At 69.6% G+C, this 57,671-nt stretch carries 48 protein-coding genes (2 of these 48 only partly in view); 16 read left to right on the plus strand and 32 right to left on the minus strand.

The annotated features are described in order from the left end of the window. Both OHA61_RS09225 and OHA61_RS09230 read right to left on the minus strand, forming a co-directional pair. Positions 1-930, minus strand: partial view of a sensor histidine kinase gene (locus tag OHA61_RS09225; RefSeq protein ID WP_406302638.1) — the 5' portion only. Its footprint begins 231 nt before the window's first position; the window shows 930 of its 1,161 coding nt (coding positions 1-930); it begins with the start codon at positions 928-930; its stop codon lies beyond the left edge, outside the window. 105 nt (positions 931-1,035) lie between these two features. Further along, positions 1,036-3,153: a type IIA DNA topoisomerase subunit B gene (locus tag OHA61_RS09230; RefSeq protein WP_406302639.1), complete on the minus strand. Its 2,118-nt coding sequence runs from the start codon at positions 3,151-3,153 to the stop codon at positions 1,036-1,038. A gap of 433 nt (positions 3,154-3,586) precedes the next feature. Between OHA61_RS09230 and OHA61_RS09235 the strand changes: the two genes are divergently transcribed. After that, on the plus strand, positions 3,587-3,817 hold the full coding sequence (locus tag OHA61_RS09235) for a hypothetical protein (RefSeq protein WP_142213264.1): 231 nt from the start codon (positions 3,587-3,589) through the stop codon (positions 3,815-3,817). A 128-nt stretch (positions 3,818-3,945) separates the two neighbouring features. Here the strand turns inward: OHA61_RS09235 and OHA61_RS09240 are convergent, their stop codons facing one another. From OHA61_RS09240 to OHA61_RS09270, 7 genes are all read right to left on the minus strand, one after another. After that, positions 3,946-4,767: a S1 family peptidase gene (locus OHA61_RS09240; protein ID WP_406302641.1), complete on the minus strand. Its 822-nt coding sequence runs from the start codon at positions 4,765-4,767 to the stop codon at positions 3,946-3,948. Between the two features lie 149 nt (positions 4,768-4,916). After that, on the minus strand, positions 4,917-6,476 hold the full coding sequence (locus OHA61_RS09245) for an RNA polymerase sigma factor (RefSeq protein WP_324981456.1): 1,560 nt from the start codon (positions 6,474-6,476) through the stop codon (positions 4,917-4,919). 345 nt (positions 6,477-6,821) lie between these two features. Next, on the minus strand, positions 6,822-7,709 hold the full coding sequence (locus OHA61_RS09250; RefSeq protein ID WP_266489188.1) for a FadR/GntR family transcriptional regulator: 888 nt from the start codon (positions 7,707-7,709) through the stop codon (positions 6,822-6,824). A gap of 159 nt (positions 7,710-7,868) precedes the next feature. Further along, positions 7,869-9,725 (minus strand): ATP-binding cassette domain-containing protein, encoded by a 1,857-nt coding sequence (locus OHA61_RS09255; RefSeq protein ID WP_406302643.1) that lies wholly within the window; start codon positions 9,723-9,725, stop codon positions 7,869-7,871. Positions 9,726-9,826: 101 nt separating this feature from the next. Next, positions 9,827-10,591, minus strand: a complete 765-nt coding sequence (locus tag OHA61_RS09260; protein ID WP_324977981.1) for an NUDIX domain-containing protein — start codon at positions 10,589-10,591, stop codon at positions 9,827-9,829. An 85-nt stretch (positions 10,592-10,676) separates the two neighbouring features. Then, the gene (locus OHA61_RS09265) at positions 10,677-10,850 is read right to left on the minus strand and encodes a hypothetical protein (protein ID WP_406302646.1); all 174 of its coding nucleotides are present in this window, start codon (positions 10,848-10,850) and stop codon (positions 10,677-10,679) included. Then, on the minus strand, positions 10,847-12,199 hold the full coding sequence (locus tag OHA61_RS09270; protein WP_406302648.1) for a DUF4192 domain-containing protein: 1,353 nt from the start codon (positions 12,197-12,199) through the stop codon (positions 10,847-10,849). Before OHA61_RS09270 ends, OHA61_RS09265 begins: the two co-directional genes overlap by 4 nt. A 111-nt stretch (positions 12,200-12,310) precedes the next feature. Here OHA61_RS09270 and OHA61_RS09275 point away from each other — a divergent pair, with 111 nt between their 5' ends. Together OHA61_RS09275 and OHA61_RS09280 are read left to right on the plus strand one after the other, a co-directional pair. After that, positions 12,311-14,497 carry a RecQ family ATP-dependent DNA helicase gene (locus OHA61_RS09275; protein WP_406302649.1) on the plus strand — a complete coding sequence of 729 codons (2,187 nt, stop codon included), beginning with the start codon at positions 12,311-12,313 and terminating at the stop codon, positions 14,495-14,497. Between the two features lie 227 nt (positions 14,498-14,724). Further along, complete coding sequence (locus OHA61_RS09280; protein ID WP_406302650.1) at positions 14,725-15,354, plus strand: hypothetical protein; 630 nt, start codon at positions 14,725-14,727, stop codon at positions 15,352-15,354. Between the two features lie 192 nt (positions 15,355-15,546). Here the strand turns inward: OHA61_RS09280 and OHA61_RS09285 are convergent, their stop codons facing one another. The 3 genes from OHA61_RS09285 to OHA61_RS09295 all read right to left on the minus strand — a co-directional run bounded on the left by OHA61_RS09285 (position 15,547) and on the right by OHA61_RS09295 (position 17,700). Next, positions 15,547-16,170, minus strand: coding sequence for a hypothetical protein (locus OHA61_RS09285; protein ID WP_406302652.1), 624 nt, complete (start codon positions 16,168-16,170; stop codon positions 15,547-15,549). A gap of 82 nt (positions 16,171-16,252) precedes the next feature. Next, positions 16,253-16,954 carry a ribonuclease HII gene (locus tag OHA61_RS09290; RefSeq protein ID WP_266489170.1) on the minus strand — a complete coding sequence of 234 codons (702 nt, stop codon included), beginning with the start codon at positions 16,952-16,954 and terminating at the stop codon, positions 16,253-16,255. Between the two features lie 119 nt (positions 16,955-17,073). Then, entirely contained in the window at positions 17,074-17,700 is a 627-nt protein-coding gene (locus OHA61_RS09295; protein ID WP_324977969.1) for a TetR/AcrR family transcriptional regulator, read from the minus strand. Positions 17,701-17,819: 119 nt separating this feature from the next. Here OHA61_RS09295 and OHA61_RS09300 point away from each other — a divergent pair, with 119 nt between their 5' ends. After that, positions 17,820-19,376, plus strand: coding sequence for an MFS transporter (locus tag OHA61_RS09300; RefSeq protein WP_406302653.1), 1,557 nt, complete (start codon positions 17,820-17,822; stop codon positions 19,374-19,376). 92 nt (positions 19,377-19,468) lie between these two features. Here the strand turns inward: OHA61_RS09300 and OHA61_RS09305 are convergent, their stop codons facing one another. From OHA61_RS09305 to OHA61_RS09315, 3 genes are all read right to left on the minus strand, one after another. Further along, positions 19,469-20,377 (minus strand): ADP-ribosylglycohydrolase family protein, encoded by a 909-nt coding sequence (locus tag OHA61_RS09305; RefSeq protein ID WP_406302654.1) that lies wholly within the window; start codon positions 20,375-20,377, stop codon positions 19,469-19,471. A 12-nt stretch (positions 20,378-20,389) separates the two neighbouring features. Beyond that, positions 20,390-21,049 carry a histidine phosphatase family protein gene (locus tag OHA61_RS09310; protein WP_324977962.1) on the minus strand — a complete coding sequence of 220 codons (660 nt, stop codon included), beginning with the start codon at positions 21,047-21,049 and terminating at the stop codon, positions 20,390-20,392. A gap of 92 nt (positions 21,050-21,141) precedes the next feature. Beyond that, positions 21,142-21,747 carry a YdbC family protein gene (locus OHA61_RS09315; protein ID WP_324977960.1) on the minus strand — a complete coding sequence of 202 codons (606 nt, stop codon included), beginning with the start codon at positions 21,745-21,747 and terminating at the stop codon, positions 21,142-21,144. Between the two features lie 166 nt (positions 21,748-21,913). On the opposite strand from OHA61_RS09315, the gene OHA61_RS09320 reads away from it, so the two are divergent. Beyond that, entirely contained in the window at positions 21,914-22,435 is a 522-nt protein-coding gene (locus OHA61_RS09320; protein ID WP_406302655.1) for a TerD family protein, read from the plus strand. Between the two features lie 76 nt (positions 22,436-22,511). Here the strand turns inward: OHA61_RS09320 and OHA61_RS09325 are convergent, their stop codons facing one another. Together OHA61_RS09325 and nrdR are read right to left on the minus strand one after the other, a co-directional pair. Beyond that, positions 22,512-25,409, minus strand: a complete 2,898-nt coding sequence (locus OHA61_RS09325) for a vitamin B12-dependent ribonucleotide reductase (protein ID WP_406302656.1) — start codon at positions 25,407-25,409, stop codon at positions 22,512-22,514. A gap of 173 nt (positions 25,410-25,582) precedes the next feature. Continuing rightward, on the minus strand, positions 25,583-26,095 hold the full coding sequence (nrdR, locus tag OHA61_RS09330; protein WP_266489153.1) for a transcriptional regulator NrdR: 513 nt from the start codon (positions 26,093-26,095) through the stop codon (positions 25,583-25,585). Positions 26,096-26,683: 588 nt separating this feature from the next. Here nrdR and lexA point away from each other — a divergent pair. Continuing rightward, entirely contained in the window at positions 26,684-27,469 is a 786-nt protein-coding gene (gene lexA / locus OHA61_RS09335; protein WP_142213283.1) for a transcriptional repressor LexA, read from the plus strand. Between the two features lie 100 nt (positions 27,470-27,569). Here the strand turns inward: lexA and OHA61_RS09340 are convergent, their stop codons facing one another. From OHA61_RS09340 to OHA61_RS09360, 5 genes are all read right to left on the minus strand, one after another. Then, complete coding sequence (locus OHA61_RS09340) at positions 27,570-29,564, minus strand: ATP-dependent DNA helicase (RefSeq protein WP_406302657.1); 1,995 nt, start codon at positions 29,562-29,564, stop codon at positions 27,570-27,572. Positions 29,565-29,613: 49 nt separating this feature from the next. Next, entirely contained in the window at positions 29,614-31,446 is a 1,833-nt protein-coding gene (locus OHA61_RS09345; RefSeq protein ID WP_406302658.1) for an IucA/IucC family protein, read from the minus strand. Between the two features lie 99 nt (positions 31,447-31,545). Beyond that, a complete protein-coding gene (locus OHA61_RS09350; protein ID WP_406302659.1) occupies positions 31,546-32,283 on the minus strand; it encodes a GNAT family N-acetyltransferase in 738 nt (245 codons plus the stop codon). A 35-nt stretch (positions 32,284-32,318) separates the two neighbouring features. Beyond that, positions 32,319-34,226 carry an IucA/IucC family protein gene (locus OHA61_RS09355; protein ID WP_406302660.1) on the minus strand — a complete coding sequence of 636 codons (1,908 nt, stop codon included), beginning with the start codon at positions 34,224-34,226 and terminating at the stop codon, positions 32,319-32,321. 27 nt (positions 34,227-34,253) lie between these two features. Continuing rightward, a complete protein-coding gene (locus OHA61_RS09360) occupies positions 34,254-35,630 on the minus strand; it encodes a diaminobutyrate--2-oxoglutarate transaminase family protein (RefSeq protein ID WP_406302661.1) in 1,377 nt (458 codons plus the stop codon). Between the two features lie 295 nt (positions 35,631-35,925). Between OHA61_RS09360 and OHA61_RS09365 the strand changes: the two genes are divergently transcribed. Together OHA61_RS09365 and OHA61_RS09370 are read left to right on the plus strand one after the other, a co-directional pair. Further along, on the plus strand, positions 35,926-37,101 hold the full coding sequence (locus tag OHA61_RS09365; RefSeq protein ID WP_406302662.1) for a trypsin-like serine peptidase: 1,176 nt from the start codon (positions 35,926-35,928) through the stop codon (positions 37,099-37,101). 251 nt (positions 37,102-37,352) lie between these two features. After that, a complete protein-coding gene (locus OHA61_RS09370) occupies positions 37,353-38,510 on the plus strand; it encodes a trypsin-like serine peptidase (protein ID WP_406302663.1) in 1,158 nt (385 codons plus the stop codon). Positions 38,511-38,588: 78 nt separating this feature from the next. On the opposite strand, the gene hflX is transcribed toward OHA61_RS09370, so the two are convergent. The 6 genes from hflX to miaA all read right to left on the minus strand — a co-directional run bounded on the left by hflX (position 38,589) and on the right by miaA (position 46,471). Further along, positions 38,589-40,079, minus strand: coding sequence for a GTPase HflX (gene hflX / locus OHA61_RS09375; RefSeq protein WP_406302664.1), 1,491 nt, complete (start codon positions 40,077-40,079; stop codon positions 38,589-38,591). Positions 40,080-40,245: 166 nt separating this feature from the next. Continuing rightward, complete coding sequence (locus OHA61_RS09380; protein WP_406302666.1) at positions 40,246-41,706, minus strand: M1 family metallopeptidase; 1,461 nt, start codon at positions 41,704-41,706, stop codon at positions 40,246-40,248. A gap of 66 nt (positions 41,707-41,772) precedes the next feature. Beyond that, positions 41,773-43,851, minus strand: coding sequence for a RelA/SpoT family protein (locus OHA61_RS09385; RefSeq protein ID WP_406302668.1), 2,079 nt, complete (start codon positions 43,849-43,851; stop codon positions 41,773-41,775). 189 nt (positions 43,852-44,040) lie between these two features. Continuing rightward, positions 44,041-44,943, minus strand: coding sequence for a diaminopimelate epimerase (gene dapF / locus OHA61_RS09390; RefSeq protein ID WP_406302670.1), 903 nt, complete (start codon positions 44,941-44,943; stop codon positions 44,041-44,043). A gap of 34 nt (positions 44,944-44,977) precedes the next feature. Further along, positions 44,978-45,427, minus strand: a complete 450-nt coding sequence (locus tag OHA61_RS09395; RefSeq protein WP_406302672.1) for a hypothetical protein — start codon at positions 45,425-45,427, stop codon at positions 44,978-44,980. 105 nt (positions 45,428-45,532) lie between these two features. Further along, entirely contained in the window at positions 45,533-46,471 is a 939-nt protein-coding gene (gene miaA / locus OHA61_RS09400; protein WP_406302673.1) for a tRNA (adenosine(37)-N6)-dimethylallyltransferase MiaA, read from the minus strand. Between the two features lie 183 nt (positions 46,472-46,654). Between miaA and OHA61_RS09405 the strand changes: the two genes are divergently transcribed. Then, complete coding sequence (locus tag OHA61_RS09405) at positions 46,655-46,972, plus strand: hypothetical protein (protein WP_406302675.1); 318 nt, start codon at positions 46,655-46,657, stop codon at positions 46,970-46,972. After that, a complete protein-coding gene (locus OHA61_RS09410) occupies positions 46,929-47,237 on the plus strand; it encodes an antitoxin (RefSeq protein WP_406302677.1) in 309 nt (102 codons plus the stop codon). Before OHA61_RS09405 ends, OHA61_RS09410 begins: the two co-directional genes overlap by 44 nt. On the opposite strand, the gene OHA61_RS09415 is transcribed toward OHA61_RS09410, so the two are convergent. Together OHA61_RS09415 and miaB are read right to left on the minus strand one after the other, a co-directional pair. Then, positions 47,213-47,917, minus strand: a complete 705-nt coding sequence (locus OHA61_RS09415; RefSeq protein ID WP_406302678.1) for a class III extradiol dioxygenase subunit B-like domain-containing protein — start codon at positions 47,915-47,917, stop codon at positions 47,213-47,215. The two genes, OHA61_RS09410 and OHA61_RS09415, sit on opposite strands and share 25 nt — an antisense overlap. A 45-nt stretch (positions 47,918-47,962) precedes the next feature. Beyond that, complete coding sequence (miaB, locus tag OHA61_RS09420; RefSeq protein ID WP_389370018.1) at positions 47,963-49,453, minus strand: tRNA (N6-isopentenyl adenosine(37)-C2)-methylthiotransferase MiaB; 1,491 nt, start codon at positions 49,451-49,453, stop codon at positions 47,963-47,965. Between the two features lie 99 nt (positions 49,454-49,552). Between miaB and OHA61_RS09425 the strand changes: the two genes are divergently transcribed. Beyond that, on the plus strand, positions 49,553-50,548 hold the full coding sequence (locus OHA61_RS09425) for a TAXI family TRAP transporter solute-binding subunit (protein WP_406302679.1): 996 nt from the start codon (positions 49,553-49,555) through the stop codon (positions 50,546-50,548). Here OHA61_RS09425 and OHA61_RS09430 read toward each other — a convergent pair. Next, positions 50,538-51,929, minus strand: a complete 1,392-nt coding sequence (locus OHA61_RS09430) for an ATP-binding protein (RefSeq protein ID WP_406302680.1) — start codon at positions 51,927-51,929, stop codon at positions 50,538-50,540. The genes OHA61_RS09425 and OHA61_RS09430 overlap by 11 nt on opposite strands. 15 nt (positions 51,930-51,944) lie before the next feature. Continuing rightward, positions 51,945-52,652: a response regulator transcription factor gene (locus OHA61_RS09435; RefSeq protein WP_324974892.1), complete on the minus strand. Its 708-nt coding sequence runs from the start codon at positions 52,650-52,652 to the stop codon at positions 51,945-51,947. 262 nt (positions 52,653-52,914) lie between these two features. Between OHA61_RS09435 and OHA61_RS09440 the strand changes: the two genes are divergently transcribed. From OHA61_RS09440 to OHA61_RS09460, 5 genes are all read left to right on the plus strand, one after another. Continuing rightward, positions 52,915-53,697 (plus strand): amino acid ABC transporter ATP-binding protein, encoded by a 783-nt coding sequence (locus tag OHA61_RS09440; protein WP_406302681.1) that lies wholly within the window; start codon positions 52,915-52,917, stop codon positions 53,695-53,697. A 58-nt stretch (positions 53,698-53,755) separates the two neighbouring features. Beyond that, positions 53,756-54,586: a glutamate ABC transporter substrate-binding protein gene (locus OHA61_RS09445; protein ID WP_406302682.1), complete on the plus strand. Its 831-nt coding sequence runs from the start codon at positions 53,756-53,758 to the stop codon at positions 54,584-54,586. A 74-nt stretch (positions 54,587-54,660) separates the two neighbouring features. Further along, positions 54,661-55,335, plus strand: coding sequence for an amino acid ABC transporter permease (locus OHA61_RS09450; protein ID WP_406302683.1), 675 nt, complete (start codon positions 54,661-54,663; stop codon positions 55,333-55,335). Further along, a complete protein-coding gene (locus OHA61_RS09455; protein ID WP_406302684.1) occupies positions 55,332-56,258 on the plus strand; it encodes an amino acid ABC transporter permease in 927 nt (308 codons plus the stop codon). Before OHA61_RS09450 ends, OHA61_RS09455 begins: the two co-directional genes overlap by 4 nt. A gap of 258 nt (positions 56,259-56,516) precedes the next feature. Next, positions 56,517-57,671, plus strand: the 5' portion of a protein-coding gene (locus tag OHA61_RS09460) for an FAD-dependent monooxygenase (protein WP_406302686.1). The gene runs 441 nt beyond the window's last position; the window shows 1,155 of its 1,596 coding nt (coding positions 1-1,155); the start codon lies at positions 56,517-56,519; its stop codon lies off the right edge, out of view.

The following is a 57,671-nucleotide window of genomic DNA, read 5'->3' on the forward strand; positions in this document are numbered from 1 at the left end:
CGCGTTCGTCAGAGCCTCCTGTGCCACGCGCCGTACAGCCTGCGAGGCCTCGGCCGTCAGCTGCCGCCGCTCCCCCGTCACCTCGGTCTCGGCTCCGTCCGCGACGGCGAGCTCGCGCAGATAGTCCTCTACGGGAGCCATCTCGCCGCGCAGCGCCGAAAGCGCCTGCCGGGTCTCGGCGAGGCCCTCGCGGGCCATCACCCGTGCCGCCACCACCCGTTCCAGGATCTGTTCCCGGAACGGCCCCTGCGGTCCGCGCTCGATCTGGATCCGGGCCGCTTCCAGATGAACGAGCTGAGCGGAGAGGCTGTGCGCGAGGACGTCGTGGATCTCCCGTGCGATACGGGCCCGTTCGGCGAGGGCGACGGACGTTGCCTCGGCCTCGCGGGCGGCCCGTTCCTGGGCGAGCAGCCGGAATCCGGCACCGCGCGCCTGGGCATCGAGCCGCAGTGAGTATCCGCCGAGCAGCACCGCGGCGATCGTGAAGTAGGCCCCGAGCTCGCTGTCGTCGGCCAGCGCGAAGCCGACGGACATCACCGCCGCGGTACCCAGGCCGGCGAAGAGCGGGAGGCGCTCCATCGCCGTGACGGAGGCCGAGATCCACAGCACCATCGCGGGAACCGCGGCCCCGGCGATGTACGCCGCCGCTCCGACGGCCGCGAGGGCGGCGACCAGTCCGAGCGAGGGTCCCAGCCGGTTGGCGAGGGTCGTCCGGTGGAAGCCGAAGACCGCAGCGGCGCAGCAGAGCAGACCCAGCGGCGGGAGCACCGCGCCCAGGCCGTGGAAGACCTCCGCGTCGTACGCGCTGTACACGGCCCATGCTGCAAGACCGGCCAGCACCGCGATGTCGAGGGCGATACGGACGCGCGGTACGCCGAGACGGGACAGTGCTTCCCGCGTTGGCCACACCGTCAACTTGCTGCTGCGCACGTCAGATCCTCCTCCGTCGCCCCCGATGCTACGAAGGAAGAGCCGGACCCGGGATCGGCTCCGGGGTGGAGCCTCGGGCTCCACCCCTGGGTGGGCGGGCCGTCGTCAGGCGTCGATCCGTGAGCGGTCCAGCGTCGCCGCGGAGCTGGTGATGAATTCCTTGCGGGGCGCGACCTCATTGCCCATGAGCAGGTCGAAGATCTGCTCGGAGGACTCCAGGTCGCCGATGTTGATCCGGCGCAGGGTGCGGTGACGCGGGTCCATAGTGGTCTCCGCGAGCTGGTCGGCATCCATCTCGCCGAGGCCCTTGTAGCGCTGGATGGAGTCCTTGAAGCGGACCCCCTTGCGCTGGAACTCCAGCAGGGTCTGGCGCAGCTCGCTGTCGGAGTACGTGTACACGTACTTGTCCTGGCCCTTCTTGGGCTGGACCAGCTCGATACGGTGCAGCGGCGGCACCGCGGCGAAGACCCGGCCCGCCTCCACCATCGGCCGCATATAGCGCTGGAAGAGCGTGAGCAGCAGGCAGCGGATATGGGCGCCGTCGACATCGGCGTCGACAAGCAGGACGATCTTGCCGTAGCGCGCGGCGTCGATGTCGAAGGTCCGGCCCGATCCGGCTCCTATGACCTGGATGATCGCGCCGCACTCGGCGTTCTTGAGCATGTCCGAGACGGACGACTTCTGTACGTTGAGGATCTTGCCGCGGATCGGGAGCAGCGCCTGGAACTCACTGTTCCGGGCGAGCTTGGCGGTGCCGAGCGCGGAGTCTCCCTCGACGATGAAGAGCTCACTGCGCTCCACGTCGTCGCTGCGGCAGTCGGCGAGCTTGGCGGGCAGCGAGGAAGTCTCCAGCGCCGTCTTCCTGCGCTGCGCCTCCTTGTGCTGGCGGGCGGCGATGCGGGTGCGGGCTGCGGCGACGGCCTTCTCCAGCACCGCCCGGGCCTGCGCCTTGGCGTCCCGCTTGGTGGAGGTCAGAAAGGCCTTCAGTTCTTTGGCGACGACATTGGCCACGATCCTGTTGGCCGCCGAGGTGCCGAGGACTTCCTTGGTCTGGCCCTCGAACTGCGGCTCGGCCAGCCGGACCGTGACCACCGCGGTGAGGCCCTCCAGGGCATCGTCCTTGACGATGTCGTCCTCGGCGACGCGCAGCAGCTTGGCGGAGCGCAGTACCTCGTTCATCGTTTTGGTGATGGAGCGCTCGAAGCCCGTCACATGGGTGCCGCCCTTGGGGGTGGCGATGATGTTGACAAACGACTTCACGGCGGTGTCGTAGCCCGTGCCCCAGCGCAGGGCGATGTCGACGCCGAGCTCCCGGGTGACCTCGGTGGGGGTCATGTGGCCGCGGTCGTCGAGGACCGGGACGGTCTCCTTGAAGGTGCCCTGTCCGGTCAGCCGCAGCACGTCGCAGACGGCCTTGTCCTGGGCGAGGTACTCGCAGAACTCGCTGATGCCGCCGTCGAAGCGGAAGGTCTCCTCGCTCTTGCCCTCTCCTTCCAGGTCCCGCTCGTCGCGGACGACGATGGTCAGGCCGGGCACCAGGAAGGCGGTCTGGCGGGCGCGCTGGTGGAGGTGCTCCAGGGAGAGCTTGGCGTCCTTCAGGAAGATCTGCCGGTCCGCCCAGTACCGCACGCGCGTGCCGGTACGGGTCTTGGGGACGCGCTTGCCCTTGAGCAGGCCGTTCGCCGGGTCGAAGGGAGCGTCCGGGCCCGACTCGGTGAAGATGCCGGGGACCCCGCGCCGGAAACTGATCATGTGCGTCGCGCTGTTGCGGTCGACCTCGACGTCCAGGCGGGCCGAGAGGGCGTTGACGACGGACGCGCCGACGCCGTGCAGACCGCCGGACGCCGCGTACGAACCACCGCCGAACTTGCCGCCGGCGTGCAGCTTGGTCATCACGACCTCGACGCCGGAGAGGCCTGTCTTGGGCTCCTTGTCGATGGGGATGCCCCGGCCGTTGTCCTTGACCTCGACGGATCCGTCCTCGTGGAGGATCACGTCGATGTGGTCGCAGTGGCCGCCCAGAGCCTCGTCGACGGAATTGTCGATGATTTCCCAGAGGCAGTGCATCAGGCCGCGGCTGTCGGTGGACCCGATGTACATTCCGGGGCGCTTGCGGACCGCCTCGAGCCCCTCGAGTACGAGCAGGTGCCGCGCGGTGTAATTGGACCCGTCACGGTCTGCGGTCAGTACCGCACTGGACGGCACGGACGTTTCGGCGGTCACGCGGTTCGCTCCTCGCTGAATTTGAGATGTGGCCCGGTGGGGTAAAGGCCCGGCGTCGGTCGCCGGTCAGAGCGTACCGAGGCCTGGTAGAGCCGATGTAACGCCACCCTCGTGATTTCTCATGCTAGTCCAGTCTCGTATAGGTGTTCGATCCCTCGATGGAGTGACGTGCACATCACGTTCCCTTCCAGGCATGAACCATTTAGGCTCCGGGCACGTCCTCATGAACAACCGGCAACCCAGCCGGGAGGGCCAAACGAGACAAGCAACGCGAAATCCGTAGAGCGAAGCAATACGGCTCATTCGCCGCCAACCGGCAGCAGACAGCCACCTTGACAAGAAGTTTCGAGGAAAAGCCACGAGCGGGAACGTTTTCGGCCTGGTTGGATGTTGACCCTGGTACGACAGCTCGTCGAGCTAGAGAAGAGGCGACGTGACTACTGTTCTGACCCCCGCGAGCCCCCTGACGGCCGCAGACCGCTGCGACCGCTGCGGCGCCCAGGCGTACCTGCGCGTCGTCCTGACCAGCGGCGGTGAGCTGCTCTTCTGTGCCCACCACGGGCGCAAGTTCGAGCCGGAACTCAAGAAGATCGCCGCGGAAATACAGGATGAGACAGACCGACTCACGGCCGTCCCGGCCGCCGCCGGTGAAGAGGAACACTGACACCTCGCATCCCACGACGAGCCAAGGCCGGTCCCGGACCGGTCAACGGGCGGCCGCCCCTGAATACCAGGGGCGGCCGCCCGCTCTCATAACGTGACCGCGAAAGGCGGTCCGATTCCGTGCCGGCCTCAGTCCGACGGCACGGCCACCGCCGAGATCCGCGTGTACACGCCGGGGCTGCCCGCCAGCCCGCAGCCGCTCCCCCAGGAGACCAGGCCGATAAGCATCCCGCGGGCCACCAGCGGCCCTCCGCTGTCCCCCTGACAGGCGTCCCGGCCGCCGCCGGTGTCTCCTGCGCACAGCATCGTGGCGGCCACGTAGCGCCCGCCCAGTCCGCCCGGATAGGCCTGTCCGCACGCCTGGTCCGAGAGCACGCTCACCTGCGCGGCCCGGAGCGATGAGGAGTAGCTGCCGTCGCCCCTCGTATCGCCCCAGCCGTAGACGGTGGCGCTCGTGCCCGGCTGGTACGCCGGATCACCGGCGCCCGCCAGGCGGATCACCTGCGACGCGGGCAGCGCCTCGGCCAGCGTCACCACCGCCATGTCCGAGCTGTTGGTCAGCGGGTTGTACTGCGGCGCGACCCAGCTGTCGCTCACCGCGATCTCCCGGCCTTCGACGCCCGTCAGCTCAGAGCGCCCGGAGATGACCCGCAGATCCCGGACCTCTCTCACGTCCTGGCCGAGCACGGTCCGGCTCAGACAGTGGGCGGCGGTCATCACCTTCGTCGGCGCCACCACCACGCCGCCGCAGAATTGACCGGCGCGCGTTCCCCCGAACCGGTCACGGCTGGCGAGTGCGACGACCCAGGGGGCCTCGAGGGTGGTGACCGGATCGCCGCCGACGACCACGCTGTCGGCGCCGGCGGGGACGGGCGATACCAAGGGCGCCACAGCCGCCGCGGTGACAAGCGACAGCGCCCCGGTCAGGGCTCGGGCGAGGGAACGACGCATACGGCCTCCTGACTCTGCGTTGAAGTAATTCCACCCAGAGTCAGCCACCTCACACCCGCCCGCACCCGCGACATGGCGAAGGGCCCAGTCCCCTGACGGGATCCGGGCCCTTCGGCGTACTTCTACGACCGGTTGCGTACCACCGCGACCTAGTCGAGGTAGTCGCGCAGCACCTGCGAACGCGACGGGTGGCGCAGCTTCGACATGGTCTTGGACTCGATCTGACGGATGCGCTCACGCGTCACGCCGTAGACCTTGCCGATCTCGTCCAGGGTCTTCGGCTGGCCGTCGGTGAGACCGAAGCGCATGGAAACAACGCCCGCCTCACGCTCGGACAGGGTGTCCAGCACCGAGTGCAGCTGCTCCTGCAGAAGCGTGAAGCTGACCGCGTCGGCCGGCACGACCGCCTCGGAGTCCTCGATCAGGTCACCGAACTCGCTGTCGCCGTCCTCGCCGAGGGGGGTGTGCAGCGAAATCGGCTCGCGGCCGTACTTCTGGACCTCGATGACCTTCTCGGGGGTCATGTCGAGTTCCTTGGCCAGCTCCTCCGGGGTGGGCTCGCGGCCCAGGTCCTGGAGCATCTGGCGCTGCACGCGCGCGAGCTTGTTGATGACCTCGACCATGTGCACCGGGATACGGATGGTGCGGGCCTGGTCGGCCATGGCGCGGGTGATCGCCTGACGGATCCACCAGGTGGCATACGTGGAGAACTTGTAGCCCTTGGTGTAGTCGAACTTCTCGACCGCGCGGATCAGACCGAGGTTGCCTTCCTGGATCAGGTCCAGGAACAGCATGCCGCGGCCGGTGTAGCGCTTGGCCAGCGAGACGACCAGGCGGAGGTTGGCCTCCAGCAGGTGGTTCTTGGCACGACGGCCGTCCTCGGCGATGATCTCCAGCTCGCGCTTCAGCTTCGGCGCGAGCTTGTCGGAGTTCGCCAGCTTGTCCTCGGCGAACAGACCGGCCTCGATGCGCTTGGCGAGCTCGACCTCCTGCTCGGCGTTGAGGAGGGGAACCTTGCCGATCTGCTTGAGGTAGTCCTTGACCGGGTCGGCGGTGGCACCGGCGACGGCGACCTGCTGGGCGGGCGCGTCGTCCTCGTCGTCGTCGGAGAGGACGAAGCCCTTGCTCTCGCCCTCGGCCTCTTCCTCTTCGCCCTTGCCACCGGGCTGGACCTCATCGAGCAGCTCTTCGCCCTCGGTGGCCTCGTCGGTGTCCTTCTTGCCCGTGGTCTTCTTGGCCACGGTCTTCTTGGCGGCGGTCTTCTTGGCCGCCGTCTTCTTGGCCGCTGTCTTCTTGGCGGCCGCCTTCTTGGCAGGCGCGGTTGCCGTGACCTCTTCGTCGGCCTGGACGTCGACGGTCTCGGCCGTCGGCGCCGCGGTGGCCGCGACGGTCTTGGCCGTGGCGGTCTTGGCCGCGACGGTCTTGGTGGCGGTGCGCTTTGCCGGGCTCTTCGCTGCGACGCTCTTGCGGGCGCGCTTCGGCGACTCCGCGGCACTGACCATCAGCGTCACACCCTCTTCCTCGAGGATCTGGTTGAGGCTGCGCAGAACATTCTTCCACTGGGTTGGCGGAATTTGGTCAGCCTCGAAGGCCCGACGCACGTCATCGCCGGCGATCTGCCCATCAGCCTTTCCCCGCTCGATGAGCGCCATCACAGACTCGGACTCGGCGATCTCCGGCGGGAGCGTACGGGATGTGCTGGCCGACACGAACAACCTCTCGGAACGATGGAAACGGCTTCCGGCCCCGCCCATGATCGGGCCGGAGCCGACGACCACCAGGCTGCGGATGTGCCGGTGGCGCGGGGCTGAGCCTCGGAATTGCACAGCGCCCTGAATGGCGGCTGTATTCCCTCCTCGGCTGTCACCTCTTAGGTCATCGCACTGTTTCGAGGAGTGTTACGCCCAATCCACGTGGCCCGAGTCACACCTCATTTAAGACGGGACGGTCAAATGGGGACATTCGCGACATAATCGTGTCGCCGGATCCCGTGGAATCCGGCGACACACGATGCGTACGCCTCCGTACTTCCTGACCGCGTCCCGCTCCCGCGCTCAGTGCTCGCGCGGCGCGGGGACGACTCGCTCCACTTCCGGGTGAACGGTGAGCAGTTGACGCATGGCCGATTCCGCGGCGTGCGCGTCACCGGTCGCGAGTGCGTCGGCGATCCGCGCGTGATGGGCGAGAGAAGCCTCGGTAGCGCGGTCACAGCCGGTGACCGGGCCGCCGGAGACCTGGAGGGCCGCGGAGACGATCCCGGAGAGGTGCTCCAGCATCCGGTTGCCCGCGAGCTGGATGAGGAGGGAGTGGAACTCCGCGTCCGCCCGGGAGAAGGTGATTCCGTCACCCTGAGTGAGGGCATGGTTCATGATCTCGACCATGTCGGCGAGCCGCTGCTGGACGTCCTCACGGCCGTGCCCCGCGGCGAGGCGGGCGGCGAGCGGCTCGATGGTCCAGCGCAGCTCGCTCAGCTCCCGGCGCTGGTCGTCACGCTGCGGGCCGAACGCGCGCCACTCGATGATGTCGGGGTCCAGCAGGTTCCAGTCGCTGACCGGACGGACCCGGGTGCCGACATTGGGGCGGGCGCTGACCAGGCCCTTGGCTTCGAGCACGCGCAGCGACTCCCGCACGACGGTGCGGGAGACCTCGAAGCGCTGGCCGATCTCCTCCGGGACGAGCGGGCGATCGGCGCCCAGGTCTCCCGAGACGATCATCTGGCCGAGCTGCTGGACGAGTTGGCCGTGCAGTCCGCGGCCCCGGCTGCCTGCCGCGCGGCGGCCGACCCGGCCCAACTCGGCGTCGGCGCCTTCCCAGGAGGGGGGGCCGACGCGGTCGGCGCCGTGCGCCTCCGCGTAGGGGTATCGGTCGAGTTCGCCCGGGCCGGCGAGGCCGGACTCGGCGGGGCGGGCGGCGGTCATCATGGTGTGCGCAAGGGTACTCACGCATCCTTTGTCGGCGTGGCTCCGGCGGCCCTTGAGGTCTTTGGTGAAAAGCACACGAAAGGGTGATCGGCGCCGGCCTCGCAATTGACGCCTTATCGGAAGGAAACGGGCGCTCTCAAGGGAGTTGTGAACAGATCGCCGAGTCCCGGTCGATCATGTTCACCAACGGGCGCTGCGGCGAAGGCTCGTGAACAGATATGCGCAGATCAGGGCCGACAACGACAACATCAGTGCGGCGCCCACGGGTTGGGCCAGCAGATGCACCCCCGCCATCAGCCAGTCGTCGGCCTGTTGCGGCAGCCACACCCAGGTCAGTTCACGCAGCCTGCCGGGAAGCCCGGCGATCGAACGGACGGACGGAGCGATCAGCGCCTTTTGCACGAGAGGGGCGATGAGGACCGGTACGGCGAGCACGGCGGCCACTCCGCCGGCGGTGACCCTGAACACTCCCGCTCCCAGCAGCCCGGCCCAGGCGCATCCGATCGCGAGAGCGCTCCAACTGGCCATCAGGGCGGGCCAATTCTGCGGCACGGGGACCGCATCGCTTCCGTACGCGAGGCGGAGCGCCTGGAAGTCGGCCACTGCCACGAGGAGCGCGATCAGCAGGGCGGCCGCCGCGGTCACCGCGAGCTTGGCAAGGAGGAGGCCGAGACGGCGGGGCACGGTGCCGCGGGCGGCGGCGAGGGCGGGGTAGCGGAACTCCTCGCCGAAGGAGAGCGCCCCGAGCAGTCCGGCTCCGAAGGCGGCGGGCGGCAGCGGAAAGAAGTCGGGCCAGGCGGTGAGCACGGCAGGGAGCGGGGTTCCGCCGGTACGGCCGAGCAGGACGCACAGCGCGGCTGAGGAGACGAGGACGGCGCCCAGTACGAACAGGGCCGTACGGACACCGAGGAGGCGGCGGAGTTCGTAGCGCAGGGGCCTGAGGGGGCTGCGGACCGGGCGCGGCAGGGGGGAGGACTGAGGGGGAACGGGGGGACGGGGGGCTTGTGGGGGATTCGGCGGGTGCGTGGCCTGCTCGGCGGGCGGGGGCACCTCCTGGGTGGCAGGTGCGGGTTGCGGCCGGAAGGCCGCTGCGGCGGCGCCCGCGGCCGCGGGGGACGGCGGCCCGGAGCCGGGCGCTGGGTCAGGTTGGTGCCGACCATCCGGGCCTGCGTCTCCCACCTCGTCGGACAGCCGGTGGACGAGTACGCCGTGCCGGAAGGCCGTTTCGCCGATCTCGGCGCAGTTGCTGCCGTAGACGGACAGCAGGCTGCCGCTCTCGGCGACGACCTCAACGGAGCGCTGGGCGGCGCGCGCCTCGCGGGCGACGGCGGCGGCCAGGCGGGCGGCCTGCGGGGTACGGACGGCGACGCGGGGGCGGAGTCTGGTGCGGGAGAAGGCGGCCGCGTCCTGGTCGGCGACGAGGCGGCCCGCGTCGAGGGTGACGACCTGGTCGGCGATGCGGGCGGCTTCCTTGGGGTCACTGGTCGTGCACAGGACGGTGCCGCCATGGGTGGCGTGAGCGCGCAGCAGTCCGTACAGCCAGCTGTTCTCCCGGGGCGAGAGCCCCTTCGCGGGCTCGTCGAGGATCAGCGTCTGCGGATCCGCGAGCAGAGCGGAGGCGAGCCCTAGCCTGCGGTCCATGCCGATCGAGAGCATGCCGAGGCGCTCACCGCCGAGGCCCGCCAGACCGACGGCTTCCAGCATCTCGTCGGCGCGGGAAGCGGGAACTCCGGCGGCGGCGCAGAGCATACGGAGCTGCCCCCGAGCCGTCCGCGCCGGATGACCGGGTACGTCGCCGAGGAGCACTCCGACCTCACGGGCCGGGTGGGCAATGCGGTGGAGGGGGTTCCCCCGGAAGTACGTGACGCCCCGGCCGGACTCGAGTTGAAGCATCAGACGCAGCGCCGTCGTCTTTCCGGAGCCGGCCACGCCGAGGAGGGCAGTAACGAGGCCCTGCCGGGCCTCGAACGTGACATCGTCGACGGCGGGCGCCTGGTCTCGGCGGTGGGCGCTGGTCAGTCCGATGGCCTGGAGCATCGCTTCTCTCGCGGAAGTTGAGACCGCTCGGCGGCAGGTCGGGTACCGCAGCAAGATAACTCGACATTTAGGACTTTTAGCGCAATGGCCAGGCCTGGGTGTCAGACTTCTGGACGCAGCATCGGGGGGTTCAGCACGGTGGCGCCGCCCGCCCGGAACAGCTGCGCCGGACGGCCGCCCTGACGGGTGGTGGTCCCTCCCGCGGGCACCAGGAAGCCCGGAGTGCCGGTCACCTTGCGGTGGAAGTTCCGGGGGTCGAGCGCGACGCCCCACACCGCCTCGTACACCCGCCGCAGCTCGCCGACCGTGAATTCCGGCGGGCAGAACGCGGTGGCCAGCGAGGAGTACTCGATCTTGGAACGGGCGCGCTCCACCCCGTCCGCCAGAATCCGCGCATGGTCGAAGGCGAGCGAGGCGGCCTGGTCGTCCTCGCGTCCGAACCCGTTCTCCTGGCCCAGGAGATCCTCGACGGGGGCCCAGCGCGCGCTGTTGGCGTCACCGCCCGCGCGGGGCGCGGGAAGGTCGGGCGCGAGCACCAGATGGGCCACGCTGACCACGCGCATGCGGGGGTCACGCTTGGGGTCTCCGTAGGTGGCCAGCTGCTCGAGATGTGCGCCGTTCCCGGGTGCCGGGGAGGCGGGGTCGTGCGCGCACAGTCCGGTCTCCTCGGCGAGCTCGCGCGCCGCGGCTGCCGCCAGATCCTCGTCGCCCCTGACGAAGCCGCCGGGCAGCGCCCACCGGCCCTGGAACGGCGGCTCTCCGCGCCGTACCACCAGCGCGCAGAGCGCATGACGACGCACGGTGAGCACGACCAGGTCGACGGTGACAGCAAAGGGCGGAAAGGCCGACGGGTCGTAGGGAGACATGCCGTGATCATAGTCGTCTGCCTGACGATAAACACTCCCTTCGTCACGTGCGGCGACGGTTTCTTCATCCACTCCGCCGCCCCACTCACCCGCCCGCCTGACACGCCCAACTGGGGGCCTCGGGGGGCTCCTCGACCACCCTGGGGCCGAGCCTGTTGATCCGTACGGCGAAGGGCTCCCGGGATTTCGGCGGCACAGGGTCGTACGACTCCGCCACGACGGTCAAGGGCGGCACGGGCGACCCGGTCACGGCCGTCACCTCCCGCTCCTCGTGCCGCGCTCCCCGGTGCGCCTGCTCCCCCGGGCCCGGTCCGCCGGCGCCGACTTCGCGGGGCGCGGTCCCGCCGGCGGAAGAGCCTTCTTGCCCAGGGGTTGCCGAAGCCTCCGTGGCCGCGGGCGGGAGCGGGCCTTCCGCCGCCCGTCGTCACCTCGCCCGCCTTCCCCTCCCGCTCCCTCGTCCGGCCCGCTGCCGGAGGGCGCCCGGGAACTGCTGGCCGCGCGCAGACAGCTGCGGACCGTCTCAGGATCCAGCCCCTGGTTGCAGGCCTCATGCAGCAGGCGGGCGAAGACGTAGTCCGGGTCGACCCGGAGCGCCCGTCCGAGGGCGACCCTCGCTGCGGGTTCGTCGCCGGTGGACCAGGCGACCCATCCGGCCAGGGTGAGCGGCGCGGCGGCATGCTCGCAGTAAGGCCCGACACAACGGCGGGCGAGCGCCCGCCACAGGCGCAGCGCCCCAGGAGCGTCCGGCCCCTCCATCCATTCCGCAGCCCGGTCCCGGGTGTCCCGGTCCTGGATGCCGAGGATCACCGCAGCCGCTTCGTCGTGAGAAATGAGCCGGTCGTCCGCGACGTCCGTCTCGGCCCAGTCACCGGATCGCGGTGATTCCGCAATGCGCGTCATCAGCCGTCGGGCCAGCGCGAGGGTCTCCGCAGCGACCTGCTCACGCCCCTGTTCGTCCAGGATCCTCGGCACCAGCGTGGCGCCCGCGGTGTCCAGTGCCTTCTCCTGGTCGGCGGCGGGCGGAGCGGTCAGGGGTGCGAGCCGCCCCTCCATCTCCCGCAGGGATCCGCGCACTTGGATCCCCGCGTAGGCGGCCGCCGCCGCCATGACCGAAGTGCCGGGCAGCGCAAGGGCGCTGCCTTCGGGTGGACAGCAACGGGCGTCGGGGCAGCAGTAGGACCAGAAGCGGCCGTCGGAGATACACAGAGCCTCGTAGACCGGCACCTCGAGGGTGCCGCAGGCGGTCCTCAGTCGTTGCGCGAGCGGGCGCAGCCGCTCCATCACCCGGCGGCTCATCTCGCCCTCGGCCGGGTCCTGGCAGAGGAAGACGACAATGCCGTCGGGCCGGGAGCCACGGCGCTCACTGCCCTCGATCAGACATTCCGCGAGTTGCTCCGCCACGGGCGACCACTCGCGAGGCGAACTCGGAATGCCGAGCCTCAGCCGACCGCCGAAGCGGCCGCGGTTGCCGTGCAGGGCGACGAGCACGATCGAATCGTTCGGATGGAACCCCATCATGTACGGGAGAGCGTCGGCCAGTTCGGCGGGGCCGCGCAGGGTGATCTGCTGCTCGTCTGCGGGACCGGTGGTTTCGTGGTGCTTGTTCATGGCACGACGGTCCCGCGACGGCCCCGACCCCCGCGACCCCTGTGGATAACGTTATCCACAGGCCGACGGCCTCGTTCGCGCTTTGTCGGTGCCATCAGGTTGCATGGGGGCATGACCAACGCAGACCTCGACCTCGCCGACCCCGCGGGCCTCCGCGCCGCAGCCGACTCCGTACTCGCCCGCCTCGTCTCGGACACCACGGGCACCGCCCGGCTGCGCGAGGACCAGTGGCGGGCGATCGAGGCGCTCGTTGCCGACAAGCGCCGGGCTCTGGTCGTGCAGCGGACGGGCTGGGGCAAGTCCGCGGTGTATTTCGTCGCGACCTCGCTGCTGCGCGAGCGCGGCAGCGGCCCGACCGTGATCGTCTCCCCTCTGCTCGCGCTCATGCGCAACCAGGTCGAGGCGGCGGCGCGAGCCGGTATCCGCGCCCGGACGATCAACTCCTCCAACACCGAGGAGTGGGACACGGTCCAGGACGAGGTGGCCGCCGGAGAGGTGGATGTGCTGCTGGTCAGTCCCGAGCGGCTCAACAACCCCGATTTCCGGGATCAGGTGCTTCCCAAGCTCGCAGCCGCGACCGGGCTCCTGGTCGTGGACGAGGCGCACTGCATCTCCGACTGGGGCCATGACTTCCGGCCCGACTACCGGCGCCTGCGCACCATGCTCGCGGATCTGCCGGCCGGGGTCCCGGTGCTCGCGACCACCGCCACCGCGAATGCCCGCGTGACCGCGGACGTCGCGGAGCAATTGGGCACCGGGGCGGGCACCGACGCCCTCGTGCTGCGCGGCGCGCTGGACCGGGAGAGCCTCAGCCTGAGTGTGCTCCAGCTCCCCGATGCCGCGACCCGCCTGGCCTGGCTGGCCGATCACCTCGGTGAGCTGCCGGGTTCGGGAATCATCTACACGCTCACGGTCGCGGCGGCCGAGGAGATCACGGCGTATCTGCGGCAGTGCGGTCACACCGTGGCCTCGTACACCGGCCGCACGGAGAACGCCGACCGGCAGCAGGCGGAGGAGGATCTGCTGGCCAACCGCGTCAAGGCCCTCGTCGCCACGTCCGCCCTGGGCATGGGCTTCGACAAGCCCGATCTCGGATTCGTCGTGCACCTGGGCTCACCCTCCTCCCCCATCGCGTACTACCAGCAGGTGGGCCGTGCGGGCCGCGGTGTCAAACACGCGGAGGTGCTGCTGCTGCCGGGCCGGGAGGACGAGGCGATCTGGCAGTACTTCGCCTCGGTGGCCTTTCCGCCCGAGGAGTTGGTGCGACGTACCCTCGGCGTGCTTGCGGAGGCGGGCAGGCCGCTGTCCCTGCCCGCGCTGGAGCCGCTGGTCGAGCTGCGGCGTACGCGACTTGAGACGATGCTCAAGGTCCTCGACGTGGACGGCGCAGTGCGCCGGGTGAAGGGCGGCTGGACCACCACCGGCCGGCCTTGGTCGTACGACTCCGAGCGCTATGCGTGGGTCGCCCGGCAGCGCGAGTCCGAGCAGCAGGCGATGCGCGACTACGCACGGTCGACGGCCTGCCGTATGGAGTTCTTGCGGCGGCAGCTGGACGATGAGGAAGCGGCCCCGTGCGGACGCTGCGACAACTGCTCGGGTGCCCGCTTCAGCGACAAGGTCTCCGATACGGCCCTGGACACCGCGCGCGGGGAGCTGGGCAGGCCGGGCGTCGACGTGGAGCCCCGCAAGATGTGGCCGACCGGGCTCGCGGCGGTCGGCATCAGCCTGAAGGGCCGTATCCCCGAAACGGAGCAGTCCTTCACGGGCCGCGCGCTGGGGCGGCTCTCCGACATCGGCTGGGGCAACCGGCTCCGGCCGATGCTCGCGCCACAGGCGCCGGACGGACCGGTTCCGGACGATGTCGTCACGGCAGTGGTGACCGTGCTCGCCGACTGGGCCAAAGGCCCCGGCGGATGGGCATCCGGCGCATCGGACGCACCGGCGCGGCCGGTGGGCGTCGTCACTGTCGCCTCGCACAGCCGACCCCAGCTGGTCGGCACCCTCGGCGCCCGGATCGCGGAAGTGGGCCGGATGCCGCTGCTGGGGACGGTCGAGTACGCGCCGGAAGCAGTGGACGCACGGATCTCACGCACGAACAGCGCCCAGCGAGTGCGTGGCCTGCACGAGGCGTTCGCCGTGCCGCCCCGGTTGGCAGAGGCGCTGGCCGAGGCCGACGGACCTGTCCTGCTGATCGACGATCTTTCGGACAGCGGCTGGACCCTCGCCGTGACGGCGCGGTTGCTGCGCCGGTCCGGCGCGAAGGGGGTGTTTCCGCTGGTCCTTGCCGTTCAGGCGTGACAAGAAGGGTCAGAGGGGCTCCGGATGGGCAGGATCAGTGAAGGAATATGAGCCTCATACCCGCCGATTCCCGCCGGTGACGCCAAATTGCTCGTTGCCGCATGACCACGCGCCAGCAAGAATTGGAGCGCTCCCCGCGGGCCCGTCTGCGGCCCTGAAGGGCTGTGCCGCGGTGCGCCCGCACCCGTCCCTGCCCGCACTGTGGGCGCGTATGCGAAGGGAGGAACGTGACCTTCGGATTCGCTCCGTCCGCAGCCACTTCGTTCAGCACGTCGGCGAATTCCACCAGCCGCCTCGCCAGGATGCTCGAACCGGCCGAGTGGGCTGCAGCGGGGATACCCCTGCTGCGCAACCCCCGCGAGGTGGTCAGCGGGCTGCACACCCGGCACCTGCCGAGACCGGCGACCGCGGTTGTCGCCGTGCTCGACCACGAGGAACGGATCGCCGCCAGCGCGTCGTTCGCCCGGCGCTCCGCCCCCGTGGACGGCTGGGAGTTCCGCAACGTAGTGCTGGCCCACCTGCGCCGGGTCATCCCGCACGATCTGCGTCGGCGCACGCCCGTACGCACCGCCGTACTGCTCTACTGCCGCGAGGGCGACGAGCGCTGGACGGAGGAGGACGGGGCATGGATGTGGGGGCTGCGGGACGCGTGCACGCTGCATGGGCTGCGCTGCGGGGCGTACATCACGCTGACGCGCGGAGGCTGGCAGGTGCTCGGTGAGGGCCGGGGCGGCCGGCGGCCCAGCTCGCTGTCGTCGCCCGGCGATCTCTCCGAATCCGGGAGCGACGCCGAACTGCTGCCGCTGCGTACAGCGAGCGGCGCCGCCGAAGCCCTGCGACGCATCGCCGCCCGCTGAAGGACGACCGGGCCGCCGAAGGGAGCCGGTGGGTGCCACTTTCCGGCTGCCCGGCCGGTGGGCAGCCGGACGACCGACCGGCCGCTCGGCACAGGCCGAGTGATCTGCCAGGACCGTGCGATCGCCGAAGACCGCGCGGTCTCAGCGGGCCTTGCGGTCCGTGAACACCCCGCGGTCCATGGACCGTACGGCTCAGACGCCCGTCCCCAGCGCGGTGTTGATGCGCTGGGGGTCGCCGCACACGATCAGCAGAGCGGTCGCCTTCGCCAGGGCCGCGGGCAGTGCGCGGGCCGCCTCGTCGTCGGCGCCTCCGTTGATCGCGACGACCACCACAGGACGGGCCGAGGCCCGGCCCACCACAGCGGCGTCCGCGTAGAAGACGTCGTCACGGGCATCGTGCTGGGCCCAGTAGGCGGCCTCGCCGAAGGACAGTTCGTGCGTCGCCCACGGGTGCTGCTCTCCGGTGGTGAGCACCAGGACGTCGGCCGGGGCGCGACCGGAGTCGAGCAGCAGGTCGACGGCCTCGTCGGCGGCGTCGAGCGCGCCGTCGGCCGGGGCGGGGATCAGCTGGATCTGAGGAACAGACGGCTTTGTCGGCCGGGGAGCCTGGGGCTGCCCGGCGGAGGTGGCGGAGGTATGCGTACGCGGCGGGGCGGGCCTGGCCGGACCGGGGCCCGGGTGTCCGGGACGCGGCGAGGCCGCGGAACGCGGACCGGGTACGGGACGGGGGGTCGGCGCGGTGCGGCCTGCGGCCGGAGTAGCGCGGGGACCCTGGGCACTCTCGTGAATCTGAGGCTCCTCGGGGATGAGAGGCATGAGTGGATGTCTATCAAATGCCGACGCGGAAGGCATCGGCGGGTGGGCACATGGGTGCGACTGCCCTGACGGCAGGGCCGGTTCAGAATTCGAAGCCGAGCTGGCCCCCGCTTTCCAGTTCGGCCGCCTCGGCGGAGAGGCGCACCTTCTTGAGGTGCCGCCACTGGGGCAGCGCGTCGAGATAGGCCCACGAAAGCCGGTGGTAGGGCGTGGGCCCCAGCACCGCGAGGGCAGCCTTGTGCACGGGCGAGGGGTAGCCGGCGTTGGCGTCGAAGCCGAAATCGGCGAACTCGCTGCGCAGTTCGGCCATCATCGCGTCCCTGTGCACTTTGGCGATCACGGAGGCAGCGGCGACCGCTACACAGGACTGGTCCCCCTTGATGACCGTACGGACCTTCCACGGCGAGCCGAGGTAGTCGTGCTTGCCGTCGAGGATGACGGCGTCCGGCCGGACCGGGAGCGCGTCCAGAGCACGGACGGCGGCCAGCCGCAGCGCCGCGGTCATCCCCAGTTCGTCGATCTCCTCCGGCGAGGCATGTCCCAGGGCGTGCGCCGTGACCCACTGCTCCAGCAGCCCCGCCAGCTCCGTACGACGCTTCGGGCTGATCAGCTTGGAATCGGTGAGACCGGCGGGCGGTCGGCGCAGTCCGGTGATCGCCGCGCACACCGTGACGGGACCGGCCCACGCCCCGCGTCCGACCTCGTCGACACCAGCGACGATCTTGGCGCCGGTGGTGGCTCTGATCGAGCGCTCGACTGTGTGGGTGGGTGGTTCGTACGGCATGGCGCCAGCAAGGTTACGCCGCCGCACCCCACCCGCGACAACCGGATTGCACTTGCCGCCTCCGCGTCAGTGCAGTCACCCGCTCCCCGTTACCGCGCTCACCGGTTCCGCCTCGGCGATCAGCCGTTGTGAGGACGCAGCAGCGGCACCATCACCTGATCGATCATCTTGGAGATATCTTCGTCGGGCCATTCGCTGCCGCACACCTTGGAGCGGTACATCATCAGGCCCGGAATCACGTCGAAGACCAGATCACCGATGGCATCGGCACGTACGTCGCCCCGCGCGACCCCGCGCTGCACCACCTTTCGGAACAGCTGGTTGGACGGTTCGACGAGCTGGCGCACGATCACTGCGTGGAAGCGCTCCGCCGTGGAGCTGTCGCACTCGTGAAGCACGGAACGCAGGGCGAAGCCCGACCTGGAGTACATCGCGTCGCGCACGCGCCGGCAGAGCTGGAAGAGGTCCTCGCGGATGCTGCCGTGATCGGCGGCCTCGTCCAGAGTCGGCAGTCCTGCCTGCAGGGCGTCCGCGACAAGGTCCTCCTTCGACGGCCAGCGCCGGTAGACGGCCGCCTTGCCCGTCTGGGCACCGGCGGCGACGCCTTCCATGGTGAGCCCGCTCCAGCCGACCGTACTCAGCTGTTCCAGAGCGGCCTCGAGGATCGCGCGTTCCAGCACGGGTCCTCGGCGGCGCAGCGAGACCGGGGATGTCTCGGTGGCGCCGGTGCAGCGCGAATTGCCCATCTTCATCTCTCCGTTGGGGACAAGAGTTCAGTGAACGCTTGCGTTCACTGAAGGGGACTCTCTACGGTATACGCGACAGTGAACGGCTACGTTCACTAACTCACTTGTGGGGGACCATAGTGACAACCTCTCAGTTGACAGCACCAGCCAAGCCGGGAGCCGCCCGCAGACAGGGACGCCCCGGGATCGCCCTCGCCGTTATCGCAGCCCTGCAGCTCATGGTGGTCCTCGACACGACGATTGTGAATATCGCCCTCCCGCACATCCAAGGGGCGCTCGATTTCACCACGACCCAGCTCTCCTGGGTGGTCAATGCCTACACGCTCACCTTCGGCGGACTGCTGCTCCTCGGTGGCCGGGCGGGCGACATTCTCGGCCGACGGCGTGTGTTCGTCTTCGGCGTGCTGCTCTTCACCTTCGCCTCACTGCTGTGCGGTGTGGCGCAGGAGCCCTGGCAGATGCTCGCGGCCCGCGCGCTCCAGGGTGTAGGCGGCGCCATCGCCTCACCCACGGCGCTCGCGCTCATCACCACGACCTTCCGCGAAGGCCCGGAGCGCAACCGCGCGTTCGGTATCTTCGCAGCGGTCTCGGCCAGTGGCGCGGCCATCGGCCTGCTCGCCGGCGGCATGCTCACCGAGTGGCTGAACTGGCGCTGGGTGTTCTATGTCAACCTGCCGATCGGCATCCTGATAGCCGTCCTCGCACCGATGTTCATCAACGAGTCCGAACGGCACTCCGGCCGGTTCGACATCGCGGGCGCCCTCACCTCGACCGCGGGAATGGCATCACTGGTCTACGGCTTCGTCCGGGCCGCCGAGGACGGCTGGAGCGATCGGCTCACCCTCGGCGCGTTCGGGGCGGCGGTCGTGCTGCTCACGGCGTTCGTACTGATCGAGCGGCGGGCGAAGGACCCGATCACCCCGCTGCGGATGTTCGCCGACCGCAACCGCTCGGGCACGTATCTGATCATGATGAGCCTCGCGGCGGCGATGTTCGGCATGTTCTTCTTCATCGTCCTGTTCGTGCAGAACGTGCTGGACTACAGCCCGATCACCTCCGGTCTGGCGTTCCTGCCGGTCACGGTGATGATCGTGACCGCCGCCGGTATCTCGTCCAAGCTCCTGCCGGTGCTCGGGCCCAAGCCCTTCCTGGCTGCGGGTGCGGTGCTCACCGGGAGCGGCATGGCATGGCTGACACTGCTCGACCCGGGAAGCTCGTATCTGGGCGGAGTGCTGGGGCCGATGCTGCTCTTCGGATTCGGCATGGGTCTGGTCTTCGTGACGGCGACGCTCACGGCGGTCTCCGGCGTCGCTCAGCACGAGTCGGGTGCGGCCTCCAGTCTGCTCAACGCGACGCAGATGGTGGGTGGTTCCCTGGGACTGTCGATTCTCATGACCGTCTTCAGCACTGCCAGCCGCGAGGAGGCGGACCGTCAGATCCCGCTCTTCCTCGCGGACGCGACAGCGGCGCAGAAGGAAGCCTTCGCCAAGACGCGCGAGCTGCCGCCGCCGTGGGGGCACCAGGTGCTCGCGGAAGGCATCGCGACGGCGTTCTGGGCAGGAGTCGGACTGGTCGGACTCGCGGTGCTGACCGCGGTGTTCGTCATCCGGGTACGCAAGAGCGACCTGGAAGCGCTCAGCGGGGCGGCGGGCGCGGGCGGCGGCCACGCGGCATAGGGGGCGCCTCGCAGACGGGGTACGGGCCGTGCACGGGGGTACGGCCCGTACCTCACCTGAGCCGGGTCATTCGACAGGCTGGAGACAGCCACTCATGGCATCTGCTGCGGCACCCACTGAGGAAGCCGCTCGGTCTGCTCCAGCCAGGCGGCCGGCGGCTGTCCCGACTTGCCCGCGGCGACCACTCCGCAGGCGATGGCGCAGGTCGTGTCGACATCTCCGCCCACTTGGGCGGTCGTCCAGAACACCCGCTCGAAGTCGCCGAGCGAGCGGGCCGCGGACCACAGCGCGAACGGAACGGTGTCATGCGCACTGGTGCGCCGACCGCTGCCGAGGACCGCCGCGACCGTCCCCGCATCGTTGTAGTCGAGCATGTCCCGCGCCCGGCGCAGGCCCGCTCCCACAGCGCTGCGCGGTACGAGCGCGATCACGCCGTCGAGCAGGTCCTCGGCCCCCGGAGGCCCGGCCGGATCCGCGGCCAGCGCGGCGGCCGCCGCCACGGCCATCGCCCCGACCACGGCCTCCCGGTGCTGGTGCGTGGTGTACGAGGAGATCTCGGCCTGGTGGGTGGCCTGCTCGGGATCGTCGGCGTACCAGGCACCGAGCGGCGCGATACGCATCGCGGAACCGTTGCCCCACGACCCCTGGCCATTGAAGAGTGCGGCGGCGAGTTCACGCCAGTCGCCGCCCTCTCTGATCAGCCGGAGCATACGGTTGACGGCAGGGCCATAGCCCCGGTCGAAGTCGTGGTGCTCGGCGAAGGACTGGGCGAGTGCGTCCTGGTCCACCCGGTCATGGGTCGCGAGCACCGACAGTACGGAGCCGGCCATCTCGGTGTCGTCGGTCCACTGCCAGGGGCCCGGCGGCAGGGCACGCCGTTTCAGCAAGGGATAGTTCGAAGGAACGAAGAACTGGGAGCCCAGGGCGTCTCCCACGGACAGTCCGCGCAGGCTGTCCAGGGCGCGTTCGAAGCGCCTGTCGCGAGAGGAATCAGCGGTCATCTTCCTGCCACTCTATCCGGTGACGCCGTAAGGCTCAGGTGTGCGCCACCGCTCGAACGGCCGGTCAAGGGTGTAGCGGCCGTCCTTGCCGAGCTGCAGAACCCGGGTCTCGGCGTTGCCCGGGTTGGAGAGGGATTCGAAATCGGCGACCGACCAGTGGAACCAGCGCATGCAGAACAGCCGCATGGTCAGTCCGTGCGTCACCAGGAGCACGTTCGGCGGATGATCCGGCGACTCGAAGCTCCGGTACAGACTCTCCAGGAAGGCCCCGACCCGGTCGTACACATCCGCTCCCGACTCCCCCTGGGCGAAGCGGTAGAAGAAGTGGCCATAGGCGTCGCGATAGGCCTTCTGCAGCCGGACGTCCTCCCGGTCCTGCCAGTTCCCCCAGTCCTGCTCACGCAGCCGCGGCTCCTCCCTGACCCGTACCAGCTCCGGGTCGAGGGCGAAGGCGCGGAAGGTCTCATGGGTACGGCGGTAGGGCGAGACGTAGACGCTGACACGCTCGCGTCCGAACAGCTCACGAAGCCGTCCGCCCGTCTCCTCTGCCTGCGTCCAGCCGGTCGGGGTCAGCCGCAGCGCATGGTCGGGCTCGCGCTCGTACACGGTGTCATCGGCGTTCCCCTCCGACTCACCGTGCCGGACGAGAACGATGCGTTGCGGTCGGGCCATGTCACGACAGTAGATCGGTCCCGACTCGGCCGAGCAGTCGGGACGGGTCCGACCGGCGTACCGGGCCGGTGAAGAGGGCGGGGCGGCCGGCTTCAAACCGTCCAGGACGGTTCGAGCTGCACCACATCACCGGCGAGCGCCGAGACATCCGCCTCGGTCTGCGCACGCAGCAGGAGCCGCTCGACCCGCTCCCTGCGGTACTTCCCGTGCTCCGCCGCCGACTGCCACATCGACATCACCAGGAACTCGCTCCCCGGCGCCTCCCCGAACAAGCCGCGCACCATCCCCGGCGACCCGGCCATCGCCGGGTTCCACACCTTCTCCTGCATCAGCGCGTAGTGCTCGACCCGGTCCTCGCGCACCCGGCAGTGCGCGACCCGTACGACATCGGCGTCCGTGAACCGCGGCTCGAACCCGGTCTTCACATCGAAGCGATAGTCGAAGAGCTTGGCCTGTATGTCCGTGTACGTACCTGTCTGCCCGGACGCCAGCCGGTCATGGGAGCGCGCCATGAAGGAGTCGTAGAACGCCCGGCTCTCCCAGAATGTAAAGACATGCGCGACATGCGGCCGCCCCTTGCTCCACCCGCCACCCTGTCCCCGGAATCCCGGCTCACCCAGCAGCCCCGCCCACTTCCGCTGCCCCCGCTCGAACCCACGACGGTCCACGACGGTGCAGCGAATCCACTTGACCAGCACCGCGCCATCGTACGGCGCGGAACGTGGCCCCGGTCACTGTCCGGCGGAGTCCACCGTCAGCAGCTCTCCCAGCCTCCCTGCGCACCCACCCCTTCTGCGGCAGCAAGCCATGACAGCATGGTCAACCGACGTGAAACTCCCGGCAGTTACGGGGAAGGGGAATCTGGTGAGCAGTCTCAACAAGGGGGTCCGGAAGGCTGAGGTGACCCTCCGGTGGGATCCGAGTCCCCTGGGTGAGCCGGCGCATGATCTCGACATCGTCGCCGCGACGTACCGGGCGGAGGCCCCACACGGCGCACCGGCGTACGTCGTCCACTTCGACAGCCGGTCACCGGACGGCACGATCATCCTGATCAGGGACAGCAAGACCGGTCAGGGCTTCGGCTCCGACGAGGTCATGACGCTGGAGTTCGACCGGCTGGCAGCCACGTACGGCCGCGTCGTCGTGGGTGTGGTCATCCAGCAGCGGGACGGACGCCGGGTGTTCTCGGACATTGCGAACACCCTCGTCCGCATCCTCGAAGGACACACCGAGCTGGCCTCGAACGACTTCGCCGCCTTCCAGGAATCCACGGCGGCCGTGGTGGGCGAGTTCGTCCGGAGCGATGCGGGCGAGTGGCAATTCCACGAAACCGTCCGCGGATTCGACGCCGACCCTCAGTCCTTCGTCGAGCTGATGGGCAGCTGATCAGCAGCTGAGAAGAGAGAGGGAGGGGCGCCCGGCACATGGCCGGGCGCCCCTCCCTCTCATTCAAACGGTGCCGTCAGCTGCAACCGCTGGTCGAGCCACAGCCTTCGCAGATGTAGCAGGAGCCGGCCCGCTGCATCTTCGTCCCGCAGGAGAAGCACAGCGGCGCGTCCGCGCTGATGCCCATCTGCATCTCGACGAGCTCCGCGGAGGTGTGCGCCTCCTTCGGAGCCGGGATGTCCAGCTTGGGGGCGGCGAGGGGCTTCAGCGTCTCCTGCTGCTGGCGCGGGGCGGACTGGGCCAGACCCTCGACGTCCATCTCCTCGTCGGTCGGCTCGTACGAACCGGTCTCCAGGTGACGCTGACGCTCCTCGGCCGAGTGGATGCCGAGCGCGGAGCGCGTCTCGAAGGGCAGGAAGTCCAGCGCCAGGCGGCGGAAGATGTAGTCGACGATCGACTGCGCCATCCGCACGTCCGGGTCGTCCGTCATACCGGCCGGCTCGAAGCGCATGTTGGTGAACTTCGAGACGTACGTCTCCAGCGGCACGCCGTACTGCAGACCCACCGACACGGCGATCGAGAAGGCGTCCATCATGCCCGCGAGGGTCGAGCCCTGCTTCGACATCTTCAGGAAGACCTCGCCGAGACCGTCGTCCGGGTAGGAGTTGGCGGTCATGTAGCCCTCGGCGCCGCCCACCGTGAAGGAGGTGGTGATGCCGGGACGGCCCTTGGGGAGCCGCTTGCGGACGGGTCGGTACTCGACGACCTTCTCGACCGCGGCCCGGATCGTCCCCTCGGCCTTCTCCGCCGCCGCGGTGGCTTCGGGGCTCTGGTTGCCCTTGGTCTTGGCGGAGAGAGGCTGACCGACCTTGCAGTTGTCGCGGTAGATCGCGAGCGCCTTGACGCCCATCTTCCAGGCCTCGAAGTAGACCTCTTCGACGTCCTCGACCGTGGCGGTCTCCGGGAGGTTGACCGTCTTGGAGAGCGCGCCCGAGATCCATGGCTGGATGGCGGCCATCATGCGGACGTGACCCATCGCGGAAATGGAGCGCTCACCCATGGCGCAGTCGAAGACCTCGTAGTGCGCGGTCTTCAGGCCGGGGGCGTCGACGACATTGCCGTGCTCGGCGATGTGGGCGACGATCGCCTCGATCTGCTCCGGCTGGTAGCCGAGACGGCGCAGCGCCTGCGGGACCGTGCCGTTGACGATCTGCATCGAGCCGCCGCCGACCAGCTTCTTGAACTTGACCAGCGCGAGGTCGGGCTCCAGGCCGGTGGTGTCGCAGGACATCGCGAGACCGATGGTGCCGGTCGGGGCGATGACGGACGCCTGGGAGTTACGGAAGCCGTTCTTCTCGCCGAGACGGATCACGTCCTGCCAGGCCTCCGTGGCGGCGGCCCAGATCGGCGTGTCCAGGTCGTCCATGCGGACGGCCACGGCGTTGGCGTCGGCGTGCTGCTTCATGACGCGCTTGTGCGGAGCGGCGTTGCGGGCATAGCCGTCGTACGGACCGACGACCGCGGCGAGTTCGGCGGAGCGCTTGTACGAGGTACCCGTCATCAGCGAGGTGATGGCGCCGGCGAGCGCGCGCCCGCCGTCCGAGTCGTACGCGTGGCCCGTCGCCATGAGCAGGGCGCCGAGGTTGGCGTAGCCAATGCCCAGCTGGCGGAAGGCGCGGGTGTTCTCGCCGATCTTCTGCGTGGGGAAGTCCGCGAAGCAGATGGAGATGTCCATCGCGGTGATGACCAGCTCGACGACCTTGGCGAAGCGCTCGATCTCGAAGGACTGGTGGCCCTCGCCGTCGTCCTTCAGGAACTTCATGAGGTTCAGCGAGGCAAGGTTGCACGAGGTGTTGTCCAGGTGCATGTACTCGCTGCACGGGTTCGAGCCGTTGATCCGGCCGGACTCGGGGCAGGTGTGCCAGTGGTTGATGGTGTCGTCGTACTGGATGCCGGGGTCGGCGCAGGCCCAAGCGGCCTCGGCCATCTTGCGGAAGAGCGACTTGGCGTCGACCTCCTCGATGACGTCGCCGGTCATCCGGGCACGCAGCCCGAACTTGCCGCCGGACTCGACGGCCTTCATGAACTCGTTGTTCACACGGACCGAGTTGTTGGCGTTCTGGTACTGGACGGACGTGATGTCGTCGCCGCCCAGGTCCATGTCGAAGCCCGCGTCACGCAGCGCGCGGATCTTCTCCTCTTCCTTGACCTTGGTCTCGATGAAGTTCTCGATGTCGGGGTGGTCGACGTCGAGGATGACCATCTTGGCGGCCCGGCGCGTGGCGCCGCCCGACTTGATCGTTCCTGCGGACGCGTCGGCGCCGCGCATGAAGGAGACGGGACCCGAGGCGTTGCCGCCGGAGGAGAGCAGTTCCTTGGAGGAACGGATCCGGGAGAGGTTCAGGCCGGCGCCGGAGCCGCCCTTGAAGATCATGCCCTCTTCCTTGTACCAGTCGAGGATCGACTCCATGGAGTCGTCGACGGCCAGGATGAAGCAGGCGGAGACCTGCTGCGGCTGGGGCGTGCCGACGTTGAACCACACCGGCGAGTTGAAGCTGAAGATCTGGTGCAGGAGGGCGTACGCCAGCTCGTGCTCGAAAATCTCGGCGTCGGCGGGCGAGGCGAAGTAGTTGTAGTCCTCGCCGGCCTTCCGGTACGTCTTCACGATCCGGTCGATCAGCTGCTTCAGACCGGTCTCGCGCTGCGGGGTGCCGACGGCCCCGCGGAAGTACTTGCTGGTGACGATGTTGACCGCGTTCACCGACCAGAAGTCGGGGAACTCGACGCCACGCTGCTCGAAATTGACCGAGCCGTCGCGCCAGTTGGTCATGACGACGTCACGGCGCTCCCAGACCACCTCGTCGTACGGATGCACGCCGGGAGTGGTGTGGATTCGCTCGATACGCAGGCCCCTGCTCGCCTTGGATCCCTTGGGCCGGGACCCTCGTGCCGGACCGCTCGTCGTCTCTGTCATGCCGCCTCCCATACATGGGCAAAAACGCCCTGAAGTGCCCAGTTCTTCCCGTGGCACAGTTCTGTGTCTGATGCCTCGGGCGCCAGCGCACAGCGCCCGTGACAGGTCTTTTGCCGCTCTGCCGGCGATCGGCGGGCCACTGGGGCGGGCCGATCCGCTCAGCGAGGTATTGCTCAGTCGGCGGCGGTGGCGGGCACGGGGACCTCAAGGGTCTCGCCGCTCCCGCATTTCTCTGCGGGAGGCCGTTGTTCGCGGAGTTCCGCGATGGCGGCCTCGAAGTCTTCGAGTGAGTCGAAAGCCCGGTACACGGAAGCGAAGCGCAGGTACGCGACGAGATCGAGTTCCTGCAGGGGGCCGAGTATGGCCAGACCCACGTCGTGGGTGGTCAGCTCAGCACTGCCGGTGGCGCGCACCGCTTCCTCGACCCGCTGGCCGAGCTTGGCGAGGGCGTCCTCGGTGACCGGCCGCCCCTGGCATGCCTTGCGGACGCCGGAGATAACCTTCGTACGGCTGAAGGGCTCGGTCACGCCGCTGCGCTTGATCACCATCAGCGAGGCGGTTTCCACCGTCGTGAAGCGGCGGGAGCAGTCAGGACACTGCCGGCGACGCCGGATCGACGTTCCGTCGTCGGTGGTGCGACTGTCGACGACGCGGCTGTCGGGGTGCCTGCAGAAGGGGCAGTGCATGGCTCCCAACCCCCTCCTTCACTGCACGACGAAATGGCCTCAACAGGGCGGTCGAAGCCCTTCGAAGCAGCCCCAAGCATAGGCGATGGCTGCGGTCTTGAAGGACCAGGGACCACAACTTCTGGGCTACAGACACAATCCAACCACTAGATCTGGGGTTTGGTCGCATTTTCGAGTCTCAGCGCGTGTCGCGTGGCTGCGCCTGTACACAGCAGGCGTACGGGTGGTGACACCGCGCCATCGCAGCGGCGCGGGACCCACGCGTGGGGGCGCAGGACGGGCACGGAAACATGGCGCGCACGCCGGGCAGGACCGGCCATGAGGTTACGGGAATCGCGCGGCTCCGTGGATTCCGGGCCCCCGAGTGCAAGACTGGGAATCACTCGGTGACACCCGGCTCCACCGCATACCGGCGGTGAAGGTTACCGTCGTGGCCGCATTGCCTCACGGCCCGATCGTTCGCACATACACCCAGCCAGACGCTCACGTCAGGCAATCTGCGATTTTTCACTCGAACGTGTGTTTGGCGCAACCTTTCGAAACCCACTACCGTTGTCCAGCTAGGGAGACCATTCGAGAGGGGCCGACGTGACCACCACCGCAGACAGTGCCACCATCACTGCCCAGGACCGCTCCCAGAACCGATTCGAGCCGGTGCATGCCATGAATGACGCAGCCACGACACCCGAGGGGCCCAAGCCCACGCGTTCGCTGCCCGGCCGACCTCCAGGGATCCGAGCCGACAGCTCCGGTCTCACGGATCGGCAGCGGCGCGTCATCGAGGTGATCCGTGACTCCGTACAGCGTCGGGGATACCCGCCGTCGATGCGTGAGATCGGCCAGGCGGTCGGGCTGTCCAGCACTTCTTCCGTGGCACACCAGCTCATGGCTCTGGAGCGCAAGGGCTTCCTGCGCCGGGACCCGCACCGCCCCAGGGCGTACGAGGTGCGCGGCTCCGACCAGCCCAGCACACAGCCGACGGACACGACCGGCAAGCCCGCCGCCTCGTATGTGCCGCTCGTCGGCCGGATCGCGGCCGGTGGCCCGATCCTCGCGGAAGAGTCCGTCGAGGACGTCTTCCCGCTGCCCCGCCAGCTTGTGGGTGACGGCGAGTTGTTCGTGCTGAAGGTCGTCGGCGACTCGATGATCGAGGCCGCGATCTGCGACGGCGACTGGGTGACCGTGCGCCGCCAGCCCGTCGCGGAGAACGGCGACATTGTGGCCGCGATGCTGGACGGCGAAGCCACGGTCAAGCGCTTCAAGCGGGAGAACGGCCATGTGTGGCTCCTCCCGCACAACGCGGCGTACCAGCCGATTCCGGGTGATGAGGCGACCATCCTCGGCAAGGTGGTGGCGGTGCTGCGGCGGGTGTGACACGCCCGTCGGCTCTGACCGGCCCCGGGACCCACTGCGCCGGTCCCGGGGCCCCGTTGTGCCTGCCCACCGTCGTAGTTCCGACCTGCCGTCGTCGGCCTTACCTGCCGTCCGCCTTGGCCGAGGCGTCGATCGCGGCCAGCGATCGGCGCGCCTGGTTACGGTCCGTCGTGTACCAGAAGTCGGGCAGCGAGGCGCGCAGATAGCTGCCGTACCGGGCATTGGCCAGCCGCGGGTCGAGGACGGCGACGACGCCCCGGTCGCCTGTCGCGCGTACGAGACGGCCCGCGCCCTGGGCCATCAACAGGGCGGCGTGCGTGGCGGCGACGGCCATGAAGCCATTGCCGCCCGCCTCCTCCACGGCCTTCTGCCGGGCGCTCATCAGCGGGTCGTCGGGGCGTGGGAACGGGATCCGGTCCATCACCACCAGCTGGCAGCTGGCTCCCGGCACATCCACGCCCTGCCAGAGCGAGAGGGTGCCGAACAGACAGGTCTCCGGGTCGGCGGCGAAGTTCTTGATCAGCTCGCCCAGCGTTTCCTCGCCCTGCAGCAGGATCGGCTTCTCGAGCCTGCCGCGCAGCTCCTCGGCCGCCGCCTGGGCAGCCCGCATCGAGGAGAAGAGACCGAGCGTACGACCGCCGGCCGCCTCCACCAGCTCGGCGAGCTCGTCCATCATGTCGCCGCGGGAACCCTCCCGGCCGGGCGTCGCCAGATGGCGCGCGACGTAGAGGATGCCCTGCTTCGGATAGTCGAAGGGCGAGCCGACGTCGAGCCCCTTCCACTGCGGGCTCGTGAGCTCGTCACCTTCGCCCGTGGCCGCTTCCGCAGTGCCCTCGGGAGCCAGGCCGAGCGAGGCCCCGACGCCGTTGAAATCACCGCCGAGCTTGAGCGTGGCCGAGGTCAGCACCACCGAGCGCTCAGCGAAGAGCTTCTCGCGCAGCAGACCGGAGACAGACAGCGGTGCCACCCGCAGGGACGCGCCGAAACGATCGTGTCGCTCGAACCAGACGACGTCGTACTCGGAACCCTGCGTGATGCGCTCGGCGACGTCATGGATGTTCTCGACGGAGGCGAGCGCCTGCTTGCGTACGGCGTCCTCGTCCTGGACGGATTTGTCGCGGGTGCTACCGAGGGCCGAGATGACCGTGCGCGCCGCGTCGCGCAGTGCCATCAGGGCGTATCCGAGATCCTCGGGGATCTCTTCGAGCCGGCCGGGGAGGGCGAGCTCCATCACCCGCTCGAAGGTCTCGGACGCCGTCTGCAGAGCATCCGCTGCCTTCTCGTTGACCAGCTTGGCGGCCCGGCGCACGGCGCGGTTGACCTGGCCGGGAGTGAGCTCGCCGGTCGCGACGCCGGTGACCCGGGAGACCAGCTCATGGGCCTCGTCGACGATCAGCACCTCGTGCTGCGGGAGCACCGGGGCGCCCTCGATCGCGTCGATCGCGAGGAGCGCGTGGTTCGTGACCACGACATCAGCCAGCTTCGCCCGCTCGCGGGCCGCCTCGGCGAAGCACTCCGCGCCGTAGGCGCACTTCGACGCCCCCAGGCACTCCCGGGACGAGACGGAGACCTGCGACCAGGCCCGGTCGGAGACGCCGGGCGTGAGATCGTCGCGGTCCCCGGTCTCGGTCTCGTCGGCCCAGTCGCGCATCCGGAGCAGATCCTGCCCGAGCTTGCTGGTGGGTGCGGCGGCCTCGAACTGATCGAAGAGGCCGTCCTCCTCTTCCTGCGGCACGCCCTCGTGGAGGCGGTGCAGACACAGATAGTTGGAACGCCCCTTGAGCATGGCGAACTCCGGCCGCCGGCGCAGCAGCGGGTGCAGCGCCTCGACTGTCCGCGGAAGATCACGCTCCACGAGCTGCCGCTGCAGGGCGAGGGTGGCCGTGGCCACCACGACCCTCTCGCCGTGAGCCAGGGCGGGGACCAGATAGCCGAGCGACTTTCCGGTACCGGTGCCGGCCTGGACAAGCAGATGGGAATTGTTGTCGACCGCTTCGGCGACGGCCTCGGCCATGGTGACCTGGCCTGGCCGTTCCACGCCGCCCACGGCGGTGACGGCGGCATGGAGGAGCTCGGGGAGGGATGGCTTCGTCATAGCCAGTCCACCCTACGGCGCGCCACTGACAGCCCGGTCCAAGATCGGGTCATCGCGCCGGACTCAGCGGATTGGGGACCGTGCCGTGGACCGCGGCATGGGGACGGTCGGGGCGGTCGCGGTAGCCGTCCAGGTGCAGCCGGTTGCGGTTGAGACAGAGGCGGTCGATGTCCGGCGTGAGCAGGTCGAACGTCTCGAAGCGTTCCTTGAGCTGCGGGAAGCGGGCCTGATGGCGCAGGATCTCCGCCCGCACGAGCGAGAAGAACTGCGCCTCCGGCACACCCAGTTGCTCCTCACAGAGGGGTGCGAGGAAGCGGAAGACGCCGACGAAGAGCCCTGAGTGGATGAACTGCGTCAGGAAGGCGGGCTCCTCGGTGAGAAGCGTCTTGCGTACGTCGTCGGGCATGGAGTCGTGCTCGGGGAGCGGCTGGGCGCTGATGTTGACGTCGTCGACGAAGTCCTTGATCGCCAGACGGACGGGTACATCGTGGTCGTCGTGGACGACGATGGCGTTCTCGCCGTGCGGGGAGAAGACGGTGCCGTAGCGGTAGAGGAAGTGCAGCAGGGGCGGGAGCAGCGCGGAGAAGAGCCGCTGGAGCCAGACGGCGGGAGCGAGTCCGGAGCGGGAGACGAGCTCTGCGGTGAAGGACCTGCCCTCACGGTCGACGTGCAGCAGCGACGCGAGAGTGCGCGCCCGCTCGCCGGGGGCGAGACGCGGCTGCAGGGGCTCGCGCCAGATCGCGCCGAGGAGTTCCCTGTACTGGTACGGCACCTCGGGGAGGTGGTCGTACAAGGGGTGCTCGACGGTGACCGATGCGACTTCGCCGAGCAGGATCACACCGCACTCGTCACGCAGGAAGGGGTCCGCGTCGCGCAGCCCGCACACCCAGGAGGTCACGGCGGGAGCGGCCAGGGTCCGCTCGGTGGGCAGGCCGCGCCAGACCAGGGTGTTCAGGATGGACAGCGGCAGCTTCACGGTGTGCCGGTCGGTGCGGTCCAGGTTCACGAAGGTGCGGATGGACTGCTGCGGCAGCCGCCGATCACCGTCCGTGGGGAGCGGAACGATGGCTCCCTGTGCGATCGCGGGGGCGAAGAGAGGCAGGAGTACCTCGTCCCACTGCCAGGGATGTACGGGCAGATAGAGATACGCGTCCGGGTCGAGGCCCCTGGCGCGCAGCACGGCGGCGAAGGAGGTACGGACGGACGCGTCCAGCTCACGGGCGTACAGGTCCTCGGGGCGGGACAGCCGGGAGACGCCCCGGTAGTCGGCGAGAGCGGAGCTGACCGCGATCCAGGGGAGCTGGGCGGGCCGGCGGGACTCGGGCGACCAGCGGGCACTGTCCGTGGCGGAGAAACCGATCCGGCCCTTGTTGGCGACGATCCAGGGGTGGCCGGTCTGGTGGCCCTCGAGTTCGGCGTAGCCGAGGTCGGCGAGCTCCGCCGCAGTGAGTGCGTCGTGGCCGAGTCCGGTGTCGCAGACGAGGGTCGTGGACAGCTCGCGCAGGAGATGGCCGAGCGTGGCGCCGTCGACGGCGAGCCGGTCGCGGGCCCGGACGAGGAACGCGAGCGGGTCGGTGAAGGGCCGGCCCTCGTGCTCGATGGAGTCCGGGTCGACTCTCCAGCTTCCGTACGCTCCACGCCGGGCCCTGAAGGACAGGCTGCCGCCGTCGTCCAGCGCGAGTGTGTAGCGGGCGGGGGACGCGGAGGCGGGGGCCGCGTGGTCGGGGGCCGGCTCGATGATCTCTTCGTAGGCGAACTCCCCGAGCATTTTGGCGAGGAGGCGCCCGGCCGCCCGGTTCCAGGTCCCCGAGGTCAGACCGGGCGGGGTGAACGGGACGGCGGGCGGCTGATGGGAGTCGTGGGTGGCAGGGGACTTCGGCACGAGGACTCCTCGAGTGGAACCGATGCGGGTCGAGCGGTGTGAAGGTCGAGCGGTGCAGATCGGGCAGCGGGTCGTCGTCGGAGGGCCTGCGCGGCGCGTTCACAGCAGGTTGCGAAGCGCGCGATCGCGGACCATGAGGGCAGCACGCTTGTCGGGGAGGTCGACTTCGGCGGAGAAGCGGAAGCCGGCACTCAAAAAGGCGGACACGGAGGGGGTGTTGCGCAGATCGGGTTCCGCGATGACGCGTGCGCAGCGGGGGCGATGGTCGAGGACGAGGTCGGCCACCGCTCTGAGGAGGGTCGAGCCGACACCGCGGCCGCGGTCGGCGACGCCGCCGATGAGGATGTGGATGCCGGTGTCATGGGGCCGGGCGGGGTAGTGCCGCGCGAGCGGGTCGAGGTCGGCGCGGTAGATCTCGAAGTAGCTCATGGGGATGTTGTCGAGGACGCCCAGGCAGGGGACGCTGCGGCCGTCGCCGTCGAGTTGGGTGCGCAGATGGGCGGCGGTGACGGAGTCGGGTCCCGCCAGGTCCCAGAAGGCGGCCACGGCGGGGTCGTTCATCCAGCGGCTGATGAGCACCACGTCGCGTTCGATGCGTACGGGGACGAGTTCCAGGGAGCCGGCGGAGGTGGCGGCAGGGCCCCAGTCGGCGGGGGTGCCGAGCAGATCACCGGTTGCCGTGGCTTCCGCCTCGCCGGCGTCGGCCGGGGGCTCGTTCTCCCTGAAGAGCGCGAGGAGTTCCTCGGGGAGGCGCAGTTCCAAGGTGTCCTCGGCGCCAGGGCCGAGCTGAGGTGCCGGACCGGCTCCGGTGTCGGTGCTCGCATCGGTGGGGGGCACAGCGGCGCTCTCCTCTCGCAGGTCGGTCGTGTCGCTCAGGAACGAAGCGGGTTGGTGATCGTGACGTAGACGGACTGGGTGTCGACGGGGCCGACGAGCTCGTCGAGGCCGCGCAGCCGGGTGAGCAGATTGGCCTTGGAGCGGAGCGTGGGGGCTTCGAGGAGCTGCGCGGGCAGGGGCGAGCCGAGGCCCGCGGTCGCCGTGAGGAACTGCCGGAACGCGGCGATGAGTACGCGCTCGTCTGCGAGACGCTGCGCGCCGAAGGCTCCGATCAGGCCGAAGACGTTGTTGATGCCGAGGTAGTAGGCGAACCGCTCGTCGGTGACTTCGTCGGAGACGAAGGTGTCGCTGGCCGAGCCGATGCCGGGGAGGCGGCTTTCCAGTGCGGCGCGGTGTGACTCGCGGAAGTAGTAGCCCTGGTTGTCGCGGTAGCGGCCTCCGACGGGCCAGCCGTCGGGGTCGAGGATCACCAGGGTGTTCTGCTGGTGGGCTTCGAGCGCGATGCCCGCCGTGGCGTCCAGCCAGAGCACCGGGCGTACGACGCGGTCGAGGTAGCGCAGGAACCACTCGGCCGCGACCGCTCCGGCGGGCCGGCCGGTGCGCGCGGAGAGCCGGGCCACGATGTCGGCGAGGCGTGAGTGCATGCCGGGGCGGCCCGGCCAGGGGCGCGGCGCGGTCAGTCCCGCGATGCAGACGGCGTCGTCGTCCGGGCCGAAGGGGTTGTGGCGCAGCATGACGTCGAGTCCCGGCAGGGGTTCGCCGTCGGTGGTGTCGACGGCGAGCCAGGCGGGGTCCCGCACGATGTCGAAGCCGGGGTGTGCGGACTGCCATTGCTCGGCGAGGCCGGTGCGCAGGAGCCGGTGGACCTCAACGCCGCGGTGGAGTTCCTTGCGGAGGTTCTCACGGCGGGAGTTGGTGATGCGTACGCCGAGGGAGAGCTTGAGCATGGCGGGGGCGCCGGGACGGTGCACGGTGCGGACCGAGGAGGTGGGGTGCCAGGGGTCTCCGCAGGGCCCGAGGTCGTGAAGGACACCGGCGTCGAGGAGAGCGGTGACGGCGGGGCGGTGCTTGAGTTCGTGTGCCTGCCAGGGGTGGAGCGGCAAGGCAACGGTGTGGTCGGGGAGTTGGAGGTCTCCGCAGAGGCGGGCGGTGAGCTGCTCGGCCGGCAGGGTGCGGCCCTGTTCGGTCCAGGCCGACTCGGTGGCCAGGACCGACCGGTCGACGGCCATCCAGTGCAGGGGGAACGAGCCGCGCAGCTCCGGTGAGTAGAGCTCCGCTTCGGCGTCGGAGAGGCCTTCACGGCTCTTGGGTGCGGGGTGCAGGGGGTGGCCGAGCAGGAGCGACTGTTCGGCGGTGAGGAAGAGGTCGGCCCCGGGGGCGGGTTCGGGGTGGGCGCGGCGGTCGGTGATGAAGTCGGCGGTGCGTCGTACGGAGTCGGCGACCCGGCCGACCAGGTCGGCTCCTTCGCTCTGGCCCGCCTCCCTGCCGAGGAGGGCCGCGACGGTGACGGCGTCGGCGGCGGGCGCGTCGCGCAGAGCTCCCTCCAGTGCGGGCGGACCGAAGCGGTGCCAGCCGCAGGCCGACCAGTACTGGACGGGGACGAGCAGTGCACTGCCGCTGGCGTGCAGCGGGATGCGCAGGGTGTGTCCGTCGGGCTTGCCGAGGTTGTTCTCCCGCACCCAGCAACGGAGCAGATTCTCGATGCCCGCCGCGTCGGCGGCGCGGCAGGGATCCGGGTGGTCGAGGTGCTCGACGGCTCTCGCCGGCGCGGGCATGCCGAGCGTGGGGGCGGCGGATTTCTGATCGGCGTAACCCCCGCTCTGCTGGCGCGGCACCGTCGCCTGCTCGGCCGTGACGGCGCGGCAGCATCCGCTCTGCCCACGGTTCTCAGCGGTGGGGCGGCCGTCGGCCTCGGGCACTTCGGGTGCGGGAGTGATGTTCACGGGGGTCTTCCTTGTGATGTGTCCGGGTCAGCGGGACTGCCCGCTGTCGGTGCGGCGGTGCATCGAGCGCTCGGCGGCAGCCAAGGCGTCGGCGAAACGGTCCAGGACAGCCACGGCTTGTTCGTCGGTGAGGGTGAGAGGCGGCAGCAGTCGTACGACGCCGCTGTGGCGTCCTCCGAGTTCGACGATGAGCCCGCGGCTGAGGCACTCCTGCTGAACCGCGGAGGCAAGGGCGGGGGCGGGCGGCGGGACCAGGGCGTCCGGGGCAGCCGCATCGGGGTCGACGAGTTCGACGCCGATCATGAGGCCCCGGCCGCGTACGTCTCCGATGCACGAGTGGGCGGCGGCCAGGCCCTGCAGGCTGCCCAGCATGCGCGCGCCGAGCCTCGCCGCGCGGTCGGCGAGCCGGTTCTCGCGTACGAAGGCGAGGGTGGCCGCGCCCGCCGCCATCGCGAGCTGGTTGCCGCGGAAGGTGCCGGCGTGGGCGCCGGGCTGCCAGGTGTCGAGTTCGGACCGGTAGACGATCACAGCGAGCGGAAGGGAGCCGCCGATCGCCTTGGAGAGGACCATGACATCGGGCACGACACCGCTGTGCTCGACCGCCCAGAAGGTGCCGGTTCGACCGACCCCTGTCTGCACCTCGTCGGCGATCAGGGGGATGGACCGGGCGGCGGTGATCTGCCGCATCCTGCGCATCCAGTTGTCGGGGGCGGGGATGACCCCGCCCTCCCCCTGCACCGGTTCCAGGATCATGCCCGCGGGCCGGGGCACCCCGCCCTTGGGGTCGTCGAGAAGGCTCTCGGTCCAGCGGGCGCCGAGTTCGGCGCCGCGCTCGCCGCCGATCCCGAAGGGGCAGCGGTAGTTGTGCGGGAAGGGCAGCCGGGTCACCCGTACGTCGGTGGCGCCGCCCGAGGCGTCGAGCGCTCCGGCCGTCATGCCGTGGTAGGCGCCCGTGAAGGAGAGGAGGCCGTTGCGGCCGGTCGCGGTGCGGACGAGTTTGAGGGCCGCCTCGACCGCATCCGTGCCTGCGGGCCCGCAGAACTGGATGCGGGCGTCGTCTGCCAACTGCCGTGGCAGCGTGGCGAACAGCTCGGTGGTGAAGGTGTCCTTGACCGGTGTGGCGAGATCCAGGACATGGAGCGGCGCCCCCGAGTCGATGACCTTCCTGATCGCTTCGAGGACCACGGGATGGTTGTGTCCGAGTGCCAGGGTCCCCGCACCCGAGAGGCAGTCGAGATAGCGCCGCCCGTCCGCTCCCTCGATCGTCAGCCCGCGCGCACGTACGGGAACGATGGGCAGCGAGCGCGCGTACGTACGGGCCGCGGACTCGCGCAGCGACTGCCGTCGCAGGATCCCCTCGTGTGCGGCGGGTGGTGCCACCGGAGCAGGTTCGGTCACGGCCACGGCTGTTGGTCCTCCCGCTGTAACAGTTGCGTTCCACATCGGTACAGCGCTCGCACGCCGCCCGGGCGGGCTGAACGCTGACCTTGCGTACCCCGTACGTACCAACGACGCCGCAAGCCGGGGATCACGGGGCAATCGGAAGATCTTGCGGGGACGGAACCGCGGACCTGGTGCGCGCCGTCCCCATCGGCACCGGCATAGTGGGAGCCGCGCTCCGGCCCGGGCACCCGACGCCGGGGGCACGTCAGTTGGTCAAGTCAGTTCAGCAGTACTGAAGTCCCAGGGGGATCACGACATGCGACCCATTCGCCCGACGCTGGCAGCGGCTTCCATCGCCGCCGTCCTCGCGCTGGCTGCCACCGCCTGCGGTCCGAGCGAGGACAACGCGGGCGACAAGCCGAGCGCACCCGCCAGCCAGTCCGCCGACGGCAAGATCACCATCCCGGACGATCTCAAGGACCGGCTCAAGGAGCACGGGATCGACCTGGACCAGTGGAAGAACGGCGAGTGGAAGAACTGGGACAAGGACAAGTGGCTGCGTGAGGCCAAGGACTTCGTCAACCCGATCATCGAGGGTCTGTGGGACACGGACCGGATGCGTGACGCCGAGAAGCCGCCGGAGAAGCCCGTCGACAACGACATCTCGGGCGACGAGGGTGTCACCGACCCGACGCCGGCGCCGGTCAACGCGCAGGCTGTGAAGGCTCCGTACCACTCCAACGCCGCGGAGGCCGGGAAGGTCTTCTTCGACGGGCCCGAGGGTTCGATGGTCTGCTCCGCCACGGTGGTGAAGGACCCCGCCCACCCCGGCAAGTCCAACATGGTCTGGACGGCGGGCCACTGCGTGCACGCGGGCAAGAAGGGCGGCTGGTACCGCAACATCATGTTCGTGCCCTCGTACAACGACAGCGCCAAGCCCATCTCCGAGCTGAGGAAGGCGCCCAAGGAGGAGGTCGCCCCGTACGGCACCTGGTGGGGCGACTGGGCGCAGACCTCCGAGCAGTGGATCTCCCAGGGAGCGGCGACCGGCGGGCAGGGCGCTCCGTTCGACTTCGCCGTGATCCATGTCGTCCCGGAGAAGGGCGGCACCGGCAAGTCCCTCGAGGAGACGGTCGGTTCGGCCCTTCCGGTGGACTTCAATGCACCGGCCGTGCCGAAGATCGCCAACATGACCGCCACGGGTTACCCGGCGGCACCGCCGTTCGACGGCCAGAAGCTGTTCCAGTGCGCCGACAAGCCGGGCCGGCTCTCCATCACGGCCAATGACCCGACGATGTACCGCATCGGCTGCACCATGACCGGCGGTTCGTCCGGCGGCGGCTGGGTGGCCAAGGGGTCGGACGGCAAGCGTGCCCTGGTCTCCAACACCTCGATCGGCCCGGTCACGGCCGGCTGGCTGGCGGGTCCGCGCCTGGGCGACGAGGCCAAGGGAGTCTACGACGCGGTCAGCAAGAAGTACGCGAGCCAGTAGGCGAGTTGCCCCGTAGGGCATACGCACTGACGGAAGGACAGGGGCCCGCGGCCGGGTGGTCGCAGGCCCCTGTCTGTCTCCTCGTGGAGACTCCGTGCAGGTGGGACCCCGTCTCAACGGCGCGGCGAGGCACCCGCCTAGAGTGGTGCCGCAGCAAGGGGCGGCCCCGGACGGCCGCCCTTTCACGTGACACGTTCATGGCATAAATCCAATTGCACATCAGGCATTGCGCATCAGGGGGAATCGTTTCCATGCGATCCATACGTCCATTGCTGGCTGCCACCGGCATCGCCGCGGCGCTCGCGCTGACGGCCACCGCCTGTGGCCCGGGCGAGGACAAGGGCGCCGGCAAGCCCGCCGCTTCCAGCACCGCCGCCGACAAGGGCGCCGACCTTCCCGGCCTGGCCGACAAGCTCAAAGAGCACGGCATCGACCTGGACAAGTGGAAGAACGGCGAGTGGAAGAACTGGGACAAGGACAAGTGGCTGCGTGAGGCGCAGGACTTCGCCAACCCGGTGATCGACGGCCTGTGGAAGACCGAGCGGATGAAGGAGGCCAAGGACCCCTCGAAGACGCTCGCCACGAAGGACGCCCCGGTCGACTCCGGCACCGACCCGGAGCCCGCGCCGGTCAAGGCGCAGCCGGAGAAGCTCCCGTACCACGACTACGCGGCTCCGGTCGGCAAGGTCTTCTTCGACTCCCCCGAGGGTTCGATGGTCTGCTCCGGCACCGTCGTGAAGGATCCGCGCAACCCCGGCAAGTCCAACCTCGTGTGGACCGCGGGCCACTGCGTGCACGCCGGTCAGGCGGGCGGCTGGTACCGCAACATCGTCTTCGTGCCCGCGTACAACGACAAGGGCAAGTCGGCGGCCCAGCTGGCGAACGCGCAGCCGCAGGAGATCGCCCCGTACGGCTCCTACTGGGCGGACTGGGCCTCGACGTCCAACGAGTGGATCAGCGCGGGCGGCCCGACGGGCGCCGACGGTGCCCCGTACGACTACGCCGTGCTGCACGTGAAGCCCGAGAACGGCACCAAGTCCCTGGAGGAGACGGTCGGCAACGCCCTGACGGTCGACTTCTCCGCTCCGGCGGCCTCGACCGTCAGCGCGATGGGCGCCTGGGGCTACCCGGCCGCTCCGCCCTTCAACGGCCTGATCATGCACAAGTGCATCGACCGTCCCGGCCGTCTGACGGTGGTCCCGGGAACGCCCGCGATGTACCGCATCGGCTGCACCATGACCGGCGGTTCGTCCGGCGGCGGCTGGTTCCGGGTCCAGGGCAAGAACACCGTCCTGGTCTCCAACACCTCGATCGGCCCGGTCACCAGCGGCTGGCTGGCCGGCCCCCAGCTGGGCAAGGGCGCCGAGCAGCTCTTCACCGTGATGAGCGAGAAGTACGGCGACAAGTAGTCGGCCCGATGGCGTGAGGCCCGCACCCCGAGTGGGGTGCGGGCCTCATGCGTTGCGACTACTGGCGCCAGGACGAGGTCAGCGAACAACCGGGACATAGGGCGCCAGCGCGGCGGCCAGCTCCTCATGCACCTGAGCCTGGAGCAGCGTGCCCTCCGTGGTGTGCTCCTCGGAGAGAACCTCGCCCTCGGCATGCACCCGCGAGACCAGCCCGCCCTGGGTGTACGGCACGAGAACCTCGATCTCGACCTCGGGCCGCGGCAGTTCGACATCGATCAGCGCGAGCAGCTCGTCGATGCCCTTGCCGGTACGCGCCGACACGGCGATCGCGTGCCGCTCGATGCGCATCAGCCGCTGCAGGACGAGCGGATCGGCCGCGTCCGCCTTGTTGATCACCACGATCTCGGGCACGTCCAGAGCGCCCACGTCGCGGATCACCTCGCGCACGGCGGCCAGCTGCTCCTCCGGCGCCGGGTGCGCTCCGTCGACCACATGCAGGATCAGATCGGATTCGCCGACCTCCTCCATGGTGGAGCGGAACGCCTCGACGAGGTGGTGCGGCAGATGCCGTACGAACCCGACGGTGTCGGCCAGGGTGTAGATCCGGCCGCTCGGTGTCTCGGCCCGGCGGACGGTCGGGTCCAGGGTGGCGAACAGCGCGTTCTCCACCAGGACGCCCGCGCCCGTGAGGCGGTTGAGCAGCGAGGACTTCCCCGCGTTGGTGTAACCGGCGATCGCGACCGAAGGGACCTTGTTGCGCCGGCGTTCCTGGCGCTTGATCTCGCGGCCCGTCTTCATTTCCGCGATCTCCCGGCGCATCTTCGCCATCTTCTCGCGGATCCGGCGCCGGTCCGTCTCGATCTTGGTCTCACCGGGGCCACGGGTGGCCATGCCGCCACCGCCGCCGCCACCCATCTGCCGGGACAGCGACTGACCCCAGCCGCGGAGCCTGGGCAGCATGTACTGCATCTGCGCGAGCGCGACCTGCGCCTTGCCCTCTCGGGACTTGGCGTGCTGCGCGAAGATGTCGAGGATCAGGGCGGTCCGGTCGACCACCTTCACCTTGACGACGTCTTCGAGTGCGATGAGCTGACCGGGGCCGAGCTCACCGTCGCACACGACGGTGTCGGCGCCGGTTTCGAGCACGATGTCGCGCAGCTCCCGCGCCTTGCCCGAGCCGATGAAGGTCGCCGGGTCCGGCTTGTCACGGCGCTGGATGACACCGTCGAGCACCAGAGCGCCCGCCGTCTCGGCGAGGGCTGCCAGCTCCGCGAGGGAATTCTCCGAGTCCTGCACCGTCCCCGAGGTCCATACGCCGACCAGCACCACACGCTCCAGGCGCAGCTGCCGGTACTCGACCTCGGTGACGTCCTCGAGCTCGGTGGAGAGGCCCGCCACACGCCGCAGCGCGGCGCGCTCGGTGCGGTCGAACTGATCGCCGTCCCGCTCTCCGTCGATCTCGTGGCTCCAGGCGACGTCCTCTTCCATCAGGGCATCGGCCCGAAGGCTCTCGGTGCGCGTCTCCGCGAAGCTCTGCTCGTCCTGGGAAGGGGATGAAGAGGAGGTCATTGGATCCTTTACGTCGATGGGAAAAAGCAAGATCAGTGCCGAAGCGAAGTCCGGTACACCAGTCACAACGCGTAACGGATCCGGATGATTCCCGAGGGGCTCCGGCCCTGCCCGCGTCGCCGACCTGTTGATGGTCGCACGCCCCCGCCCGGCCGTCACCCGGGTTTCAGCCTGCCACGGGGGGTGTGGGAGCCGTGCTGCGCCAGTCCGGGTGCCCGGGCATCGGCGGCGTCCGCTTCGCGTACAGCCACGCGTCGAAGAACGCCGACAGATCACGCCCCGCGATCCGCGAGGCCAGCGACGCAAAGTCCGCGGTCGTGGCCGCAGCATCCCGGTACTTCCGCACCCAGTCCCGCTCCAGCTGCCTGAAGGCATCCGTCCCGATCGTCTGCCGCAGGGCGTAGAGGACCAGTGCGCTGCCGTCGTACACCACAGGCCGGAAGAGGCTGATCTTCTCGCCCGGCACCGGACGCTTCGGTGCCGCGGGCGGGCCGCCGTCCGTCCGCCACTGGTCGGACCGCTCGTAGGCCGCTCTCATCCGCGTCGCCATCGGCCGCTGCGCCTTCTCCTCGGCGTACAGGGCCTCGTACCAGGTGGCATGCCCTTCGTTGAGCCACAGATCGGACCAGCTGCGGGGCGAGACGCTGTTGCCGAACCACTGGTGGGCCAGCTCGTGCACCATGACCGAGTCGACGTACCACTCGGGGAGGGCCGTGGTGGTGAAGAGCGAGCGCTCGAAGAGCGAGAGGGTCTGCGTCTCCAGCTCGAACCCCGTGTTGGCGTCGGCGATCAGCACTCCGTACGTCTCGAAGGGGTAGCGGCCGACCTTCTGCTCCATCCACTCCAGATGCGCCGGTGTCTTCCTCAGCCAGGGCTCCAGCTGGTCGCGGTCCGCGGCGGGCACCACATCGCGTACGGGCAGCCCGCCCGGCCCCAGGCGCTTCACGAGGGCGGAGCGGCCGATCGAGACCTGGGCCAGCTCGGTGGCCATGGGATGCCGGGTCCGGTACGCCCACGTGGTGGCGGAGCCCCTCTGCACCTTCGCCGTCCGTACACCGTTGGCGACCACCGTGTAATCGTTCGGCGCGGTGACGCGGAAGGTGAAGTACGCCTTGTCGGCAGGGTGGTCGTTGGAGGGGAAGACCCGGTGTGCGGCGTCGGCCTGGTTCGCCATCGCCAGCCCGTCGCCCGTGCGCACCCAGCCCCCGGCGGTCGGCGAGCCGCTCGGGTCGCTGGTGTGGGTCACCGTGATGGTCATCCGGGAGCCCGCTGCGACGGCTGCGTCCGGCTCGACCACCAGGTCCTCTCCGGCGCTCCTGAAGGTGGCCGGGTGGCCGTTCACCTCGACCGTACGGACCGTCCCGTGTGTGAAGTCGAGATTGATCCGGTCCAGTCGCTCCGTCGCCCGGGCGCCGATCCTGGTGACGGCGTCCAGCGGCTTGGTGTTGCTGCCGCCGTAGACGAGGGCGATGTCGTACGTGAGGACGTCGTAACCGGGATTGCCCAGCTGCGGGAAGAGCGCATCACCGATGCCGAGCGGTGCGGGCGGCGGCAGGGCCGCGGCGACGAGGGTGGCCGAGGCGGCGGCCAGCAGGGCGGCACGCAGGCGCCGAGAAGTGAGCAGCATGCCCTACGGCTATCAGCGCGCCCGGAGAGGACCGTGACGGCGCGCGTCGCGCCCACCCGAACGAGGTCAGGAGGTGGCTGCCGGATGCTGGGCACGGCTCACGTCGTACACCCCCGGCACATCGCGCATGGCCCGCATCAGGGCGGGAAGTCCCGCGGAGTCCGGGAGTTGAAGGGTGTACGTGTGCCGCACGCGCTGCTGGGTCGGCGGCTCGACGGTCGCCGAGACGATGGCCGCGCCCTGGGCGGCGATGGCTTCGGTGAGGTCGGCGAGCAGCCGGGGGCGGCCGAAGGATTCGGCGATCAGCGTGACTCTGCACTCGGCCGAGTCGCCCCAGGTCACCGGGATGGGCTCGCGGTCGAGTGACTTCATACGGGCCACGGCCGGGCATTCTTCGCGGTGGACCGTCACCGTGCCGCCGCGGACCGCGAAGCCGGTGACGGCGTCCGGCGGCACGGGTGTACAGCAGCCGGCGAGCCGGACGGTGGCGTCCGGGAGGTCGACGACGGCGTTGGCCGCGGCGGGCCTGTCGGCGGTGACGGGGGCGGGTCGGCGAGGGGCGGCGGCCGGAATCTTCGTGCCCTCCGGATGGGCCGCGAGCCAGGAGGTGATGGCGATGCGCGCTGCGGGTGTGCGGGCGTGGTCGAGCCAGTCGGGCGAGGGGCCGGACGCGGCGTCCTGGGCCAGGAGCAGATGCACGGTGTCGCCGTCGCACAGCACCGTACTCAGCGTCGCCAGGCGGCCGTTGACGCGTGCGCCGATACAGGCGTGCGCCTCCTCGCCGTACTGGGCGTACGCGGCGTCCACACAGCTCGCGCCGGCCGGAAGTCCGAGCGTGCCGCCGTCGGCGCGGAAGACGGTGATCTCGCGGTCCTGCGCCAGTTCGGCGCGCAGGGAGGTCCAGAAGGTGTCGGGGTCCGGGGTGGACTCCTGCCAGTCCAGCAGGCGGGAGAGCCAGCCGGGCCGGGTCGGGTCGGCGCGCTCGCCGTCGGCCGGCTCCGCGCCCTCGACGGGCACGTAGGGATTGCCGAGGGCGATTACTCCCGCCTCGGCGACCTTGTGCATCTGGTGCGTACGGATGAGGACTTCGGCGACCGCGCCCTCCGGGCCTGCGACGGCCGTGTGCAGTGACTGGTAGAGGTTGAACTTGGGCGCGGCGATGAAGTCCTTGAACTCGGAGATCACCGGGGTGAAGCAGGTGTGCAGCTCGCCGAGGACGCCGTAGCAGTCGGCGTCCTCGCCGACCAGCACGAGGAGCCGCCCGAACTCGGTGCCGCGCAGTTCGCCGCGCTTGATGCGGATGCGGTGCACGGAGACGAAGTGCCGAGGCCTGATGTGCACTTCGGCCGCGATGCCGGCTTCCCGGAGCACTGTCCGGAAGTTCTCCGCGATGGCGTCGAGCGCGTCCCAGGCGGTCGCGTTCTCCGCGATGAGGGCGCGGGTGCGTTCGTACTCCTCCGGGTGGAGGATCGCGAAGACCAGGTCTTCCAGCTCGGTCTTGAGTGCCTGGACGCCGAGGCGTTCGGCGAGGGGGATGAGCACGTCGCGGGTGACCTTGGCGATGCGTGCCTGCTTCTCGGGCCGCATGACGCCGAGCGTGCGCATGTTGTGCAGCCGGTCGGCGAGTTTGATCGACATCACGCGGACGTCGTTGCCGGTGGCGACGAGCATCTTGCGGAAGGTCTCGGGCTCGGCCGCCGCGCCGTAGTCGACCTTCTCCAGCTTGGTGACGCCGTCGACGAGATAGCAGACCTCGGCGCCGAACTCCGCCCGTACCTGATCGAGCGTCACCTCGGTGTCCTCGACGGTGTCGTGGAGGAGAGAGGCCGTCAAGGTCGTTGTCTCCGCGCCCAGTTCGGCGAGGATCAGTGTGACGGCGAGGGGATGCGTGATGTACGGCTCGCCGCTTTTGCGGAACTGCCCGCGATGGGAAGACTCAGCCAGGACATACGCCTTGTGCAGGATGGCGAGGTCCGCCTCCGGGTGGTGCGCGCGGTGCGCATCGGCGACATGGCCGATCGCGTCGGGCAGCCGGTCGCGGCCCGCGGGCCCGAGGAGCGCGGCGCGACCCAGCCGGCGGAGGTCGATCCTGGGACGGCCGCGCCTGCGGCTGTGGGCACCAGGGTTCGTGGCCTCTGCACTCATGGGGCACCTCCGGCAGCTTCGACCGGCGGTGGAGGAGCAGGCGTGCCCTCCGGGCCGGTGCTTGATGCTACCGAGCCCACCACGTGGCGCAGTCCGGCTCTCGCTCAGCGTGAAACGGATCACCCATTCGAGCGAAGCTCTATGCGATCGCGGTTTCGGTCCGAGCGGGGAGAAGCTATGCCCGAAGGGCTAAGAGAGAGGGGATCGCTGAGCGAGGAGCGCCGGATCGATGTGGCCCTCGGCGACGATCACCGCGGGGCCGGTCATCTCGATCTCGCCGTCCGGATGCTCCGTGATCACGAGCCGCCCGCCGGGCAGATCCACCGTGTACGCGACGGGGGCACCGGTGACCGACGGGTCCAGGCCGTCCCTGCGGGCCGCCGCGACGGCGACGGCGCACGCGCCCGTGCCGCACGAGCGGGTCTCGCCGGAGCCTCGCTCGTGCACGCGCATGGCGACATGGCGCTCGCCGCGGTCCACGACGAACTCGATGTTCACGCCGTCCGGGTAGACCGACGCCGGGCTGTAAGGGGGTTCGCGGAACAGGTCGCCCGCGTGGTCCAGGTCCTCGACGAAGGCGACCGCATGGGGATTGCCCATGTTCACATTGCGGGCGGGCCAGCTGCGGCCGTCGACCGTGACCGTGACGCCCTCCCGCGGGAACTGCGCGCGGCCCATGGAGACCGTGATGTCACCCGCGGCGGAGCCGCTGAGGGACTCGGCCTTGGCGAGGTGCACCTTCTTGACGCCGCCGCGGGTCGCCACCGCCAGGTCGCCCTCCTCGACGAGTCCCGCGCGCTGGAGATACCGCGCGAAGACACGTACGCCATTGCCGCACATCTCGGCGATCGATCCGTCCGCATTGCGGTAGTCCATGAACCACTCGGCCTCGCCGGCCATGGCGCGTGCCTCGGGGTGAGCCGCGGACCGTACGACATGCAGCACGCCGTCGCCGCCGATGCCGGCCCGGCGGTCGCAGAGTCTGGCGATGGCGGAGGCGGGCAGGTCAATGGCGTTGTCCGGGTCGGGGACGATCACAAAGTCGTTCTCGGTCCCGTGGCCCTTGAGGAAGGCGATCTGCGAGGTGCTCACGGATCAACTGTACGAGAGCCCGCCGACAACGCGGTCAGCGGAGACGGGCCACGCGCCAGACGGCGAGTGCGACGAGCGCGGCGCCCACCCCGACATACAGGGCGATCACTCGCCAGTCGGGGCGTTCGCCGGAGCCGAGGGGCGGCAGACCGGGCCAGCTGTGACCGACACGGCGGGCGGCCATCAGACCCCAGCCCGCGGCGCAGCAGCTGATGAGCAGGCCCAGCATGGCGACAACGGCGCCGCCGTCGCCGGTGCCGAAGGCGAGGGGGAACGCGAACATCAGCGAGCCGACAGCGGCGAGCCCCACGATGGGGGCGAGCTGCCAGATCCGCAGCCTGCGCTGCGGCCGCAGCTCTACTTCGACCTCGTCCGGAATCACGTCCTGCTCATCAGGACCGTCGGGACTGAGACGGGACGCGCTCTGCACTGCGTCCCGTGCTTCTTGTGCTTCCCGTTCTCTGTCGCGAGGGCCGGCCTCCATCGCCACGCGCCTCCCAACTCGGACTCCACGTCGATCGATGCTGCGATGATGGCACGCTCCTGGGTGCCGAAATGGCGGGCAGAGCGTCCCGATGCAATCACGTGATCAGGCTGTGACCGCTCGTTCGACCAACGTCAGCGCCAGGTGCGGAAGTTCCGCCCGGTCCTCGGCGGCGCCGCTCAGCCAGTGCACACGCGGGTCCCGGCGGAACCATGAATCCTGGCGGCGCGCGAAGCGCTTTGTGGCGCGCACGGTCTCCTCGCGCGCCTGAAGTTCGGTGTACTCCCCCGCGAGCGCCGTGAGCACCTGTTGGTAGCCGAGCGCGCGCGATGACGTGCGCCCCTCCCGCAGACCCTGCGCCTCCAGCGCGCGCACCTCGTCGACGAGGCCCGCCTCCCACATCCGGTCGACGCGCAGCGCGATGCGCTCGTCGAGCTCGGGGCGGGCCACATCGACACCGATCTGAACGGTGTCGTAGACGGCGTCATGTCCGGGGAGGTTGGCCGTGAAGGGCTTGCCGGTGATCTCGATGACTTCGAGTGCCCGCACGATGCGGCGGCCGTTGCTGGGCAGGATCACCTTTCCGGCCTCCGGGTCGGCGGCGGCCAGCCGGGCGTGCAGGGCGCCCGAGCCTCGCACTGTCAGCTCCTCCTCGAGCCGGGCGCGGATCACCGGGTCCGTGCCGGGGAATTCGAGGGCGTCGATGGCGCCGCGCACGTACAGTCCGGAGCCGCCGACGAGGACGGGCGTACGGCCTGCGGCGAGCAGCCGGTCGATCTCCGCCCTGGCCAGCCTCTGGTACTCGGCGACGCTCGCGGTCTCGGTGACGTCCCAGATGTCCAGCAGTCGGTGCGGGACACCGCCGCGCTCCTGGGTCGTCAGTTTGGCGGTCCCGATGTCCATCCCCCGGTAGAGCTGCATGGAGTCGGCGTTGACGACTTCGCCGCCCAGCCGCTGAGCGAGGAAGACGCCCAGATCGGACTTTCCGGCCGCGGTGGGACCGACGACGGCGATGACCCGCGGTGCGGGAGCTGCACTTCTCACTGCCCCAGTCTCGCAAACCCGCGGGCATGTCCCCGAACGAGCGAGGTGACGGCACGGGACAAGGTTCGTTGCCTGTTGCGAGGTTCCGAACGCCGGTTTCTCGACCGGGTGCCCGCGGGCGGCGCAATGGAACGCTCCGGGCGACGCGGAACTTCGTCCACACGAGTAGCCTATGGAGCAGATATGGGTGTTTTTTCACGATTTCGTCGTAAGTCCAGCACGACTGTCGAGGCGTCAACCGAGGAAGCGACCGCCGGGACACTGACGGCCGAGTCCTCGGTCGCTTGCGGTTCCGACGCCGGTACCGAGAAGGCGGGTACCGACAGCGGGTCCGATGCTGGTCCGGATGCGGAGGCGCCGAAGGACGCGGCGGCGAAGGTCACCGAGGCCGAGGAGGCCGTGGTTGTCGAGAACGCGGTCGCCGAGAGCGTGGAGATCCCCAAGCAGCAGTCGGCGGATGAGGCGGCGGACAACGAAGCCGACGAGGGCGCCCGCAAATAGACCCGCACGGTTGGACAAGGCCGCGAGGGCGGTCGACGCCAAGGCCAAGGGCCGGTACAGCAGCAAGATCGAGTCTGGCACCGGCAAGTCCAAGGATGCCCTGGACCGCAGGTCGAAACCGCACACAAGGACGACGGCACCACGCCGCCGCCCGCCTGACACATCAAGCACATCGACGGACGGCCGCGGAACGCGTGTTCCGCGGCCGTCCGCCGTTGCCGTCCTGCCGGTGTCCCTCCGCTACGACCAGGCGGCCACGAAGTAGCCGACGCCATAAGGAGCGTCCTCGTAGAGCAACTGCCCTGCCAGGCCCGCCCCCTCGGCGGCTCCCGCAAGAACCTGCCAGGACGCTCGGCCGGCCGCTTTGAGTTCGTACGCCAGTGCCTCGTCCAGCGCCTTGAGCGCCTCCAGGTCGGCGGCTCCCAGCGCGCGAGCGGCCTGCGCGTCGAAGTCGGCCGCCCGTTCGTCCAGATAGCCGGGCGCCTTCAGCGTGCGGCAGGCGCTGCCGTCGCCCATCACCAGCAGCGCGACACGCCCTGCCCGGGCGCCGAGTTCCCGGCCGACGGCAAGGCAGCGCTCCGGAGAGAGTGGCTCGCCGACGCCGAGGCCCTCCACCGGGGAATCCCACTGGGCTCGGGTCAGCAGCCAGGCTCCGACGGCCAGCGACGGCGGCAGCGGCCGCTCCTGACCCTCGCCCGTTCCCAGCGTCACGTCGATGTCGACACCGAAGCCGTGGAAGGAACCGGTCGCGCCCGCCGGATACGGACCGTCGCTGTGCTGCTCGGCGGGGCCGATCACGACCAGCAGATCGGGACGGGCGGCGGCGAGCACCCCGAGGGCGTCGGAACACGCGGTACGCGCCGCGTCGAGTTCCGGCGCCGCGCCCGCGGCGACGTCGGGCACGAGCAGCGGCGGGCAGGGGCACACGGCGGCGGCGACAAGCATGATCGGCAGCCTAGTGCGTGTTCACGGGTGTCTCACCGACGCCGGTCAGTGGCTGCCGCACCCGGGCGCGGCGGCGGCCGGCAGCGGCTCGGGAACGCCGATCTTCGGCAGCCCCAGCATCACTCCGGCAGGCTTCGCGGCCGCCTCGGCGTTGCGCTTCTCCCAGGCGTCGCCCGCGCGAGTGCGGCGCACGGATGTCGCGGCGCCCTCCGCGAGCAGGTGGTGCGGCGCTGCGTAAGTGATCTCGACGGTCACCACATCGCCGGGGCGCACGTCCTCGTCCGGCTTCGCGAAGTGGACGAGACGGTTGTCGGGCGCACGGCCCGAAAGCCGGTGCGTGGCCCCGTCCTTGCGGCCCTCGCCCTCCGCCACCATGACCTCCAGCGTCCGGCCGACCTGCTTCTTGTTCTCCTCCCAGGAGATCTCCTCCTGGAGGGCGACCAGACGCATGTACCGGTCCTGGACGACCTCCTTCGGGATCTGCCCCTCCATGGTCGCCGCGGGGGTGCCGGGACGCTTGGAGTACTGGAAGGTGAAGGCGTTCGCGAAGCGCGCCTGCCGCACGGTGTGCATGGTCTGCTCGAAGTCCTCCTCGGTCTCGCCGGGGAAGCCCACGATGATGTCCGTGGAGATGGCGGCGTGCGGAATCGCGGCGCGTACCTTCTCGATGATCCCGAGGAATCGCTCCTGCCGGTACGAGCGGCGCATCGCCTTGAGCACGGTGTCCGAGCCGGACTGCAGCGGCATGTGGAGCTGCGGCATGACGTTCGGCGTCTCGGCCATCGCGGCGATCACATCGTCCGTGAAGTCGCGGGGGTGCGGCGAGGTGAAGCGGACCCGCTCCAGGCCCTCGATCTTTCCGCAGGCGCGCAGCAGCTTGCTGAAGGCCTCGCGGTCACCGATGTCGGAGCCGTACGCATTGACGTTCTGGCCGAGCAGGGTGATCTCGCAGACGCCCTCGGCGACGAGCGCCTCGACCTCGGCCAGGATGTCCCCGGGCCTGCGGTCCTTCTCCTTGCCGCGCAGCGCGGGCACGATGCAGAAGGTGCAGGTGTTGTTGCAGCCGACCGAGATGGACACCCACGCGGCATACGCCGACTCACGGCGGGTCGGCAGCGTCGAGGGGAAGGCCTCGAGCGACTCCGCGATCTCGACCTGTGCCTCTTCCTGGATGCGGGCGCGCTCCAGCAGGACCGGCAGCTTGCCGATGTTGTGCGTGCCGAAGACGACGTCGACCCACGGCGCCTTCGTGACGATGGTGTCGCGGTCCTTCTGGGCCAGGCAGCCGCCGACTGCGATCTGCATCCCGGGCCGCTTGGTCTTCATCGGCGCGAGCCTGCCGAGATTGCCGTACAGCTTGTTGTCGGCGTTCTCCCGCACCGCGCAGGTGTTGAAGACGACGACGTCGGCGTCACCGTCGGCGCCCTCGGGCGCGCGGACATAACCCGCGTCCTCCAGGAGGCCCGACAGGCGCTCGGAGTCGTGGACGTTCATCTGGCACCCGTAGGTGCGCACCTCGTAAGTTTTCGCACTCATCGCGCCAACCAGGGTACGGGGTCGCACTGACGCTCCGCCTCGCCCGTCCGCGAGCCTGGGCCTGGCCATCACAGGGAGTGAGCTGGCAGGATCGCGGCCATGTTCCCCGCCCCGTCCCGCATCAGCCGAAGCCGCGCCCTGCAGGCGTCCGCGGCCGCCCTCGTGGTGTTCGGGCTGCTGGCGTGGTGGCTGCTGCCCTTCGGAGAGTCCTCCCCGAAGGGGAAGCTGACTTTCAGCACGGGCGTGCAGAGCGGGGTCTACCAGCGGTACGGCGCTCTGCTCAAGGACGCTCTCGCCCAGGACATGCCGGACGTGAAGATAGATCTGCGCACCAGCGAGGGCTCGCAACAGAATCTCGCGCGCGTGGCCACCGGCGAGGCCGACTTCACCATCGCCACGGCAGACGCGGTCGCCAAGTACAAGCGGGACAGCAAGCCGGGCGCCGACCGGCTGCGCGGCTGCGCCCGGCTGTACGACGACTATGTGCAGCTCGTCGTACCCCGCTCCTCTCAGGTGAAGTCCCCCCGCGATCTGCGCGGCAAGCGGGTGGGTATCGGGCCGGCGAGGTCGGGAGTACGGCTGATCGCCGAGCGGCTGCTCACCGCCTCCGGGATCGATCCGGCGCAAGACATCACCCCGGTCGCGGCCGGGATCGACACCGTGCCCGCACTGCTGGAGGCGGGCGAGCTCGATGCCTTCTTCTGGTCGGGCGGGCTGCCCACGAGCACCATTCAGGAGTTGTCCGAGCGCTTCGAGATCAAGCTCGTTCCGCTCGCGGCCGATCTCGTGGCCAAGCTCCACACCACGGGCGACACCAGCTACTACCGCGCCGCCGTGATGCCCGCCGACGCCTATCTCCAGGCGCAGAGCGGTGTGCCCGTGCCGACGGTGGCGGTGGCGAATCTGCTGGTCACCACCGACCGGATGGATCCGGCGATGACGGAGGGCTTCACCCGTACGGTGATCAAGAGCCGGGACCGGATCGGCAACACCGTGCACCCCGCGCAGCTGGTGGACCTGCGGACCGCCGTCTACACGGATCCGCTGCCACTGCACGAAGGAGCCCGGCGCTACTACCGCTCGGTCAAGCCGTAGGAGACGTACGCGGGACGGTCACGGTCACTCGCAGACCGCAGGGCTCGTGGTGCTCGTATGCGATCGAGCCGCCGCCGGCGGTCAGCAGTGCGCGCGAGATCGACAGGCCCAGACCCGAGCCCTTGATGTTCTGATGGCGGCCGCTGCGCCAGAAGCGGTCGCCGATACGGGCGAGCTCCTCGTCGGTCAGGCCGGGACCGCGGTCGGTGATCACGACCGTCGAGGTCGCTCCGTTGGAGGCGACCGAGACGGTGACCTCCTCGCCGCTCGGGGTGAACTTCAGGGCGTTGTCGATCACCGCGTCCAGGGCGCTGGAGAGCGCGACCGGATCGGCCCAGGCCGTGACCGCTGCGCGGTCTTCGGTCAGGCGGACGCCCTTCTCCTCGGCGAGCGGACGCCAGGCGGCGACCCGTTCCGCCGCCAGTTCACCGATGTCGGTGAGCCGGAGGTCGGCGCAGGCGTGCTCGGCCAGCGCCAGGTCCAGCAGGTCGTCGAGGACCTGGGCCAGGCGCTTGCCCTCGGTGCGGACCGAGGCGATCTCCTCGTTGCCCTCGGGGAGTTCCAGGGCGAGGAGCTCGATGCGCAGCAGGAGTGCGGCGAGGGGATTGCGCAGCTGGTGGGAGGCGTCGGCCACGAACGCCCGTTGTTGTTCCAGCACTTCTTCGACGTTGTCGGCCATCTCGTTGAACGAGCGTGCCAGGCGCCTGAGTTCCGGGGGTCCGCCCGCCGCCGCGACGCGCGAATTCATCTGTCCCGTCGCGATGTCGTGGGTGACCGCGTCCAGGACCCGTACGGGCCGCAGGACCCAGCCGGTGAGGCGGAAGGCGGCGCCGACCGCGACCAGCATCGCCGCGCACTCGCCCGCCGCGATCAGCAGCCAGCCCTTCAGGACGCGTGAACGCAGCTGGGCGGTGGGCGAGTCGGTGAACACGACGGCGACGACGTCCCCGTCCCGTACGACGGGTGAGGCGACGACGAGCCGGGCGCCCCGCTGCCACGGCCAGACCTGCCCCGGGTCTTGGCTGCGCCGGCCCGTGAGCGCTTCCTGGAATGCCTCCCGGTCCTCGCCGCTGCGCGGCCCGTACCAGCCCTCGGGGGCACTCGCGATGTCGTCGCCGTCGCGGTAGAAGACGCCCGCCTTGATGCCGTACGTGTCGTGATAGCGGTCGAGCTGCTCCTGGAGCGTGGAGCGCCGCTCGTCCATTCCCGGGCCTTCGGTGACGAACTGCGCGAGCGCCGCGAAGCGCACCGTGTCGTCGATCCGGTCCACGACGACCCGCTGCTGCTGCGCGGCCGCCACGCTCACCGCGAGCGGGAAACCGAGCGCGAGCAGCACGCCTGCCATGAGGACGATGAGCAGCGGGAGAAGTCGGGTACGCACCGGGGTGTACGGGCCTTACGGGGCCGCGGGCGCGACGAGCCGGTAGCCGACTCCGCGCACGGTCTCGATCAGGGCGGGCATCCGCAGCTTGGAGCGCAGGGACGCCACATGCACCTCGAGGGTGCGGCCGGTCCCTTCCCAACTGGTGCGCCACACCTCGCTGATGATCTGTTCCCGCCGGAAGACGACGCCCGGCCGCTGCGCGAGCAGCGCCAGCAGGTCGAACTCCTTGCGGGTCAGCTGAACCGTCTCCCCGTCGACGCTGACGCGCCGCGTGGGCAGTTCGATGGTGACCTGCCCCAGGCGCAGCGCATCCTCGGACCCGGCCGCGGCGGCGTCGTCACCGCTCGCGGTGCGGCGGCTGACGGCGTGGATGCGGGCCAGCAGTTCCCCGGTGTCGTACGGCTTGGTGACGTAGTCGTCGGCCCCGAGGTTGAGCCCATGGATCCGGGAGCGGACGTCGGCCCGCGCGGTGACCATGATCACAGGCGTGGAGGTGAGCTTCCGGATCTTGCCACACACCTGATAGCCGTCCTGGTCGGGCAGCCCCAGATCGAGGAGCACGACTCCGAACGGCGGTTTTTCGGGATGCGTGGCGGGCAGCACGGCCTGCAGCGCCTCCTCGCCGTTGCGGGCGTGGACGACCTGGAAACCGTGCCTGGCGAGCACCGCGGACAACGCGGCGGCGACATGGTCGTCGTCCTCGACGAGCAGCAGCCTCATGGCCCCCCTACGGTCAAACGGTCATGGATCCGGTCAAGGATGTACCAGGGCATCAAGGCCGATGTTCACCCGGCCAGTCAAGGGGGTTCCCGATACCTGCCCGTTTCCGTTACCCACACGGTACGCCGATCATGACCCTGTTCACGCATAGTGTCCAGGTGCAGCCGGATCGTTATCCTCAATTTCCGCTCAGATGTAATGACACTGGTCGCAAGGCGTGATTAACGTCCTCCCAACCGAGGACGGACGGAGCAAGAAGCCGATGAGCGGAGTTTCAGTGACCAAGGGCGTCGAGGACGCTGTACCCGCGGGCGACCTGGTCGTGCTGAGCAACGTCAACAAGCACTTCGGCGCGCTGCATGTGCTCCAGGACATCGACCTGACGATCGCCCGTGGCGAGGTCGTGGTCGTCATCGGCCCCTCCGGGTCCGGCAAGTCCACGTTGTGCCGCACCATCAACCGCCTGGAGACGATCGACTCCGGCGCGATCTCGATCGACGGCAAGCCGCTGCCCGCCGAGGGCAAGCAGCTCGCCCGGCTGCGCGCCGATGTCGGAATGGTCTTCCAGTCTTTCAACCTCTTCGCACACAAGACCGTGCTGGAGAACGTGATGCTGGGCCAGCTCAAGGTCCGCAAGGCCGACAAGAAGGCCGCCGAGGACAAGGCGCGCTCGCTGCTCGACCGGGTGGGCGTCGGCTCGCAGGCCGACAAGTACCCGGCGCAGCTGTCCGGCGGCCAGCAGCAGCGTGTCGCGATCGCGCGTGCACTGGCAATGGGGCCGAAGGTCATGCTCTTCGACGAGCCGACGTCGGCCCTCGACCCGGAGATGATCAACGAGGTGCTGGAAGTCATGCAGCAGCTCGCCCGTGACGGCATGACGATGGTCGTCGTCACCCATGAGATGGGCTTTGCCCGCTCGGCAGCCAACCGTGTCGTCTTCATGGCGGACGGCCGGATCGTCGAAGAGGCCACCCCGGACGAGTTCTTCAGCAATCCGCGCAGCGACCGTGCTAAGGACTTCCTGTCGAAGATCCTGCACCACTGACGACCGGCGCTCCCGCACAACCGACGACCGGCGAGTTACGACACAAGGGATGTTCATCATGAAGCTGCACAAGGCAAGCGCCGCGGCCGCCGCGGTCCTCGTCCTCTCCCTGACCGCGACCGCCTGTGGTGGTGACAGCGACTCGGGCGACGGTGGCGGCAAGAAGATCACCGTCGGCATCAAGTACGACCAGCCGGGCCTCGGCCTGAAGACGCCGGACGGCAAGTACACCGGCTTCGACGTCGACGTCGCCACGTACATCGCGAAGGAGCTGGGTTACGACGCCAAGGACATCACGTTCAAGCAGGCCCCCAGCGCCGAGCGCGAGAACCTGATCAAGAACGGTGACGTCAAGTTCGTCGCCGCCAGCTACTCGATCAACGACAAGCGCAAGGCGGAAGTCGACTTCGCCGGTCCGTACTTCCTGGCCCACCAGGACCTTCTGGTCCGCGCGGACGACAACTCCATCACCAAGGCCACCGACCTCAACTCCAAGAAGCTGTGCTCGGTGACCGGCTCGACCTCCGCGCAGAACGTTCACGACAAGCTCGCGCCCAAGGCCGACCTGCTGCAGCTCGGTGGCTACTCGGAGTGCATCACCGGCCTCGAGAACAAGTCCGTCGACGCGCTCACCACCGACAACTCCATCCTGGCGGGTTACGCCGCGCAGAAGGAGAACCAGGGCAAGTTCAAGCTGGTGGGCCTCAACCTGAGCGACGAGCACTACGGCATCGGCCTGAAGAAGGGCGACAAGGACCTTCAGACGAAGATCAACGCCGCTCTCAAGAAGATGGTCGACGACGGTTCGTGGGACAAGTTCGTGAAGGCGAACTTCGGCCCGGCCAACTACAAGAACGAGCCTGCCCCGAAGGTCACTGAAGGCAGCTGAGTCAGCAGTGGCGCGCCGTCGGCCCCGGTCGGCGGCGCGTCCCCACCAGCCAACCTGGGAGAGCGCGGGGCAACGTGTTCGACTTTCTTGATTCCGGGCAGTACGACGTGCTCGGGGCCTTCTGGGTGACGGTTCAGCTCACCCTCTACTCCGCCGCCGGGTCCCTGATCTGGGGGACGATCCTGGCGGGCATGCGGGTCAGCCCGGTTCCGCTGATGCGGGGCTTCGGCACCCTCTACATCAACCTCGTCCGCAACACCCCGCTGACGGTGATCATCGTCTCCTGTTCGCTGGTCCTGAACCAGACGCTGGGCTTCGCACTCGGCGGCGATAACTTCAAGGACATCGGCTTCCGGCTGGCCGTCCTCGGATTCATCGCCTACACCGGCTGCTTCGTCTGTGAGGCCATCCGGTCCGGTATCAACACCGTGCCCGTCGGCCAGGCAGAGGCCGCCCGTGCGATGGGGCTGAGCTTCTTCCAGGTGCTGACGCTGATCGTGCTCCCCCAGGCGTTCCGCGCGGTCGTCGCGCCGCTCGCGAACGTGCTCATCGCGCTGACGAAGAACACCACGGTGGCCGCGGCGATCGGTGTGGCGGAAGCTGCGGCTCTGATGAAGACAATGATCGAGAACGAGACCGACGCGCTCTTCGCCGTCTTTGCCCTCTTCGCCCTGGGGTTCATCGTTCTCACCCTCCCGACCGGTCTGCTGCTCGGCTGGGTGGCCAAGCGCGTGGCGGTGAAGCGATGACCTCCGTTCTCTACGACGCCCCCGGCCCAAGCGCCAAGCGGCGGAACATCATCTACACGATCGTGTTCCTCGTCGCGCTCGGTCTTGTCATCTGGTGGGCGCTGTCGGTCATGGCCGACAAGGACCAGCTGACCTCGGAGAAGTGGAGCCCGTTCGTCACGGACTCCCAGGTCTGGACGACCTATCTGCTGCCCGGCCTCTGGCTGACCGTCAAGGCGGCTGCGATCGCCATCGTGATCGCGCTGCCCCTCGGCGGGTTGCTCGGTATCGGCCGGCTCTCCGACCACCGGTGGATCCGCGTTCCGGCGGGTGTCGTGGTCGAGTTCTTCCGTGCCATCCCCGTGCTGATCCTGATGTTCTTCGCCAGCGCCATCTTTGTGCAGTTCACGGACATCGAGTCGGAAGTCCGGCCGATTTACGCTGTGGTGACCGGCCTTGTGCTCTACAACGCCTCGGTCATCGCCGAGATCGTCCGGGCGGGCATCCTCTCGCTGCCCCAGGGCCAGACGGACGCCGCAAAGGCGATCGGCATGCGCAAGGGCCAGGTCCTGTCGTACGTTCTCCTGCCGCAGGCCGTCACGGCGATGCTGCCGGCTCTCGTCAGCCAGCTCGTGGTCATCGTCAAGGACACCGCGCTGGGCGGCGCGCTACTCGGTCTCAACGAGCTGCTGTCGCAGTCCCGCACGATCCCTGCGAACTACGGCGCGAACACCATCGCCACGCTCACCGTGATCGCGCTGATCTTCATCGCGCTCAACTTCCTGCTCACCAGTGTTGCGAGCTGGCTGGAGGGCAGGGCGCGCCGCACCAAGAAGGGCACCGGCGCGGTCCTCGGCGCCGAGGAGGCCGATGAGCTCAACGCGCCCGGCCACACGGCGGGCGACCAGACCGGAGGCGGCATCGCCGGCGGCGGATCGATCTGACGGCACCGGGCCCGGCAGCAGGACACGAGGGGGGCAGCGGCCGTGGCCGCTGCCCCCCTCACCGTATGGCCGCATATCGAGGGGGCACGTCGGCAGGCCGACGCGGCGCTGCGCAGGGGAAGCGTGCGGGCGGAATACCGGCGCCGACCCCCGTCACTTGACGCAAGCACCGGCAATGGGTTGCATACGTTCTGTGATCGCGCACCGGGCTCCCACCTCACCTCTCCGTCTGACCCTTCGGGCCCCAGGAGTCACGCCGTGGACCCGGTGATCATCGTCGGCGCCGGGCCTGTCGGGCTCGCGCTCGCGCTGGCCCTGGCGCAGCAGGACGTGCCCTCCGTCGTACTCGACGAAGGCGCCGGCAAGGACGACACGCGGCCCGCGCGCACCGTCGTGCTGCGGTCCGACACGGCGGCCATGGTGGAACGGCTCGGCTGCAGCACTGTCCGTGACGAAGGCGCCCGCTGGACCGGCTGGCGCTCGATGCGCCGGCGCCAGGACGTGCGGCAGCTTCCGCTCGGCGACGAGGCCGCGCCCGCGCCGCTGCACATCCCCCAGCACGCCCTCACCCGCGGCCTGCGGGACGCCGTCGCCGGACACGGGCTGATCCAACTCGTCACCGACAGCCGCGTCGACTCGCTGGAGCAGGACGCGAGCGGGATCAGCGTGCACACCCGTGGGCCCGCGGCGACATGGTGGCGCGGAAGCCATCTGGTCGGGTGCGACGGCGCGAGGTCGACGGTCCGCAAGCTGCTCGGCATCCGCTTTCCCGGGCGTACGGCGGTGGAACGGCATGCGGTCGCCGCCCTGCGTACCGAACTACCTTGGCCCGACGAGGCGTTGCTGCACCGTCAGCCGCCGTGGCGCACGGGCGGCGATGAGGTCACCGCCCGGCCGCTGCGGGACGGCGTATGGCGGCTTGACTGGCTGCTGGCTCCCCGCGGCGAACTGGTCACCCCCGACTCCCTGGTGGCCCGCCTGCGCGACACCCTGGCGGGCTGGTGCGGCGAGGCACCTGCGTACGAGCTCCTCGACACCGGCGTCTACACCCTTCACCACCGGCTCGCGCGGCGCTGGCGGGTCGACCGGGCCTTCCTCGCGGGCGACGCGGCGCATCTGCTGGGGGCGCTCGGCACTCAGGCGCTCGACGAAGGGCTACGGGACGCGGACAACCTGGCCTGGAAGCTGGCGCACAGCTGGCACCACGGCCCGTCCGAGCCGCTGCTCGACAGTTATCAGGCGGAGCGGCGGGCGGCCGTGGCCTCGCGGCTGCGCGCCGCCGACCAGTCGCTGCCGATACTGCGCGGCGGCAGCGCACTGCGTACGTACCTCCCGGGTGCCGCGCGGGGTCACGACATCCTGCTCACTGACGGCCATCTGGGGTACGGCCCGCTGGGCGCGCCCCCCGTATAC

Origin of the sequence: Streptomyces sp. NBC_00885, assembly GCF_045207475.1 — a bacterium.
Classification (GTDB): Bacteria; Actinomycetota; Actinomycetes; order Streptomycetales; family Streptomycetaceae; genus Streptomyces.

Coding starts and splice junctions, on each gene's coding strand:
- OHA61_RS09240 (WP_406302641.1), bottom strand. CDS start 4,767: ATGCGTCGTTCCCTCGCCCGAGCCCTGACCGGGGCGCTGTCGCTTGTC.
- OHA61_RS09255 (WP_406302643.1), bottom strand. CDS start 9,725: ATGCTCCAGGCCATCGGACTGACCAGCGCCCACCGCCGAGACCAGGCG.
- OHA61_RS09260 (WP_324977981.1), bottom strand. CDS start 10,591: ATGTCTCCCTACGACCCGTCGGCCTTTCCGCCCTTTGCTGTCACCGTC.
- OHA61_RS09270 (WP_406302648.1), bottom strand. CDS start 12,199: ATGAACAAGCACCACGAAACCACCGGTCCCGCAGACGAGCAGCAGATC.
- OHA61_RS09275 (WP_406302649.1), top strand. CDS start 12,311: ATGACCAACGCAGACCTCGACCTCGCCGACCCCGCGGGCCTCCGCGCC.
- OHA61_RS09285 (WP_406302652.1), bottom strand. CDS start 16,170: ATGCCTCTCATCCCCGAGGAGCCTCAGATTCACGAGAGTGCCCAGGGT.
- OHA61_RS09290 (WP_266489170.1), bottom strand. CDS start 16,954: ATGCCGTACGAACCACCCACCCACACAGTCGAGCGCTCGATCAGAGCC.
- OHA61_RS09295 (WP_324977969.1), bottom strand. CDS start 17,700: ATGGGCAATTCGCGCTGCACCGGCGCCACCGAGACATCCCCGGTCTCG.
- OHA61_RS09305 (WP_406302654.1), bottom strand. CDS start 20,377: ATGACCGCTGATTCCTCTCGCGACAGGCGCTTCGAACGCGCCCTGGAC.
- OHA61_RS09310 (WP_324977962.1), bottom strand. CDS start 21,049: ATGGCCCGACCGCAACGCATCGTTCTCGTCCGGCACGGTGAGTCGGAG.
- OHA61_RS09325 (WP_406302656.1), bottom strand. CDS start 25,409: ATGACAGAGACGACGAGCGGTCCGGCACGAGGGTCCCGGCCCAAGGGA.
- nrdR (WP_266489153.1), bottom strand. CDS start 26,095: ATGCACTGCCCCTTCTGCAGGCACCCCGACAGCCGCGTCGTCGACAGT.
- OHA61_RS09340 (WP_406302657.1), bottom strand. CDS start 29,564: ATGACGAAGCCATCCCTCCCCGAGCTCCTCCATGCCGCCGTCACCGCC.
- OHA61_RS09365 (WP_406302662.1), top strand. CDS start 35,926: ATGCGACCCATTCGCCCGACGCTGGCAGCGGCTTCCATCGCCGCCGTC.
- OHA61_RS09370 (WP_406302663.1), top strand. CDS start 37,353: ATGCGATCCATACGTCCATTGCTGGCTGCCACCGGCATCGCCGCGGCG.
- hflX (WP_406302664.1), bottom strand. CDS start 40,079: ATGACCTCCTCTTCATCCCCTTCCCAGGACGAGCAGAGCTTCGCGGAG.
- OHA61_RS09380 (WP_406302666.1), bottom strand. CDS start 41,706: ATGCTGCTCACTTCTCGGCGCCTGCGTGCCGCCCTGCTGGCCGCCGCC.
- OHA61_RS09385 (WP_406302668.1), bottom strand. CDS start 43,851: ATGAGTGCAGAGGCCACGAACCCTGGTGCCCACAGCCGCAGGCGCGGC.
- OHA61_RS09395 (WP_406302672.1), bottom strand. CDS start 45,427: ATGGAGGCCGGCCCTCGCGACAGAGAACGGGAAGCACAAGAAGCACGG.
- OHA61_RS09405 (WP_406302675.1), top strand. CDS start 46,655: ATGGGTGTTTTTTCACGATTTCGTCGTAAGTCCAGCACGACTGTCGAG.
- OHA61_RS09410 (WP_406302677.1), top strand. CDS start 46,929: ATGAGGCGGCGGACAACGAAGCCGACGAGGGCGCCCGCAAATAGACCC.
- OHA61_RS09415 (WP_406302678.1), bottom strand. CDS start 47,917: ATGCTTGTCGCCGCCGCCGTGTGCCCCTGCCCGCCGCTGCTCGTGCCC.
- miaB (WP_389370018.1), bottom strand. CDS start 49,453: ATGAGTGCGAAAACTTACGAGGTGCGCACCTACGGGTGCCAGATGAAC.
- OHA61_RS09425 (WP_406302679.1), top strand. CDS start 49,553: ATGTTCCCCGCCCCGTCCCGCATCAGCCGAAGCCGCGCCCTGCAGGCG.
- OHA61_RS09435 (WP_324974892.1), bottom strand. CDS start 52,652: ATGAGGCTGCTGCTCGTCGAGGACGACGACCATGTCGCCGCCGCGTTG.
- OHA61_RS09440 (WP_406302681.1), top strand. CDS start 52,915: ATGAGCGGAGTTTCAGTGACCAAGGGCGTCGAGGACGCTGTACCCGCG.
- OHA61_RS09445 (WP_406302682.1), top strand. CDS start 53,756: ATGAAGCTGCACAAGGCAAGCGCCGCGGCCGCCGCGGTCCTCGTCCTC.
- OHA61_RS09455 (WP_406302684.1), top strand. CDS start 55,332: ATGACCTCCGTTCTCTACGACGCCCCCGGCCCAAGCGCCAAGCGGCGG.